We start from the raw sequence: 57,671 nt of genomic DNA, 5'->3' as shown, positions 1-57,671 counted from the left end.
GAGGGGGTCGAGCCCGATCTGGTGTGCGTGGCGAAGGCGCTCTCCGGCGGATATGTGCCCGTCGGTGCCACACTCGGCAAGGAGTGGATCTTCAAGAAGGTCTACTCGTCGATCGACCGTGTCCTCGTGCACTCGGCCAGCTTCGGGGGCAACGCCCAGGCCATGGCGGCGGGCCTAGCCGTGCTGTCGGTCATGGAGAACGAGCAGATCGTCGCCAACGCCCGTGCCACCGGGGACCAGTTGAGGACCAGACTGGCGGCGCTGGTCGACAAGTACGAGCTGCTGGCCGACGTACGCGGCCGGGGCCTGATGATCGGCATCGAGTTCGGGAAGCCCAAGTCGCTGAAGCTGCGCAGCCGTTGGACCATGCTCCAGGCCGCCCGCAAGGGGCTCTTCGCCCAGATGGTCGTCGTACCGCTGCTGCAACGGCACCGGATCCTGACCCAGGTCTCCGGCGATCACCTGGAGGTGATCAAGCTCATTCCGCCGCTCGTCGTCGGGGAGCGGGAGGTGGACCGGTTCGTGGACGCCTTCACCGCCGTGATGGACGACGCGCACGGCGGGAGCGGGCTGATGTGGGACTTCGGGAAGACGCTGGTCAAGCAGGCGGTGGCCAACAGGTAGGAGAGGGAGGCGGGTCGCCGGGGAGATTTTTGCCTCTGAGGCAAGAGATTTGCCTCAGAGGCAAGGCTGCGGCTGAATGGAGGCATGAGCCTTCCCGAGGAGTCCGGGCCGGTCGAGAACCTGCCCGTCGTCGCACCGCAACTACGTGCGCTGCGCCGCAGGGCCGCCCTCACCCTTGAGGCCGCGGCCCGGGCCGCCGGGCTGTCGCCCGCCCACCTCTCCCGGCTGGAGACCGGGCAGCGCCAGCCCTCGCTGCCGATGCTGCTCGGGCTCGCCCGTATCTACGGTACGACGGTTTCCGAACTGCTCGGTGAGACAGTCGCCGACCGGGACGCCGTCGTACGCGCCGGCGACATGGAGCCGACGGCCGCGGGCGGCTGGTCGTACTGGCAGGCCGGTGCGTCCGGACGCGGCATGCAGGCGCTGCGCGTCCATGTGCCGTACGGGGCGCAGGGCGACATCGTGCGCGTCCACCCCGGCGAGGAGTGGCTGTACGTCCTCAAGGGGCGGCTGCGGCTGCGCCTCGGGGACACCGCGCACATCCTCGCGCCGGGGGACAGCGCGCACTTCGACTCGCTGACCCCGCACCGGCTCGCCGCCGACGGCCGTGACGGCACCGACCTGCTCTTCGTCCACACCCTGCTGCAGAGCCCCACCGCCGGGCTCTGCCTCGGCCCGACCCCTGGAGTCACGCCATGACCGACATGGAAGAGAAGTTCCCCCGGGCCCTATGGGTCCGGCTGATCATCTACATCGCGGTCGGGCACGTCTTCGCGGCCTTCATCTACCTGCTGTTCGAGGTGGGCGCGAACCAGTAGCCCCCACAGGCGGCGGGCTCAGTCAAGGAGCCGCTCGCGCAGCCGCTCCCGGGTCTCCGGGCTGACGCCCAGCCCCTGCGCCAGATAGCTGTCGACGCTGCCCCAGGTCTCCTCGACGGCCTCCATGGCGGTCGTCAGATACTCGGGGCGGGTGCCGAACAACGGGTTGAGCAGCTCCAGGACCTCGGGGCTGTAGGCCTGTGCGTCGGAGCTGGTGCGGCGCACCCGGTAGCGGCGGTGCTGGGCGTTCGACTCCATGTAGTCGGCCACGATGGCGTCGCGCTCCACCCCGACGGCGAGCAGCGTCACCGCGATGGACAGACCCGCGCGGTCCTTGCCGGCCGCACAGTGCATCAGGGCCGGGACGCTGTCCTCGGCCAGCGCGTGGAGCATCCGGGAGTGCTCGGTCGTGCGGTCCCGGATGATCTCGCGGTAGGAGTTGATCATCCGCTGCTCGCCCTTGCCGTCGGCCAGCAGGCTGCGCAGCTCGTCGAGATCGCCGTCCCGGACCATCTTCCAGAACTCCGCGCCGTGCGCCGGGTCGGACAGCGGGATGTTCACGTTGCGCACACCGGGCAGCTCGACGTCCTGCCCCTCCAGTTTGATGTCCGCCGCGTTGCGGAAGTCGAAGATCGTGTGCAGCCCGAGGGAGCCGAGGAACGCCGCGTCCTCGTCGGTCGCGTGGGCGAGATGACCGCTGCGGAACAGCCGCCCGGGCGCCACCCGCCGGCCGTCCACGGTCGGCAGTCCGCCCACGTCACGGAAGTTTCGTACGCCGCCCAGCTCGGGCTCGGTCGACGGGACCTGCTGCGTCACGAGGGCTCCCTCCCACACCGCCCCGCGGACGCTGCTCGTCGACGGGCGCGCTTCGACGATACGACATGGGTGAACAGGCCAAGGAGTTTTCCACAGGCGTTGCCGTCGAGGGCCGTGGCGCCGATGATGTTGAGACTTGGGCGTGCCTGTTCGGATCTGTGGGGACATGATGCTGGAAATCGCCGGAACCGGTCGTACGTGGCTTCTCTCGGGGCCCACGAGCAGTTACGCCGTCCATCTCACCGAGGACGACGAGCTGCTGCATCTGCACTGGGGCCCGCGGATCGCCCTCGCCGACGCGGAGGCGCTCGCCGTCCGTCCGCTGCCGGACTACTGGCCCTTCGAGTCCCCGCTCGACGGCCGCGAGGAGTACCCGGTCGAGGGCGGCCCCCGTTTCGTGAGGTCCGCGCTGTCCGTGCGGACCGACGAGCGCCGGGGCACCGAATGGCGGTTCGAGGCGTACGAGGCCGAGGGGGACGAACTCCGGCTGACGTTCCGGGACACCGGACTGGTCATCACGCTCCACTACCGGATGCGCCATGACGTGGTGGAACGCTGGGTGGCCCTCACCCATGACGCGCCCGACGGAACCGGCCCCCTGGAGCTGCTCCGCGCCGACTCCGCCACCTGGACGCTCCCGGAGCGCGACGGCTGGCGCCTCTCCCAGCTGCACGGGCGCTGGGCCGCCGAGTCCCGGCTCGTGAGGACTGACCTCACCTACGGTGAGAAGGTCATCGGGAGCCGGCGCGGTCACACCGGGCACCAGCATCTGCCCTGGGTGGCGCTCGACACCGATGCGACCGAGGAGCGCGGCGAGGTGTACGCGTGCGCGCTCGGCTGGTCCGGGTCCTGGCGGATCGCCGTCGCCCAACTGCCCGACGCGCGCGTGCAGATCACCGGCGGGGCGGGGTACGACGACTCCGGGCTGCTGCGGCTGTCGGCTGGGGACTCATTCGTCACGCCGGTCTTCGCGGGGCTGTGGACCGATTCCGGGCACGGTGGGGCGAGCCGGGCGTGGCACGCGTACCAGCGCGCGTTCGTCGTCCCGGACGCCGACCGGGACCGGCCCGTGCTCTACAACTCCTGGGAGGCCACGGAGTTCGACATCTCCGAGGAGCAGCAGGGGACACTGGCCCGGCGGGCCGCCGCGATCGGCGTCGAGCTGTTCGTCGTGGACGACGGCTGGTTCGGGACCCGCACCAGCGACCGGGCCGGCCTCGGCGACTGGACGCCCAACCCCGATCGCTTCCCGGCGGGGCTGAAGCCGCTCGCCGAGTACGTGCACGCCCTGGGGATGCAGTTCGGCATCTGGGTCGAGCCCGAGATGGTCAACCCGGACAGCGACCTGTATCGCGCGCACCCCGACTGGGTGCAGTTCCAACCGGGACGAAAGCGGACGGAGTTCCGCAATCAGCTCGTACTGAACCTGGCGCGCGAGGATGTCCGGCAGTACCTCTGGGAGCAGCTCGACGGGCTGCTCTCCAGCGCCCCGATCGACTATGTGAAGTGGGACTTCAACCGCTGCTTCACCGACGCCGGCTGGCCCGGCGAGGACTATCCGCAGCGCCTGTGGGTCGACCACGTGCACGGGTTGTACGCCCTGCTGGACCGGCTCCGGGCCACCCACCCGGATGTCGCCTTCGAGTCCTGCTCGGGCGGCGGTGGCCGGATCGACCTCGGGGTCCTCGCCCGTACGGACCAGGTGTGGACCTCCGACAACACGGATCCGCTGGACCGGCTCGCCATCCAGGAGGGCTTCAGCCAGATCCATCCGGCGCGGGTCATGGCCGCCTGGGTCACCGACAGCCCGAACACCCAGCTCAACGGCCGGGTCAGCTCGCTGCGGTTCCGGTTCGTGAGCGCGATGGCCGGGGTGCTCGGCGTCGGCGGCGACCTCACCGAATGGACCGAGGAGGAACTGGCCGAGGCGGGGGAGTGGGTGGGGCTGTACAAGGAGATCCGGCCCGTCGTGCAGCGCGGCGACCTCTACCGGCTGCGACGGCCGACCGGCGGACTGAGCGCGGTGCAGTACGTGCTGGGGGACGAGATCGTCGTCCTCGCCTGGCTCCAGGCGCAGCACCACGGTGAGCCGCTCCCGGCGCTGCGACTGCGCGGACTCGACCCCTCGGCGACGTACGAATGCCGCGAAACGGGCGAAGTCCACCGGGGTGCCGTGCTGTTGCACCACGGGCTGCGGACCGGGCTCAAGGGTGACCTTGATGCGGCAATTTTCCGTCTGCGTCGCATCTGATCCTCCTGCCCGATATGGCGCCTATGGTGCCTTCATTCCAACTCGCCTGGGAATAAAGGTTGCTGTGAATCGGGCGAGTGAGCAGCGTCATATCCGTGACCGTGTGTCGCCGTCATGTTCACGTAATTTCGGCGTGTTTTAAGGGAGTTCGAGGGGCGGAAAGATCCGTAATTCACGGACAGTGACCGGGAATTCTGGGGAGGACCACAGGAAACCCGTACACAGGGAACCCGAGGCTTGTTTCTGTGCGTCTTGGTCGCTTACGTTCGCCACCAATCCGGACGGACGCCCAATCCTGCCGCCGCCCGGAGCCCGCATCGAACACCCGACAACGGCAGGAGCGGGGGACCCACAGGTAGAACGCCTGTTCCGGTCTCTGGAACAGGCTTGGGGTTAAGTCACGTTCAGGCGTGGCCGGACATCTCCAGTCCGCACCCGACAGCTCACCTCGCAGGCGACGGAGAGGAATTCGTCATGCCCGCGAAGGGTAAGCACCGCCGTCCGAAGTCCCAGCGTTTCACTCGTTCGATAGCCGTTGCCGGAACCGGCGGAGCGGCTCTCGCCCTGCCGCTTCTGGGAGCCACCGGGGCCCATGCGGCCACGGCGGAGTCAACCGCCCAGTCCGTTTTCTCGCTTTCGGAATCGGCCAAGTCCGTATCGGCCGAGTCCGTTTCCGCGAAGACGGAAAAGGCCGGAAAGGCCACCGCTTCCACGCCTTCCGCCGCCAAGAAGGCAAGCGTCAGGACCTACTCGGTCCAGGCCGGCGACTACCTCTCGAAGATCGCCCAGGAGCAGAGCGTCAGCGGCGGCTGGCGGAAGCTCTACTCGGACAACCGGACCGCCATCGGCTCCGACCCGAGCCTGATCCACCCCGGTCTGAAGCTGACGATCGGCAAGAAGGCCGCGTCGACCTCTTCGCCCTCTTCTTCTTCCTCCTCCTCGTCTTCGACGAAGTCGAAGTCGTCCTCCTCGAAGTCGACCCAGACGGCGACGTCCAAGCCGGCCGCCGAGAACGCGAAGGCCGACACCTCGACGACGACCGAGGCCGCCGACACCAGTGGCTCCAGCAGCTCCAGCGGCTTCACCCTCCCCGTGGCCGGTGCCACCATCGGCACCGCCTACCACGTGGCGGGCAGCATGTGGTCCAGCGGTTACCACACGGGCGTCGACTTCGTCGTCCCGACCGGCACCTCCCTCAAGGCTGTCGGCGCCGGCACGGTCGTCTCCGCGGGCTGGGGCGGCGCGTACGGCAACCAGGTCGTCATCAAGCTCGCCGACGGCTACTACGCCCAGTACGCCCACCTCTCCCAGCTCTCCGTCTCGGCCGGTCAGACCGTGACCGAGGGTCAGCAGGTCGGCCTCTCCGGTGCCACCGGCAACGTGACCGGACCGCACCTGCACTTCGAGATCCGCACCACCCCGGACTACGGCTCCGACGTGGACCCGGTCGCGTACCTCCGCTCGAAGGGCGTCGCCGTCGGCTGACGCCGACTCCTCACGAGGACAGCCGCCGAAGGCCGGACCCCGATCCCCGGGTCCGGTCTTCGGCGTGTCCGAATGTGTACCTCCATGATCATCGCATTGCAGTCTTGTGGCGCGGGTGCCCGCAGCGTCGACAGGGCGAGAAGGTGGGGGCACAGTGAACTCCGTTGCTGCGCAAGCGCTTTCTGCTCTCTGCGACTGTCTACGGAGGACCTGTGCATTCCAGTCGACGCCGAAGAACCGGCGCCGTCGTCGCCGCGATCCTGACGGCCGGGGCGCTCTCCGCGCCCGCCGGACACGCGGCCGAGTCCCCGCGCCGGGTGGTCGAGAACCTCGACCGAGGCCTGGTCGCGGTGCCGTCCGGCAAGGGCACCTTCCTCAGCTGGCGGCTGCTCGGCACCGAGTACGCACGTCATGGCAACGCGATCGCCTTCAACGTGTACAAGGGCGGACGCCGCCTCAACACCGTGCCGATCGTCAAGTCCACGACGTACCAGGACAACAGTCTGGGCACGGGCGCCTACAGCGTCCGGGCGGTCGTCAACGGGCGTGAGCTGCGGCCGAGTTCGGCCCTCACGTTTGACAAGGGCTACGCGGAGATCCCTCTCGCCGCCGCCGACGACTACAGCGTGCAGCACGCCTGGCCCGGCGACCTGGACGGCGACGGACGCTATGAACTCGTCGTCAGCAGACTCTCCCAAACCCGGGACAGGCCCGACCTGTTGGAGGCGTACGCGCTCACCGGCGAGCGGCTGTGGCGGGTCGACCTGGGCCCCGGCTCCTACACCCAGGCAGGCGGAAACGGCGCCAACGACCCTGCCCCCGCGGCGATCAGCGGCTCCACGCCCATCGGCGGCTACCGCAACGACGACAACGTCACGGTGTACGACCTCGACGGCGACGGCAGGGCCGAGGTGCTGGTGCACACGGCCGACGGCACCACCTTCGCGGACGGAGCGAAGGTCACCGCCAACTCGCCCGCCAATCAGTTCATTTCGGTGATCGACGGTGCCACGGGAACCGAACGCACCCGTCAGCCGGTGCCCGACGACCTGGTCGCCGACGGCCCGTCCGGCGGCCACTTCGGCATCGCCTACCTCGACGGCGAACACCCCAGCCTGGTCACGAAGTTGGTCACCAGGGTCGGCGCCAAGCGTGGCGCGTTCCGCATCCTCGTCCAGACCTGGGACTTCAACGGCCAGGATCTGACCAGGCGTTGGAAGTACGCGGTCCCGGCGGCGAGCGGCGCGACCAGCTTCCACCAGATCCGCACGGTCGACGTCGACCAGGACGGACGGGACGAGATCGCCGACGGCAACTACGTGGTGAACAGCGACGGAACGCTCCGGTATGTCGTCGACGGCGCCGGACATGGCGACCGCTTCGACATCGCCGACCTCGATCCCGACCGCCCGGGGCTGGAGGGATTCGCCATCCAGCAGGCCGAGTTGGGCGTCGTGCCGAAGTTCCCCTGGTACTACTACGACGCCGACACCGGTGAGCGCCTGGTGACCGGGCAGCACCCCGCGAGCTGGGAGAACGACACCGACATCGACGTCGGCCGGGGCAACGCCGCCGACATCGACCCCGGCCACCCGGGCTACGAGTACTGGACCTCCACCGCCGATGTCACAGCCCCCGGCGCGGGCGTCCGCAACGTCCAGGACGGCAAGGTCTCCACGACCACGCCGAGCGTCAACTTCCGTATCTGGTGGGACGGGGACAAGGCCGCCGAACTCCTCGACTTCACGCACGTGGAGAAGTGGGACCCGAAGACCGAGACGAGCACGAGGATCTTCGAGCCGTCCGGGGTCGTCTCCGGCCCGCGCAACGCAACCCCTTTCTACGGCGACCTCATCGGCGACTGGCGCGAGGAGATCCTCGCCGAGACCGCCGACCACACGGCACTGCGCCTCTACACGACCACCGAGCCGACAGCGACGCGCGTCTACACGCTCGCCCAGAACCCCGCGTACCGCCTCGGCTGGACCGTGCGCGGCTATCTCCAGTCCACGTACACGGACTACTACCTCGGCACCGAGACCCGCAGGGTGCCGAAGCCCTCGATCACGACCACCAAGGGAGCTGCCTCGTGACGACCACCCGTAGAGCCTTCGGAGCCCTGGCCGTCGGCGGGGCGCTGGCGGCCCTGGCCCCGGCCGGCCAGGCGAGTGCCTCGCCGGGCCACCACCGTGGACGGCTCATCGCCCGCGACGACTTCCGGCACGGCCTCGGCCAGTGGGCCGTCGAACTCCAGGACGGTGGCAGCGTCACGGCGACCCGGGGCGTGCTGGAGGTCGACGTACCGAGCGGCGCGACGGTCTGGTTCAGGCGGAGGCTGAAAGGCCCGTACGTCATCGAGTACACGGCGACGCCGGTCTCGGCGGGCGGGGTCAACGACCGCGTCTCCGACCTGAACAACTTCTGGAACGCCGTCGACGTACGCTCCCCGGACGATCTCTTCGCCACCCCTCGGGGCGGCGCCCTCGCGGAGTACGACTACCTGAAGACGTACTACGTCGGCTACGGCGCCAACACCAACACGACGACGCGGCTGCGCCGTTACGTCGGTGAGGCCGGCGTGCGCCCGTTGATCTACGATTACACGGAGCCGCTGCTGGTCCCGAACGAGCCGCATCGCGTCAGGATCGTCTCGGCCGGTTCGACGGTCCGCTGGTGGAACAACGGGCGGCTCGTCTTCGACTACAGCGACCCGGAGCCGTACACGAGCGGGCACTTCGCCTTCCGTACGACGTGGAGCCATTTCCGGATCACCGACTTCAGCGTCCGTGAGCTGCGTCTCCCTATTATTCCGGGTTGACCAATACTTGACGAGTGGCTTATCTCACCGCCAGTCAACCCTTTCCTACGGTCGCGTAGCTCACATCGGTAGGTGAATCATGGACCGATGTGGCAGACGATTCGAAGAATGACAGCAGAGCAGTGATCGGGTCGTACGTGGCGGTGGGGGACAGCTTCACCGAAGGCGTCGGCGACCCCGGCCCCGACGGGGCGTTCGTCGGCTGGGCCGACCGGTTCGCGGTACTGCTCGCGGACCGGCGCCCGGAGGGCGACTTCGACTACACGAATCTCGCGGTACGCGGGAGGCTGCTCGACCAGATCGTGGCCGAGCAGCTTCCGCAGGCCAAGGAACTGGCGCCCGACATGGTCTCCTTCTGTGCGGGCGGCAACGACATCATCCGGCCCGGCAGCGACCCCGACGAACTCGCCGAGCGCTTCGAGCGGGCGATCGTCGATCTCACCTCGGTGGTCGGCACGGTCATGGTGACGACGGGCTTCGACACCCGCAACGTACCCGTGCTGAAGCACATGCGCGGCAAGATCGCCACGTACAACGGCCATATCCGGGCCATCGCCGACCGGTACGGCTGTCCGGTGCTCGACCTGTGGTCCCTGAAGACCATCCAGGACCGCAGGGCTTGGGATGGCGACCGTCTGCACCTCTCGCCCGAGGGCCACACGCGCGTGGCACTGCGCGCGGGCCAGGTCCTCGGCCTGGAAATCCCGGCCGACCCGGACCAGCCCTGGCCGGTGCTGCCGCCGCGGGGCACCTTCGAGATCCGCCGCGACGACGTCCACTGGGCCCGTGAGTATCTGGTTCCGTGGATCGGGCGGCGGCTGCGGGGCGAGTCGTCGGGGGACCATGTGACGGCGAAGGGGAGTCTGTCGCCGGACGACATCAAGAGCCGCATCGATTGGGTCGCGTGAGGGTCTTGGGTTAAGGCTCGGGGTGTTGTCTGGGTGCGGGTGCGGGTGCGGGTGCGGGTGCGGGTGCGGGTGCGGGTGGGTGGCCTTCGGTGCCTTTCAGCGCCGGTCCGGGCATCTTCAGCCCGTCCGGCGATTGAGGACGAGGCCGTCCAGGCCGAAGGGGGGTCTGGGGGCACAGCCCCAGCCGACGGCCACGAAACTCACCTGCCCGACGTCAACGCCGCCCGCTCAAGGCCCAGTTCCCCAGCCAGCGCCGCGTCCACCCACTGCTCCGCCCGCGCACGCGACACCCCCTCGTACGCCGTCATCTGGACCGCCAGTCCGTCCAGCAGCGCCGTGAGCCGCAGTGCCGTACCCGTCGGGTCGGGGCACTCGAACTCGCCGGCGGCGACGCCCTCCGCGATGACCTCGGTGATCGCGGCCTTCCAGCGCCGGTCCAGGTCCCCGGCGACCTCCCGCAGCGTGGGGTCGCGCAGGGACACCGCCCACCCCTCGATCCACAGCCGCCAGCCCTTGGCCTGACCCGTCGGCGCGTACCAGCGGACGGCGGACCGAAGTCGGCGCAGGGCAGGGGAACGGCGCCCGAGGAGTTTGGCCAGGTGGGTGAGGTCGGCCTCGGCCGCGTACCGGAACGCGGCGGCGACCAGCTTCTCCTTGGTCGAGAAGTGGTACAGCACCAGCGCGTTGCTCACCCCGAGGGCGGCGGCCACGTCGGCGATCCGGACCGCCGCCACGCCCCGCGCCTCGATCTGCTCGATGGCGGCCCGCAGCAGATCCTCGCGCCGCTCGGCCACGCTCAACCGCACTCTTGCCACGCGGTCACAGTAATCCGTCACCGGACACGATGTCGGGGCAGGTCCGTCAATGCCTGTAAATCCCCGCCGATGTGGCTGGTTCGCAGGGCAGGAACACGCGGCCGGACACCGTCACCGATACCAGCCGAACCGCTCCGCGATCACCGGCAGCCGCTCCTCGACGATCGCGTGCGCCGCCGCCCTGGGAGTCGTCCCGTCGGTCTCCGCGCGCGCGAGCACCTGGTCGATCAGAGCGCGCATCGAGCGCCGGGTGTACGCGAACGCCTCCTCCGGGTCCGCGCCGATGTCCCCGAACAGCGTCCACCACCACCAGGCGTTCGTCCCGGAGTTGACGACCACGTCCGGCAGCACGACGATCCCACGCGCGGCGAGCAGCTCCTCGGCCTCCGGCAGCACCGGCATGTTGGCGGCCTCGACAACCCAACGAGCGGTGATCCGCTCCTGGTTCCCGGTGTCGACGGCGTACGAGACCGCGGCCGGCACCAGCACCTCCGCGGCCACGGACAGCCAGGCCTCGCCCGGCAGCTCGCGGTCCTCGGGGCGCAGCACCGCGCGGTCCACGGTGCCGTACGAGTCCCGGGCCGTGAGCAGCGCCTCGATGTCGAGGCCGGCCGGGTTGGCGATCGTGCCCTTGACGTCGGAGACGGCCACCACCGTGAGCCCCGCGCGCGTGAGGAAGCGTGCCGTCGCTCCGCCCATCGTGCCGAGCCCCTGTACGGCGACGCGTGTCCCGGCGTACGGCACCTCGGCCCGGTCGAGCGCCGCGAGCACGGACTCCGCGACCCCGCAGCCGCCGACCAGCTCGTCGAGCCCGATGCCGTCCACCTCGACGGCGAACGCGTCGGCGAGCCGCGCGCGGGCCGCGCTCTCGTCGTCCAGCAGCGGATAGACCGCCTGGATCGACGACACGAGCCCGGCTTCGGCCGCCGCCCGGTCGACGAGATCCTGGGTGAGGCCCAGATCCTCGCCCGTGGTCCACATGCTCTCGACGTACGGCCGCATCGCGCGCAGATAGCGCACCAGCAGGCCGTACGCCCCGGGGTCCTGGGGGTCGCAGTCGACTCCGCCCTTGGCGCCGCCCAGGGGGATGTAGCGGCCCTCCGGGTTGTAGTGCAGGGCTTCCTTCATGGTCATGCCCCGGGCGAGCCCGGCGACCTCGTCCAGGGTGCAGCCCTCGCGCATCCGCAGCCCGCCGCTGGACACGCCCCGCACGAGTCTGTCCACGACGAGGAAGCCCTGGCGGCCGGTCAGGTGATCGGTCCAGGTGAGGGAGAGCAGGGGAGTGCCCTGAGAGGTTGCCATGCGGGCAATATACTGACTCGCTGTTCAGTTGTGAGCCGCCGCGCACTCTCGGTTCCGCACGCCTTGTCCCGTCGCGTGCACCGCCTGTGTCCGGGTGGTCGCTCTTCGTCGCCCTGGAATCGATTCGCCGTCCTGAGCGTTGGAGTTTCCTTGGAAAGACCCGGCCGATGCCCGAGCGACGCCGGAGTGTCAGAGGCGGCGACCATAATGGAATGCCTGACCGACTCCACCTGGAGGTACCGTGACCGGATTCCCCTCTCCGAGCCCCCGGCTGCGCGCGCTGCGGCCCGCCGCCTTCGGCGCGGACCCGAGCGGGGAGCGCCTGGCACGGATCCGCAGATCGCCCCACTTCGCGGACGGCGTCTTCCAGAACCCGCCGGGTACGCCCAGGCCGGACGGCGCCATGCTCGAGTTCGCGAAGTCCTCCCTGCGCAAGGAGGACCGGGTCCGCCGCGCCCCGGCCGGCACGGTGCCGGTGCACGCCACGACGCTCGCCGACCTCGCGAAGCCCCCGGTCACCGGTCTCCGGCTGACCTGGATGGGCCACTCCAGCGTGCTCACCGAGATCGACGGACAGCGGGTGCTCTTCGACCCCGTCTGGGGCGAGCGCTGTTCGCCGTTCGCCTTCGCCGGGCCCAAGCGGCTGCATCCGGTGCCCCTGCCGCTGGCCGCGCTCGGCCCGGTCGACGTCGTCGTCATCTCGCACGATCACTACGACCATCTGGACATGCCCACGATCAAGGAGCTGGCCGGGACGGACACGCTGTTCGCGGTCCCGCTCGGCGTCGGCGCCCACCTGGAGCGCTGGGGTGTCTCCGCCGACCGGCTGCGCGAGCTGGACTGGCACGAGTCGACGAAGGTCGGCGGCCTCACCCTGACCGCCACCCCGGCCCGCCACTTCTGCGGCCGGGGCCTGCGCAACACCCAGCACACCCTCTGGGCCTCCTGGGTGGTCGAGGGCGCGGAGCACCGCGTCTACCACAGCGGCGACACCGGGTACTTCGAGGGCTTCCGGGACATCGGCGCCGCCCACGGCCCGTTCGACGCCACGATGATCCAGATCGGGGCCTACAGCGAGTTCTGGCCCGACATCCACATGACCCCGGAGGAGGGCATGCGCGCCCACCTCGACCTCCAGGGCGGGACGCCGAGCGGTCTGATGCTGCCGATCCACTGGGGCACCTTCAATCTGGCGGCGCACGCCTGGTCGGACCCCGGCGAGGGCACGATCGCCGCCGCCCGCAAGGCCGAGGCGCGGATCGGGCTGCCGCACCCGGGCGAGCCCTTCGAACCCACGGCCGAGACGGTCCCCTCGGAGCCCTGGTGGCGGGGCGTGGCCCTGACCCCGCCGGGCGGGTGGCCGACGCTCGACGCCGGCGGGCCGGCCGATGTCCGTCGTACGGCCGATATCACTCGTACGGCTGATGTGGATGACGCCCCGACCGACACGGCCGGTGACATTCAGGGGGGTGCTGCCGACGGCAGCGGCGAGCCCAAGGCGGTTTCCGCGGGCTGATCGCGAGGGGCGAAAACGGACGACGGTCGGACAGTCGTACGGACGGCGAGAGCCGGGGAGCAGGCTGCTCCCCGGCTCTCGCCTTTTGTTCGTGACCGGTTCTGACCAGCCTCGATCGATTGGCAGGGGTAAGGGAACGTACGTCCGAGGTGATTGTCGGTCTGCCGTGCGAGGTCGCATACCAGAGCGGCGCGGTGTCCGGGGCAGTTTGTCAACTGCCCACCGCACATGTTGCGTTGGCGACTACTGTGAGTGGCCGCCGGGCGACACAGGGCCGTTTTTTCGGCTCTCGACGCGCGATCCCCAGGTCCCGACGCACCAGTACGAGGACGAAGATGTCTCACCTCCGAGCACCGGCCCCCCGCGCAGACCGCCGTGAGGGCGGGCGGCACGGTCGGCCGGTCGCCCGTACCGTCCCCTCGCTGCCCGAGACCCACATACGGCCGCAGCTCATGCGGCTCGCCGTGCTGCCGCCGCTCGCGGTCGCCCTCAGTGCCTGCGCGGCCTTCCTGTTCATCGTCCGTTCCGGCGGGGTGCGGCCCACCCTCACCCTGTTCGCCGTGCTCGCCGGCGCGTTCGCGGTCGCTCTCGGGGGCATCGTGATCGCGCTGGTGGCCGCCGACCGTGCCGCCAGATCCGTGCACGAACGCCTCGCCGCCCTGCGCCGCACCAGCGCCCGCGGTGAGGCCGACCTGCGCGCCCTCGTCGACGCGCTGCGGCGCGGCGACGCACCCCCGGCCCGCAGGACCCGCGGTGTCCCCGCGGCCGACGCCGACGACTTCGAACTCCTCGGCGTCGACCTCGCGCGTGCCCACGACAGTGCCGTCACCGCCGTCGTGCAGGCCTCGCAGCTCTCCAGCCAGGCGGGCAGCGAACAGAAGGTCGAGGTCTTCGTCAACCTCGCCCGGCGCCTCCAGTCGCTCGTGCACCGCGAGATCTCCATCCTCGACGAGCTGGAACACGAGATCGAGGACCCCGACCTCCTCAAGGGCCTCTTCCACGTCGACCACCTCGCCACCCGAATCCGGCGGCACGCGGAGAACCTCGCCGTGCTCGGCGGCGCCGTCTCCCGCCGGCAGTGGAGCAACCCGGTCTCCATGACGGAGGTGCTCCGCTCGGCCATCGCGGAGGTCGAGCAGTACTCGCGGGTCAAGCTCGTGCCCCCGATCGACGGCACCCTGCGCGGCCACGCCGTCGCCGACGTCATCCACCTGCTCGCCGAACTCGTCGAGAATGCCACCGTGTTCTCCGCCCCGCACACCCAGGTGCTGCTGCGCGCCAACCTCGTCACCTCGGGGCTCGCCGTCGAGGTCGAGGACCGCGGCCTCGGCATGCCCGTGGGCGAACAGCACAAGATGAACACGCTGCTCACCGACCCCGACCAGGTCAATGTCGCCAGCCTGCTCCAGGACGGCCGCATCGGACTCTTCGTGGTCTCCCAGCTCGCCCGCAGACACGGCATCCACGTCCGCCTCCAGACCAACATCTACGGCGGCGTACAGGCCGTACTCGTCGTGCCGCAGGGGCTGCTCGGCACGGACACACCCCCGAGTGGATCAGGGGGCGTATCGCAGCCCCGGCCCCAGGACCAGGCTCAGCCCCCTGTCCAGGAGACCGGCGGCATGCGGCGGGTGGCCGAGCCGCCCCGACAGCGTCCGTCGGCCGCCGGCCACGAGGGACGGCCGCCGGCGCCCGGAACACCCGGACCCGGGACACCGTCCGGCGGTTCGACGCGCCGACGCCCGGAGGCGGCCCGGCCCGCCGCACCGGCGCCGAACGGCCGGGGCCCGGTACCGCTGCCCGTACGCGGGGCCCAGGGGGAGCGGCCCAACCCCGCGGAGGCGATGCCCGGCATCCGCTCCGACGACCGGCGGACCGTCGCGGAGAACATGGCCGCGCCGACCGCCCCCCGGACCGGCGCCGTGCGCGGCACCATGGGCAAGCCCCAGCTGCCCCGCCGCCGCGCCCAGGAACACATCGCGCCCCAACTGCGCGGCGGCCCGGCGGCCCCCCGCCCCGAGGGCGAACTCGTCGGACACGACCCCGGCCTCATGGCCGCCTTCCAGCGCGGCATCGGGCTCGCCGAGGCGCGCCAGCTGGAGCCGGGCTACACGGACCCGGCCATCGCGGCGATGGAGCGGGAGTACGCGGCGGCGTACGGGGAACCGGCCCCCAGGCCGTCGGCGCCCTCGGAATCGACGTACGCGGAGCCCTCGCGCCCCGCCGCGTCGGACGCCGTACCCCTGGAGCCGCTGTCCAGGGAGCGGCTCTCCACGCGCCCGACCGGCCCCGACACCCCTGCGCCGCCCACCGCCGCGGGCCGCGTCGACGACGTACCGCCCCCGGACCCGTCCCACATAGCCGAGGTGCACCGACTGCGCGCGCCCGGACCCGACCTGGACCTCACTGCCCGGCACGACGGGAGCGCACCGGCCGGATGACCACCCCCCGCTGTTCCACCCCTGCCCCCACCCCCAGCGCTCCCGCAGACCTTCGTACCCCAAGGAGTCGATCCACCATGGCGAGCGATGTGCCGACCGGCCATGTATCCGATCTCGACTGGCTGATGAGCGGCCTCGTCCAGCGCGTACCGCACACCACGAGCGCGGTACTCCTGTCCTGCGACGGACTCGTGAAGTCCGTCCACGGACTCGACCCGGACAGCGCCGACCACATGGCCGCCCTGGCCTCCGGTCTCTACTCCCTCGGACGCAGCGCGGGCGTCCGGTTCGGGGACGGCGGTGAGGTCCGGCAGGTCGTCGTCGAACTCGACTCGACCCTGCTGTTCGTCACCACCGCGGGCTCCGGCACCTGTCTCGCCGTGCTGGCCGGCCGCGAGGCCGACGCCGCCGTGCTCGGCTACGAGATGGCGATGCTGGTCAAGAGCGTCCGCCCCTACCTGATGACCGCGCCCCGGCAGTCCGCCGAACCCTCGGCGATGAGGCCTTGAGCGTGACGGCGGCCGGCGACGGGCCCTGGCTCGACGACGCGGCCGGACGGCTCGTGCGCCCCTACACCGTCAGCAACGGCCGGACCCGGCCGACCACCGCCCTCGACCTCATGTCCCAGGTGATGGCCACCGGGAACACCCCGCTCGGCTACCTCGGCCCCGAACACGCCCAGGCGATCGACCTCTGCCGGGTGCCCGTCTCGGTCGCCGAGGTGGCCGCCCATCTGAAGCTGCCGGCGGCCGTCACCAAGGTGCTGCTGTCCGACCTCGTCGACTGCGGGGCACTCACGACGAAACCGCCCGAGTTCTACCACAACCCCACTGACCGGTCTCTTCTGGAGGCAGTGCTCGATGGACTACGACGACAGCTCTGATCCCTTCCCCACCGCATTGAAGATCCTGGTGGCGGGAGGATTCGGAGTCGGCAAGACGACCTTCGTCGGCGCGGTGAGCGAGATCGCGCCGCTCAGCACGGAGGAACTGCTCACCACGGTCAGCGCCTCGACCGACAGTCTCGAAGGCATCGAGAACAAGGTCGAGACCACCGTGGCGATGGACTTCGGCCGTATCACCCTGGACCCCGAACACGTGCTCTATCTGTTCGGTACGCCCGGACAGGAGCGGTTCTGGTTCATGTGGGACGAGCTGTCCGAGGGCGCGCTCGGCGCGGTCATCCTCGCCGACACCCGGCGCCTGGAGGACTGCTTCGCGGCCGTCGACTTCTTCGAACAGCGCGGCCTCGGCTTCATCGTGGCGATCAACGAGTTCGACGGCTCGTACCGCTACGACCCCGAGGAGGTGCGCGCCGCGATCGATCTCGATCCCGACATCCCGATCGTGCGCTGCGACGCCCGGATCTCCAGTTCCGGGGTGCAGACACTGCTCACCCTCGTACGGCATCTGCTCGCCCACGCGCCCGCGCCAGCACCCTCCGCCCACAGTGAGGGAGCCCGCCCATGAGCTACGACCCGCCGCGCCCGGCCGGTCGTCTGCTGCTGACTCCCGAGGACAAGGACGCCCCCGCCCGCATCCGCCGACTGCGTGGACTCGGCCTCGGGGAACGGCCCGAGCCCGCCCTGGACGCCTTCGCGGACCGTCTCGCGGAGCTGGTCGGCGCGCCCTACGCGATGGTCAACTTCATCGGCGAGGAACGGCAGTTCTTCGCCGGGCTCCATGTTCCGGCCGACGTCGGAACCTCCGGACGGACCGGCGCCGACTCCGACGAGGAGAGGCCGCGCGTGGGCCGGCGGCTGCCGCGCGACCACGGGTTCTGCCCGCATGTGGTGGTCCGGCGCAAGGCGCTCGTCCTGGAGGACGTCCGTGACTATCCGCGGTTCGCGGGCAATCCGGTCGTCGACGAGTTCGGCATCCGCTCGTATCTGGGCGCGCCGCTCATCGACACCACGGGCATGGCGCTGGGCACGGTGTGCGCCGCCGACCTCGAACCGCGCCCCTGGGGGAGGGCGGGGCTGGAGACCATCAAGGCGATGGCGGCGGAGCTGGTCGGACAACTGGCGCCCGGGTAGGGCCTGTCCCGGCGCGGGACGTCCGCGTCAAACGGAGACCGTCTCGCCGTCCGGGAACATGATCAGGGCGCGGCCCTCCTCCGTCACCGCGCACGACACCGCCTCGCGCAGGGCCTGCGGATGCACGGCGTCCCGGGTCAGCGCGACCAGGGACACGAACAGCCTGCTCGCGCCCGGGGACTCGGCCGCGCGCTGGAGATACGGCGTCGCCGAGTGCGGGCCGAAGGCGTTGGCGTCGACCTCACGGGCCACGCCCGAGATCTCGTCCCAGCCGTGCAGCGCGACGACCACACTGGTCAGCCCGGAGCCCGTACGGGTCAGGGCCCAGCCGTCGCCACGCTCGGCCTCGGGCAGGGCGGTGTCGGCCACCGCGTAACCGCCCTCCCGGACCGCCGCCTCGGACGGTGCCTGGACGCGGTGCACGCGGATCTCCCAGGAACCGTGCAGCACGCTCGTCGACTCGACCCGGAACTCCCCTTCCACGCCCGGGAGTTCGGCCTCGTACCGGGAGGCGGCGACCTTCCCCGAGCAGTGCAGCGGAAGGATTCTGCACCTCCGTGACGCCGTGCCGTCGGGGGCGAGCAGAGCCAGGTGACCGTCCACGTTCCGCTGCCAGGCCACCGCGCCCGTCTCCGGTGCGGTGGCCGTCGAGTAGCCGAACTTGGCGTAGTGCGGGTCGTCGGTGGCGGGTCCCTCCATCGGGTTGTGGTCGCTGCCGTGGTTGACGAGCCGCACGATGCCGTCGTGCCGCGTGCCGTGCAGCAGCCAGCCCGGTCCCGGCAGCGCCGTGTACTGGTCCGACTCCTCGACAGGCAGCGGGCGTTCGGGTGCCGTCCACACCAGATGCTCCGGGGGCAGCAGCAGGCCCAGGAAGGCCATGCTCGACCAGTACGGCGATCCGGGCCCCGAATACGCCTGGGTCGCCGGCAGAAACGTGCCGTACCAGCCCAGCGGCAGCAGCCCGCGCTCGTCGGGCACCCCGCGCTCCACGAAGTGCGCCACCGCGCCCGATGCCAGCCGCCGGGTCAGTCCAGGGGCCAGCGGAGTGCACTCGGCCAGGGCGCCCAGCCAGACGGGAGCGGTCGCGGCGAAACGGTACGTCAGGGAGCGGCCCTGGTGGACGGGGGCGCCGTCCGCCCCGAAGAACTGGGGGTAGGAGGCCAGGAACTGGGCCAGCCGACGGCGGAAGACCCGGCCGCGCCCGCCGTCCTCGCCGCCCGTCATCCGGCACCACAGCAGCGGGTACAAGTGCAGTGCCCAACCGACGTAGTAGTCGAACGTACGGCCGTCGCCGTCGCTGTACCAGCCGCCGCCGGCATACCAGTCGTCGAGCCGGTCGAGCCCGCTGTCGATGTCCTCCTGGCGGTGCGGCGCGCCCACCGAGGCCAGGAACTGTTCGGCGACGACCTGGCACAGCCGCCCGCTGTCGTCCCGGGTGCGGCGGCCCACGAACCCCCACAGCCAGTCGACGATCCGTTCCTGGACGTCCACGTCGAGCCGGTCCCAGATCCATGGGCGGGTCTCGTGCAGCCCGATGGCGATCGAGGCGGCCTCGTTCATCGGCTGGGAGCGGTCGGTGAGTTCGGGCCAGGCCTCGCCGCTGTCACGGTCCGTGCCCGTTGTCAGACCCTGCGCGTAGCGTTCCACGAGGCGGGAATCCACCTCGCCCGCCGCTCCCGCGATCCGGAAGGAGGCCAGCAGGAATGACCGCGCGAAACCCTCGAGACCGTCCGACACCACACCCGCCGAGGAGTTCCGGCCCGGCAGCCGGTACTGCGCGAGACCCGGCGTCGCATAGGGGACCAGCGCCTCCAACTGCCGGTCGGCGAGCACCTCCCAGTGTGCCCGGGTCCAGCCGGTGAACAGCGACAGGACCCGGTCGTTGGGCGGGAGCGCCAAGTGCGGTGCGGGCATGTCGGGTTCCTGGCTCCTTCATCGGGTGCGTCTGCGGGTTCGCGCGGTTTCTCAGAAGGGATACGGCTGATGGTTCCGGTCGGATCAACCGGTGGGTGGCTGTTGTGGTTCATCCGGCCAATGGGGATATGCCAGCCGCGTCCGGCGTGAAGGAAAGCTGCGGCGGCGCTTAAGAAATCCTCGATGGACCGGGGAGTCGCCGTGCGGCAGATTTCTTCTCGCGGCCCAGGTTCTCGGCCTCACCCCTCTCCCCGGCACGGGCTCCTTCGGTGTGTCCTGCTCCGGGGTTCTACCCACAGGAGCCGTTGCGTTGAAGGCGCTCGTCAAGGAGAAGGCGGAGCCCGGGCTGTGGCTCGTGGACGTACCGGAACCGGCCGTCGGCCCCGGTGACGTACTGATCAAGGTGCTCAGAACCGGGATCTGCGGCACCGACCTGCACATACGGGCCTGGGACGGCTGGGCGCGACAGGCGATCCGTACGCCGCTCGTCGTCGGTCACGAGTTCGTCGGCGAGGTCGTGGGGACCGGCCGCGATGTGACCGACATCGGTGTCGGCGACCGGGTCAGCGGGGAGGGGCACCTGGTCTGCGGCAAGTGCCGCAACTGTCTCGCCGGGCGCCGTCATCTGTGCCGGGCCACGGTGGGGCTCGGGGTCGGCCGGGACGGCGCCTTCGCCGAGTACGTGGCGCTGCCCGCCGCCAACGTGTGGGTGCACCGCGTGCCCGTGGACCTGGACGTGGCGGCGATCTTCGACCCGTTCGGCAACGCCGTGCACACCGCGCTGTCGTTCCCGCTGGTCGGCGAGGACGTCCTGATCACGGGGGCCGGCCCGATCGGGCTGATGACGGCGGCGGTGGCGCGGCACGCGGGAGCGCGGAACGTCGTCGTCACCGACGTCAGCGAGGAACGGCTGGAACTGGCGCGCAAGATCGGCGCGAGCCTGGCGCTGAACGTCTCCGGCGCGACCGTCGCCGACGGCCAGCGCGCCCTCGGCCTGCGCGAGGGCTTCGACATCGGCCTGGAGATGTCCGGCCACCCCGATGCGCTGCGCGACATGATCGCCAACATGACGCACGGCGGACGCATCGCCATGCTGGGCCTGCCGGCCGAGGAGTTCCCGGTCGACTGGGCCCGGATCGTCACCTCCATGATCACCATCAAGGGCATCTACGGCCGTGAGATGTTCGAGACCTGGTACGCGATGTCGGTACTGCTGGAGGGCGGCCTCGACCTCACCCCGGTCATCACCGGCCGGTACGGCATCCGAGACCACGAGGCCGCCTTCGCGGACGCGGCGAGCGGCCGGGGCGGCAAGGTCATCCTCGACTGGACCGCGTGAGTCATCTGCTGGGCCAGGTAAGTCACCTGCATCTTTAGGAGCTTTGAGATGTTCGACTCCGTGCGCGACGACCTGCGCGCCACCCTCGACGAGATCCGCGCCGCCGGTCTGCACAAGCCCGAGCGCGTCATCGGCAGCCCGCAGTCCGCGACGGTCGCCGTCACCGCGGGCGGGCGTCCCGGCGAGGTCCTCAACTTCTGCGCGAACAACTACCTGGGTCTCGCCGACCACCCCGAGGTCGTGGCCGCCGCCCACGAGGCACTCGACCGCTGGGGCTACGGCATGGCCTCCGTGCGCTTCATCTGCGGTACGCAGGAGGTGCACAAGGAGCTGGAGGCCCGTCTTTCGGCGTTCCTCGGCCAGGAGGACACGATCCTCTACTCCTCCTGCTTCGACGCCAACGGAGGCGTCTTCGAGACCCTCCTCGACGCCGAGGACGCGGTGATCTCCGACGCCCTCAACCACGCCTCCATCATCGACGGCATCCGCCTGTCCAAGGCCCGCCGCTTCCGTTACGCCAACCGTGATCTCGCCGATCTGGAAAGGCAGTTGAAGGACGCGTCCGACGCACGGCGCCGACTGATCGTCACCGACGGCGTGTTCTCCATGGACGGATACGTGGCCCCCCTGCGCGAGATCTGCGACCTCGCCGACCGTTACGACGCGATGGTCATGGTCGACGACTCGCACGCCGTCGGCTTCGTCGGCCCCGGCGGCCGGGGCACCCCCGAACTGCACGGCGTCATGGACCGCGTGGACATCATCACGGGCACCCTGGGCAAGGCGCTGGGCGGCGCCTCCGGGGGCTATGTGGCCGCCCGCGCGGAGATCGTCGCCCTTCTGCGCCAGCGCTCCCGGCCCTACCTGTTCTCGAACACGCTCGCCCCGGTGATCGCCGCCGCCTCCCTGAAGGTGCTCGACCTGCTGGAGTCGGCGGACGACCTGCGGATCCGGCTCGCCGAGAACACCGCCCTGTTCCGCCGCCGGATGACCGAGGAGGGCTTCGACGTCCTGCCCGGCGACCATGCCATCGCACCCGTGATGATCGGGGACGCGGCCAAGGCGGGCCGGCTGGCGGAGCTGCTGCTGGAGCGCGGCGTGTACGTGATCGGCTTCTCGTACCCGGTGGTGCCGCAGGGCAAGGCCCGGATTCGCGTCCAGTTGTCGGCGGCGCACTCCACCGAGGACGTGAACCGCGCGGTCGATGCCTTTGTCGCGGCCAGGGCGGAGCTGGAGGGCTGAGCGGATCGCCCCGGACACACGGTTCCGGACGTACTGGATAATCGATCGCATGATCGAAGCGCGGCGGCTCCACATCCTCCGTGCGGTGGCGGACCACCGTACGGTGACGGCGGCTGCCGCCGCGCTGTACCTCACCCCCTCCGCCGTCTCCCAGCAGCTGGCGGCCCTGGAGCAGGAGACCGGCCACCGTCTGGTGGAGCGCGGTGCCAAGGGCGTACGGCTGACCGCCGCCGGCGAGATCCTCCTCGGCCACACCAACGTCGTCCTCGCCCAGCTGGAGCGGGCGGAGGCCGAGCTGGCCGCGTACGACTCGGGTGCCGCGGGCACGGTCACCGTCGCCGCCTTCGCGACCGGCATCGCCCTGGTCGTCGCCCCTGCCCTGGCCCGCCTCGCCGGGACCGCCCCCGGCATCCGGATCCGCGTCCAGGACGCCGAGGGCGACGCCAGCCTGCCGATGGTGCTCGACCGGCAGGTCGACGTCGCGGTGGCCGTCGAGTACCGGGGAGCACCGCCCGCCGACGACCCCCGCCTTACCCACGTCCCCCTCTACGCCGAGCCCTTCGACGCGGTCGTCCCGGTCACCCACCGCCTGGCCGACGCCCAGGAGGTGCCGCTCGCCGAACTGGCCAAGGACTCGTGGATCGGCCCGTACCCCGGCAATCCCTGCCACGAGGTGGTCGTCCTGGCCTGCGAGAACGCCGGATTCCGGCCCCGCCTCGAACACTCCTCGGACGACTTCCGCGCGGTCGTCGCCCTCGCCTCGGCCGACGCGGGCGTGGCCCTCGTACCGCGCTCGGCCCTGCGCGGCATGGACCTCACGGGTGTGGTCGTGTGCCCGGTCGACGGGGTCGCACCCACGCGGCGGGTCTTCGCGGCGGTACGCAGGGGAGCGGAGGAACACCCGCTGATCCGCCCGGTGTTGGAGGCGCTGGGCGTGGCGGCGCAGGGGTAGGGACCGGTCCGGCGGTTCGGGTCGTGGACGCGAGGCTGCCCCGCTGATCGGCGGGGCTGTCGTCGGTTGTCGGCTTGCTCGGCGCTTGGCGTGGCGGCGCTGGGGTGTAGGGGTCTGTCCGGGGGTTCGGGTCGCGGATGCGAGGCTGCCCCGCTGGTCGGCGGGGCTGCCGTCGGTTTCCCGCTCGCCCCGCGCTCGATCTGGCTCACGCGGGGACCGGCGGCGTCGTGCTGCGCGCAGCGCGAGCGGCTGATGTCGGCATCTCGGTTTCCTCGCAGTTCGACGCCTCCGAACCGTTCACCGGCCCCCCCCGGGTGCGCTCCGCCCCGGCGCGGAGCGCGACGCAGTCGCCGGGTGATTGTCAGTGGCATTGGCTACGGTGCGTTGCATGCCGGAAGCCGAAGACGTACGCCGTATCTCCCTCTCCCTGCCGGACACCACGGAGAAGATCGCCTGGGGCATGCCCACGTTCCGGGTAGCGGGGAAGATGTTCGCCACGCTGCCCGAGGACGAGACCTCCATCGCCGTGCGCTGCCCGAAGGAGGAGCGCGACGAACTGGTCCTGGCCGAGCCGGAGAAGTTCTGGATCGCCGACCACGAAGCGGGCTTCGCCTGGGTCAGAGTGCGTCTGTCCGCCCTGGAGGACGAGGACGAGCTGCGTGACATCCTCGCCGACTCCTGGCGGCAGGCGGCCCCGCCCCGACTGGTCGACGCCTACCCGGAGTTGGGGCCGCCGGGTGCCGACTGAACCCGAACGGCGCGCTCAGGTTCGTACGGAGGAGACGCGCCCGGCCCCCACGAACTCCCGGATCCGCTCTCGGAGCGTCCGTGCGTCGAGCCCGTGCGCGGCGATGTGCTCGTCGACGTCCCCGTACCTGCGGAGTTCGCGGCGGCCCACGCCCAGGCCCAGCACCCGGTGGGGCACATCGGCGAGCGCGTCGTTCACGACGGCCGTCGACGTGCCCGCGAGATACGGCTCGACAAGGACGACGTCGGTGCCCGCCGCCTCCGTGGCCCGGCGCAGCGCGGCCGTGTCGAAGGGCCGTACGGTCGTCGCGTACAGGACGGTGACGTCGAGCCCTTCCGTGGCGGCCAGCACCGCGTCGAGCATCGTCCCGACGGCGATCACGACACCGGAGCGGCCCTCGCGAAGGGTGAGGAACCGGGCGCCGTCGACCGCGAGCCCCTCGGCGTTGGACTGCGTCGACAGCCGTACGTACACCTTGTCGTCGCCCGCGCCGACCGCGTGCCGCAGCAGTGTCTCCGCCTCGTCGGGGTGCCCCGGCACATGGACGGTCCAGCCGTCCAGGGTGTCGAGCAGGGCCACGTCACCGGGGGCCATGTGGGTGAAGCCGCCGGCGGGCCAGTCGAAGGAGGCGGCGGCGCTGACGAGTACGGCGCCGACGTCCTGGTGCCCGAGATCCAGCTTGACCTGCTCGAAGGGCCGCTCGACGAGGAAGCTCGCGAAGGTGTGCACGACGGGGCGCATACCGGTGAGCGCCAGGCCCGCGCCCGCGGCCACGAGCAGCTGCTCACGGATGCCGACGTTGATCACCCGGTCGGGATGCCGGACCTGCGTCTCCGTGAACCCGTCCGCTCCGATCTCGGCGAGTACGACGGCGACGCGCGGGTCCTCGTCGAGCAGCTGGGAGAGGACGGGGGCGAAGCGGTCACGCATGGTGTCCATGGGGGAACAGTTCCTTTCGGGTTGGTTGGACCGGCAGCCGTACGTTCAGTCGGTCTTCGGTTCGACCCGAGCCACGACCATGTGCGGGCGGCCGGGATGCGGTGCCGTGAAGGCGCTGTGCAGGGCCTCGTGGTCACGGCCGTCGACCGTTGCCGTGGACCAGCCCGCTGCCGCGAAGCGGGCGGCGATACCGCCGGGCCGTGCATGGCGGGCGGAGGAGTTGTCGACGACGACGGTGTGCAGACGGTCGAGACCGGCGGGACCGGCGAAGGCGATCGCCTCGTGGTTGCTGCCCTCGTCCAGTTCGGCGTCACCGGTCAGCACCCACACCGCCGGCCCGTCGAGCCCCTGGGCGCGCAGCCCCAGCGCCGTACCGACGGCGATCGGCAGACCGTGCCCGAGCGAGCCGCTGCCGATCTCGGCCCCCGGCACCAGCACCCGGTCGGGGTGGTGGCCGAGCGGCGAGTCGTACGAGCCGAAGCCCGGCAGCCAGTCCACGGGCAGAAAGCCCTTGGCGGCGAGTACCGCGTAGTACGCCATGGGCCCGTGCCCCTTGGACAGCAGGAACCGGTCCCGCCCGGGGTCCGACATCTGCTCCGGGCCGACCCGCAGGACCCGGTCATAGAGCACCCAGAGCACGTCCAGCGTGGAGGTCGCCGCCGGCCCGTGCTTCTCGTCGCCGGTCATCAGCCCCATGAGCCCGGGCAGCTCGGCGTATGCGTATGTGCGGCCGCGAGCCGCTGTGATCGTCATGCGGTCGATCGTGCGACCTCGACCAAACTTGAGGTCAAGGCCCCGCGGCGTGAATACCAGCGCGGACAAAGGAGTGCGCGACCACCGACCCGAGTGCGGTATTGTTTCCATGCGCGTTCGGCCAGGGGAAATCCCAGGTCAGACGGCACCGGGACGTGGCGCAGCTTGGTAGCGCACTTGACTGGGGGTCAAGGGGTCGCAGGTTCAAATCCTGTCGTCCCGACGGTGCTCGACGAAGGGTCTTCACAGGCGAGAGCCTGTGGGGGCCCTTTTGGTATGGGCGCGTTCACTCGGTCACCCATGTGAGGCCGTCCTCCGAGGCCAGCAGGCCGCCGGGGTGCAGCGGGGTCTCCTTCTCCAGCGGGCCGCCGAAGACACCCCGTTCCTGGAGGATCGTGCCCTCCTGGAAGACCTGGCGGATCGAGGCGGACTCGAAGAGCGGATTGCGCAGGCCGTCGGAGTCCGGGAGCCGGCCGACCGCGTGGTCGAGTTCCGAGGCGGTGGCCGTCAGCCGGGCATCCGCCTGCCCGGGCCCGGCGAGGGACGTGTCGCCGGAGGCCAGTCCGCCCACCAGCTCGACGAACGCCTCCATTTCCGTCGCGTCGACGTGGGTGACCTTGCGGGCCTTCCAGAAGTACGACCTCTCGTCCTGGTGCATGTCGTAGAAGGAGACCAGGAACTCGTGGAACAGGCCGTATTCGTGCCGGTAGCGTGCCTCGAACTCGTGGAAGAGGCGGCCCTCGTCGAGAGTTCCGGCCAGGCCGCTGTTGATGGAGCGGGCCGCGAGCAGGGCCCCGTACGTGGCGAGGTGCACTCCGGAGGACAGCACCGGGTCGACGAAGCACGCCGCGTCGCCGACCAGCACCATGCCGGGCCGCCACAGCTGTGACTTCCAGTACGACCAGTCCTTGCGGACCCGCACCTGGTCGTACGGCGCCTCGGTGGCCTGCGGCACCCCGTGCAGGAGGTCCCGGACCTCTGGGCAGGAGTCGATCAGCCCACGCCAGGCCGTCACCGGGTCCCGCTGGATCGCGGCGGCGTTGTCCCGGCCGACCACCGCGCCGACGCTGGTGAGGTCGTCGCGGAGCGGGATGTACCAGAGCCAGCCCTCATCGAAGGCGGCGCAGAAGATGTTGCCGTCGTTCGGCTTCGGGAGCCGCTTGCCGCCGGCGAAGTAGCCGAACACCGCGATGTTCCGGAAGAAGTCGGAGTACGTCCGCCTGCCGCCGACCTCGCCGTGGATCCGGCTGCCGTTGCCGGACGCGTCCACGACGTAACGGGCCCGGGCCTCGCGGATCTCCCCGGCGGGGCCCGTCCAGCCGACGCCCCTGACGCGCTCCTCGTCGCCGAGCACGCCCCTGACCCGGCAGCCCTCCCGAACGTCGACGCCGACCCGGCGGGCATTGTCCAGCAGGATCGCGTCGAACCGGGACCGCTCGACCTGGTAGGCGAACGAGGTCGGGTCGGCCAGTCGCGGGGAAAGGGCGAAGGAGAACTGCCACGGGTCCGGGTTCCGGCCCCAGCGGAAGGTCCCGCCGCGCTTCGTCTTGAAGCCGGCCCGCGCGACCTCCTCCTCGACGCCCAGGATGCGGCACACCCCGTGCACGGTGGAGGGGAGCAGCGACTCGCCGATCTGGTACCGGGGAAACGTCTGCTGCTCCAGCAGGAGGACACGGTGGCCTCGCAGGGCGACGGCCGTGGCGGCGGTCGACCCGGCCGGGCCGCCGCCCACGACGATCACGTCGAACTCCTCGGTCTCCGCAGTCTCGTGGTCGGTGTTCACCGCTCTCCTTCTGTTTCTGTTTCTGTGGTCGGCGACGACGGGACGTCCGTGTGGCCTAGGGAATCGATCCAGGTGCGGATGGCCGCCGCCGTGGTCCGGGTGTGTTCCCGCATGAACGAGAAGTGGTCGCCGGGGACGTCGGCCCGGGTGTGCGGCAGCGGCCAGGAGGTGCGCCACTCGTCCGGGGCCGCGCCCGCCGCCATCGCGGGCGTCGGCCGGGTGGCCCGGACCAGCAGGGTCGGGGTGTCGACCGGCTCCGGTTCCCAGTCCAGGAACATCCGGGTGTACGCGCCCAGCGCGGCCACCCCGGTGTCCTCGTCCCCCGTGAACTGGTTTCCGCCCAGGCGCGGCGCGATCACGGCGGGCAGGGACAGCAGCCAGTCCTTGTCGCTGTTGCCGTCGTTGATGAGGTACGTGTCGAGCAGCACCTGTCCGACGGGCGGGCTCCCCAGGGCTTCGAGCCGCCGGGTCACCGCATGGGCGACCGCGCCTCCGGTGCTCACGCCGACGATCACGAAGGGCCGGTCGCCGACGTGCCGCAGCACCGTCTCCGCGTGTGTCCGGGCGAGCGTGTCCCGGTCGGCCGGCACGGCACGGCCCGCCCCGATGCCGGGGTGCGGGAGTTCGAGGACGTCCAGTTCGCCCTGGAAGTCGGCGTGGAATCCGGCGAATTCACCACCGGGGGCGGCGAAGGGCGGGTGGAAGCCGTTGAGGAAGACGAGTACTGGCCCCGCTTGGGAACCGTCGGCGCGCCGCAGCGGGGGCAGGGCGTGCTCCCGGCCGGCGTCCGGGCCGAAGGTCGGCAGCGCCCAGGAGGCCGTGACCAGCATGTGCATCGCCGCGACCACCTGCCCGGCCTCACAGACCCGCCGGTAGAGCGAGGAGAGCGTCTGCGCGGGCCGGTCGTCCACGGGCGCGCGTTCCGGCTCCGGTGCGATGTCGGGCAGGTCGTCCAGCAGACCGAGTACGTGGTGGGCCAGACCCTGGGCCGTCGGGTGTTCGAACACCACGGCGGCGGACAGGCGCAGCCGCAGGGCCATGCTCAGCCGGTTGCGGACCTGGACCGCCATCAGGGAGTCGAAGCCCAGCTCGGCGAAGGACTTGCCGGCCGGCAGCGCGTCGGCGTCCGGGTAGCCGAGGACCGTGGCCACGTCGGCGCGCATCAACTCCGCGAGGGCGTCCGCCCGTTGGGCGGTGGGCAGCCCGGCCAGCACCTTGCGCCAGGCGCCCGGCTCCCAGAGCTGCTCCGTACCGGGCGAGGAGCCGGTACCGGCGCCGTCCCCGGTCCTGGAACCGGTCCCGGCGGCCGGCCTGCGGGGCGGCACGAGTCCGCGCAGCAGTGGTGGCAGGGGTCCCCGGGCGGACCTGAGTGCCCCCCGGTCCAGCAGGACCGGCGCCAGTACGGGCTCGCCCGCGCGCAGCGCCGCGTCGAAGAGGGCGAGGCCCTGCTCGACCGAGAGCGCCCGGAGCACCTCACCGGCCGACCGGTGCGGGACCCCTGCGTCCCGATCAGGCCCATCAGCCCTACCGACCCCATCAGCCCCACCGGCCATGCCGGCCCCGTGGTCCCAAGGTCCCCAGGCCAAGGACACGGCGGGCAGCCCCAGTTGGGAACGGTGCCGGGCCAGGGCGTCCAGGAAGACGTTCGCCGCCGCGTAGTTGCCCTGGCCGGCGCGGCCCAGCAGGCCGGACACCGAGGAGAACAGGACGAACGCCGACAGGTCCAGGTCCCGGGTCAGTTCGTGCAGATGCCAGGCCGCGTCCACCTTCGGCCGCAGTACGGCCGCCATCCGCCCGGGCGTCAGCGCGGCGAGGACACCGTCGTCCAGCACCCCTGCCGCATGCACCACGGCGGTCAGCGCCGGCGAGCACTCCTTGATCACCTCGGCCAGCGCGGCACGGTCGCCCGCGTCGCAGGCCACGATCCGCACTTCGGCGCCCAACTTCGCCAGTGTGGCGCGCAGTTGCTCGGCGTTCGGTGCCTGGGGCCCCTGCCGACCCGTGAGCAACAGGTGTCGTACGCCGTGGGCGGTCACGAGATGGCGGGCGACCTCCGCACCGAGCGCGCCGGTACCTCCGGTGATCAGGACCGTGCCGTCCGGCCCGAAGTCACCGCCCTCGGCGGAGAGTTCACCGGCGGCGACCAGGCGAGGCACCGTCAAGTGCCCGTTCCGCACGGAGAGTTGGCTCTCGTCGCCGGCGACCGCAGCGGGGAGCAGTCGCAGCGATTCCGGCCGCCCGTCCACGTCGACGAGGACGACCCGTCCGGGCAGCTCCGCCTGTGCGGCACGCACCAGCCCCCACACGGCGGCCCCGGCCGGATCCGGCTCGGGCGCGGTCGCGTTCCGCGTCACCACGAGCAGCCGGGAGCCCGCTGTCCGAGGGTCGTCCTGCCAGTCCTGGAGGGTGCGGAGCACCCTGCCGGTCAGCCGGTGTACGGCGGGCAGCGGATCGGCGTCCGCCCCCGGACCGTCGTCGACGGCCGCGACGACGACGGTGTCCGGTTCGGGGGCGTCGGTTCCCACGACGTCGGGGAGCACCCCGCGCAGGTCCAGCTCGTCCGGGCCGACCAGCGCCCAGCGCCCGCCGGTCACGGGCCGCAGGCCGGCCTCCGGCTCCTCGACGGCGGTCCACTCGGGGCGCAACAGGGCCCGGAGCACGACATCGGCCGTCGATTCGGCCGTCTCGGCGGGGAGTTCACGCGTGGTCATGGAGTCCACGCGCGCCACCGGGAGTCCCGACGGGTCGGTCAGAGTGACCGTGACCGAGTCCGTCCCGCTCGGGGCGATCCGTACGTGTACCTCCGACGCGCCTGTCGCGTACAGGCGTACGCCGTTCCACGCGAACGGCACCCGGACGTTGCCGGAGTCGGATGCCGCGCCCGTGAGGAGCGGGGCGTGCAGGGCCGCGTCCAGCAGCGCCGGATGGATCCCGAACCGGTCGGCGTGCCCCGACTCCGCCTCGGGCAGGCGGACGTCCGCGAACATCTCGTCGCCGCGCCGCCAGACCGCCCGTACGCCCCGGAATGCCGGGCCGTAGGAGAGGCCGACCTCAGCGAGGCCGGCGTACGCGTCGGTGAGGTCGACCTGGGTCGCGTCCTGCGGCGGCCACACCGCCGGTTCCGCCTCCGGACGGGTGGTTTCCGGGCGGCCGAGGAGGCCTGTGGCGTGCCGGGTCCAGTCGGGCTCGGAGTCGTCCGTGGCGGGCCGGGCGTAGACGTCGACCGGGTGCCGGCCGGAATCGTCCGCCGGGCCCACGACGACCTGGACGTGAACGCCCGTGCCCGCGCCCAGGAGCAGCGGGGCCAGGACCACGAGTTCGTCGAGCGTGCCGAAGCCGACCTCGTCGCCCGCCCGTACGGCCATCTCCACGAACCCCGTCGCGGGGACCAGGACCGTTCCGCCGATCACATGGTCGGCGAGCCACGGGTGGGTGGTGGTGGAGAGCAGGCCGGAGAACACCGTCCGGCCGGTGTCCGGCACGGTGAACGCCGGTCCCAGCAGCGGGTGTTCGTGCGGGTCTTTGGCGAGGGTGGGGGTGGTTGGCGCGTCCAGCCAGTATCGCTGCCGCTGGAAGGCGTACGTCGGCAGCTCGTCCACGTGCCGTGCACCGCTGCCCGCGAACACGGCGGGCCAGTCGACGCGCGTTCCGCGCACATGGAGGCGGGCCACGGCGGCCAGTAGGCTCTTCGGTTCCGGATCGCCGGCGCGGGTGGCGGCGGCGCACACGGGGGCGGGGCCCTCGCCGTCCGGGCCGGTCAGACAGTCCTGGGCGGTGGCGGTGAGCGTCTGCCCCGGGCCGATCTCCAGGAACGCCGACACTCCGTTGTCCCCGAGCCACCGCAGGGCGTCGGCGAATCGCACGGGCAGACGGGCGTGCCGTACCCAGTACTCCGGCGAACACAGTTCCCCGGTTTCGGCCGGGCGGCCCGACACGGCCGAGACGACCGGGATGCGCGGCGGCCGGAACGTCAGCCCCTCGGCGACCCGGCGGAAGTCGTCGAGCATCGGCTCCACGAGCGGCGAGTGGAAGGCGTGGCCGACCCGCAGCCGGACGGTCCTGCGACCTCGCGCCTCAAACCCGGCCGCCACGGCCAGCACCGCGTCCTCCGCTCCCGAAATCACCACCGCACGCGGTCCGTTGACCGAGGCGATCGCCACCTGGCCGTCAAATGTGGGGAGTTCGGCCAGGACTTCCTCCTCCGTCGCGTGCAGCGCCACCATCGCTCCGCCGCTCGGCAGGGCGTGCATCAACTGGCCCCGGGCCGCGACGAGTTCGGCTGCGTCGGCCAGGTTCAGTACTCCGGCGACATGGGCCGCGGCCAGTTCCCCCACGGAGTGCCCGACCAGGAAGTCGGGGCGTACTCCCCAGGACTCCAGCAGCCGGAACAGCGCCACCTCGAAGGCGAACAGACCGGCCTGGGTGAAGTCCGTACGGTCGAGCAGGGCGGCCTCCGGCGTACCCGGCTCCGCGGACAGCACCACGTCGAGAGGGTGGTGCAGACGGCCGTCCATTGCTCGGCAGACCTCCTCGAACGCCGAGTCGAAGGCGGGGAAGGCGGCACGCAACTCCGCGCCCATACGGGCACGTTGAGCGCCCTGGCCGGTGAACAGGAAGGCCGTACGGACGCCGGGGTCGGCGACGGCACGATCAGCGCCCCTCCCGTCGGCGAGCGCCTCCAGCGCGGTCAGCATCCGCGCCCGGTCGTCGGCCGGAACCATCGCCCGGTGGGCGAGCGGGGACCTCGACACGGCCAGGGAGACGCCGACGGCGGTGGGCGAGAGGTGGGGCCGGGCCGCCACGTGGGCGGCGACACGGCGGGCCTGGGAGCGCAGGGCGGCCTCGTCGGCGCCGGAGAGCAGCCAGGGCACCGGGAGCCGCGTGGCGCCCGGTGCGGCGTGGGGCGGCGGGGTCTTGGTCTTGCCGAGGGGTGGCGGGGCCGTGCCCAAGGTCGGCTGGGTCGTCTCCGAGGTCGGCTGGGCTGTGCCCAAGGTCGATTGGGCCGTGCCCGAGGTCGGCTGGGCCTCGTCCAGGTTCGGCAGAGCATCCTTCTCGGTCTGAGGGGCCTCTCCTGGGGTCGGCCGGGCCTCGTCCACGACCGGCGGGGCCTCCTCCAGGATCACGTGGGCGTTGGTCCCGCTGATGCCGAAGGCGGACACGCCGGCCCGGCGCGGCCGGGAGTCCGTCACCGGCCAGGGGCGGGACTCGGCCAGCAGTTCGACCCGGCCCGCCGACCAGTCGACGTGCGGGCTGGGTTCCCCCGCGTACAGCGAGCGCGGGAGCCGCTCGTGCCGCATGGCCTGCACCATCTTGATGACCCCGGCGACACCGGCGGCGGCCTGGGTGTGCCCCAGGTTGGACTTGACCGAGCCCAGCCACAGCGGTGGCCGGTCCCCGGCCCGCCCCTGGCCGTAGGTGGCCAGCAGGGCGCTCGCCTCGACGGGGTCGCCCAGCGTGGTGCCCGTGCCGTGCGCCTCCACCGCGTCCACGTCGTCCGCGCCGAGCCCGGCGTCCGTCAACGCCCGTGCGATCAGGCGTTGTTGGGCCTGGCCGTTCGGTGCCGTCAGGCCGTTGGACGCGCCGTCGGAGTTGACGGCGGAACCGCGCAGCACGGCCAGGACGGGGTGGCCGTTGCGGCGGGCGTCGGACAGCCGCTCCAGCAGCACAAGGCCCGCGCCCTCGCCCCAGGCGGTGCCGTCCGCCGAGGCCGAGAACGACTTGCAGCGGCCGTCGGGCGACAGAGCGCGCTGTCGGCTGAAAGCTGTGAAGGCTTTGGGCGTCGCCATCACGGTGACCCCGCCGGCCAGGGCCAGCGAGCACTCGCCGGAGCGCAGCGCCCGCGCCGCCCAGTGCAGGGCGACCAGCGAGGACGAGCACGCGGTGTCGAGGGTGATCGACGGCCCGCGCAGGCCGTACACGTACGAGATCCGGCCGGAGGCCACGCTGCCCGCCGAGCCCAGGGCCAGATGGGCCTCCAGGTCGTGCCTGTCCAGGCGCGCGGAGTAGTCCCCGTGCATCACGCCGACGAACACACCCGTGTCGCTCTCGCGCAGCGTCGCCTGTGCGATGCCCGCCCGCTCCCACACCTCCCACGAGGTCTCCAGCAGCAGCCGTTGCTGCGGGTCCATGGCCAGTGCCTCGCGCGGTGAGATCCCGAACAGGCCCGCGTCGAACTCGGCGGCCCGGTGCAGGAATCCGCCGCTGCGGGTGTACGACGTGCCGACCCGGTCCGGGTCCGGGTCGTACAGGGCAGCCAGGTCCCAGCCCCGGTCGATGGGGAAGTCCGAGACCGCGTCCCGGCCCGCCGCCACCAGGTCCCACAGATCCTCGGGGGAGTACACGTCCCCGGGGTAACGGCAGCCCATGGCGACGATCACCACGGGGTCGTCCGCTTCCGTCGCGGAGCCGAGGTGCGGCACGGGTGCGGGCGCCGGAGCGAAGAGGATGTCGTGCACGTGCCGGGTCAGGGCGTCCGGCGTGGGATGGTCGAAGACCAGCGTCGACGGGAGCCGCAGCCCGGTCGCCTCGCCGAGCCGCTCGATCAGCGTGACGGCACCCTCGGACGTCAGCCCGAGATCGGTGAACGGGCGGTCGACGTCGAGCCGTTCGTGCGGACCGTCGGGGTTGGGCTCGTCGTCCGGACCGTCGGCGTCGGGCCGATCGCTCGGTCCGTCGGCGTCGAGTCCTTCGTATCCTTCGTACGAGCCGTCGCCGCACACCGCGGACGTCTCCGCGAGTACCGCCTCGCGCAGGGCGCGTTCCCTCCCCTCCGGCGGGAGAGCGAGCAGGCGTCGGCGCAGGGCACCGTCGGTCGCCGTGGGGGAGGCGGGGCGGGCCTCGGGTACCGGTCGGGCCAGGTCCGGCAGGACCGCGTGGCGGGTGATCTTGCCGGACGCCGTACGCGGGACGGCCGCGATCTCGTGGATCTCGACGGGCAGCTTGTACGCGGCCAGCCGCTCCCGGCACGCGGCCAGTATCCGCCTCGGGTCGAACCCGTCCGGTCCTGGAACGACGTACGCCACCGGGACCTCGCCGAGGACGTCGTGCGGCCTACCCACCACCACGGCGTCCCGCACGCCGGGACAGAGCAGCAGGGCCTGTTCGATCTCGGTGGGGTGGATGTTCTCCCCGCCCCGGATGATCAGTTCGCTGACCCGGCCGGTGAGGGTGAGATGCCCGTGCGGGCCACGTTGCCCCAGGTCACCGGTGCGGTACCAGCCGTCCCGCAGCGCGGCCGCCGTCGCCTCGGGCTGATGGTGATAGCCGGTCATCAGACTCGGCCCACGCGCCCAGATCTCGCCCTCGTCGCCGTCCTCGACATCGTTGCCGGAGCCCGGATCGACCAGCCGTACGTCCATCCCCGGGACCGGCGGCCCGCAGGACCCGTCGACCCTCGGCCCGTCCGGCCGGTTCACCGCGATCATCCCGCAGGTCTCGGTACTGCCGTACGCGTCGAGCAGCGGCGCCCCCAGCAGGTTCTCCACCGCCTGTCGCAGGGCCGGCGCACTCGGGGCGCCCGCCACGACGCACGTCCGCAGAGCAGGCACTGGTGAGGTGTCCTCGGCCGCCGACGCGACCAGTTGGTGGTACACGGCGGGCACCCCGGCCAGGACGGTGTAGGAGCCGCCGAGGGACGCGCGAGGTGTGCGCAGCTCCCTCAACAGGCCGCCGGGAGACAGCAGTTCGCCGGTGATGCGCGCGCTCGCGCCGACGGCGGTGACCCCCAGGATCGCCAGCGAGTGCCCGAAGCTGTGGAACAGCGGGAGCGGCCAGAGCAGCCGGTCCTCGGGGGAGAGCCCGAAGATCGGCCCGTAGCAGGCCGCCACCGACCACAGGGCCGCACGCTGCGTGGACAGCACGCCCTTGGGCCGATGGGTGGTGCCGGAGGTGTAGAGCATCCAGGCCGGCTCGTCGAGCCCGAGATCGTCGCGGGGCGGCACGGCGGGCTCCGCCCCGGCCACCTCCTCGAAGAGGACCGTTCCGTCGGGGGCGTCCGACGGCACCGGATCCGTGCCGGTGAGCAGGACGCGCGTACGGCCGTGCAGGCCCCCCGCGCGGTTCAGGCGGGCCAGGTGCGCGCGGTCGGTGACGACGACCGAGGCCCCGCTGTCCTCCAGGAAATGGGCCAGTTCGGCGTCCGAGGACCGAGGGTTGAGGGGTACGCCGACCGCTCCCGCCCGGACGCCGGCGAGGACGCTCTCCACCATCTCCACGCGGTTGCCCAGCAGGATCGCGACCCGGTCCCCGCGCCGCACACCCGCCCCCGCGAGATACGCGGCCAGTTGACCGGTGCGCCGCTCCAACTCGGCGTAGGTGACGTCCCGTTCGTCGTCGGCGTACGCCACCCGCGACGGTGACCTCTCGGCGTGCGCCTTCAACAGTTCGGGCAGCGGCCGGATCAGCTCGTCGCGCGTCATGTACCCGCCCCTCCGTCAATCTCCTTGCAGAGCAACGGTATTGAGCGTAGGGCCAGGTCCCCTCGATGATCGAATGTTCCGAAGACCGGCGTTGCGCATTGTTCCGGTGCGTCAGCCGCCGCCATCGAGGTCGTCGCGCCGACGGAGCACCCGTAGCTCCTGCCCGGCGAACTCCATCTCGTACAGCTTGCCCCGTGCGTTCTCGAAGGGGCGGTGGAGGATCATCATCAGCCGGCCGTCGAACGTGTGGAAGAGCATGCCGTGGCCGCTGTCCTCGCGGACCAGCGGTCGGTGCTGCCGCCAAGGCCCCTCGATGCCGCCCGACTTCGACGTGGCGTAGGTCTGCACGTATCCGCCGCTGATCGTCCCGTCCTCGCCGGCCACGTTCTTCTCGTACGTCGACCACAGCATGAGCAGGGAGCCGTCGGGGGCGCGGTGGAGTTGGGGGCCGTCGGTGATGTAGGGCGCGAGCTGATGCGGCCGGCCTGCGGGGATGTCCTCGGTGATCCAGGACGCGTCCGAGGCCTTGAAGAGGAAGACCGGGTCTCCGATCGTGCGGGACAGGTCCGGGGCCAGGCGGATCGCTTCCATCGTTCCGTCGATCGTTTGCAGCCACTCGTGTGCATACACCATCCACGGTTGCCCGGACGGGTCGACGTACAGCGTGCCGTCGAGGGTCATCAGGTTCGCGGGCGGGGTGGGGCGTGCGGGGTCTACGACCGTGAACGGGCCCAGCAGCGACGAGGACACGGCCGTGATCGTGCCGCGCATGTAGGACGGGACCTGGAACGGCGTGCCCCACTGGTTGGGCGGAGGCGGCGGGAGCGGTCTGTCCTCGTTGTGGAGTGTGGTGAACAGGTAGTACCGGCCGCCCCATTCGTGCACCTCCGGCGCCCAGCCGCCGTCGGTCGCCCAGATCCCCTGCTGCTCGGCGGCCAGGAAGACCACGACCGGGCGCGTCCAGTCGCGCAGGTCGGAGCTGCGGTAGACCATCGTGCCGGTGCCGTCCACGCCCGAAACCGACGGGTCGTTGGACGTGTAGAGGTGGTAGGTGCGGGTCTTCTCGTCGGCGACGACGAACGGATCGTGCAGCGGCATGTCGGGCAGCCGCATCGGTTCGGTGTCAGCCATGGCCGAAGAATACGTCGCCCCTGCAAGACCCCCTGTTGGCCGGGTTGTCGGTCAGGTCGTTGGCCAAGTCCGTGGCCGAGAAAAACGCTTGGACTGCCCCGGCGCCGTCGCGGGACACTGCGATGCCCGAAATGCGTAGCGGGCCGCCGTTTCGACACCACAGGATTGGCATGGAATCGCCTGAATCACGCGAGTTCTCGCCTGGCCGGGGCTCGGTGCTCCTCGCACTTCGTTACTACGGACGGGAGTTGGCCCGCCTCAGGCGGCTGACGACACCCGCGATGCTGCTGCCCGCGCTGGGCAACATCGGCATCAACTACATCGCGCCGCTGATCGTCGCGAAGCTCGTCGGCCGGATCGCCGACGAGGACGGGATCACCGTCGGCTCCACGCTGCCGTACGTCCTCGGCTTCGGTGGCGTTCTGCTGCTCTCCGAGGTGCTGTGGCGCGGGGGCCTGCACTGTCTGAACCGCGTCGACGCCCGGGGCATCGAGCATCTCTATGTGATCGGCATGGACGAGCTGTTCGCCAAGGACGCCGCGTTCTTCCACGACAACTTCGCCGGGTCGCTGACCAAACGGGTCCTGAGCTTCGCCTCCCGGTTCGAGGAGTTCGTCGACACGATCACGTTCCAGGTCGTGGGCAGTCTGGTGCCGCTCCTCTTCGGTTCGGTGGTGCTGTGGCGCTATGAACCGCTGCTCGTCGTCGGCCTGTTGGCGATGATCGCGCTGACGGCGGTGTGCGTGGTGCCCCTCATCCGGCGCCGTCAGGCGCTCGTCGACAAGCGTGAGGAGGCCATCGCCCGGGTCTCGGGCCATGTGGCCGACAGCCTGATGAACATGGACACCGTCCGGGCGTTCGCCGCCGAGGAGCGTGAGGCCGCCGAACACCGGTCCCGGGTCGCGGCCTCGCGGCGGCTCATGCTGCGGTCGTGGGACTACGGCAATCTCCGCATCGACACGCTGGTCGCGCCCCTGTCCGTGGCGACCAACGCCCTGGGACTGCTGCTCGCGGTCACCCTCGCCGGAGGCGGGCACGGCGTGGAGGCGGTCGTCGTCGCGTTCACGTACTACACGAACGCGACGCGGATCATGTTCGAGTTCAACCAGATCTACCGTCGGCTCGAAAGCTCGATGACGGAGGCAGCGCAGTTCACCGAGCTGCTGCTGACGTCGCCGACCGTGCTCGACCCGGAGTCGCCCGAGGCCCTGCTGTCCCAGGCTGCCGACGTCCGCTTCGAGAACGTGACCTTCGCCCACGCGGGCGCGGAACCGCTCTTCCAGGGACTCGACCTGGCCGTGCCCAGCGGATCGAGGATCGGGCTCGTCGGCCGTTCCGGCGGCGGCAAGACCACGCTCAGTCGACTGCTGCTGCGTATGACGGACATCGACTCCGGCCGGATCCTGATCGGCGGCCAGGACATCAGCCGACTGCGCCAGACGGATCTGCGCGGCCTGATCGCCTATGTGCCGCAGGACCCGGCGATGTTCCACCGCACTCTGCGGGACAACATCGCGTTCGCCCGCCCGGACGCCACCGACGCCGAGATCCGCCGCGCGGCCGAGGCGGCCCACGTCACGGAGTTCGCCGACGCGCTGCCGGAGGGCTTCGACACCATGGTCGGCGAGCGGGGGGTCAAACTGTCCGGCGGTCAGCGCCAGCGGGTCGCGCTGGCCCGGGCGATCCTGCGCGACGCGCCGATCCTGCTGCTCGACGAGGCCACCAGCGCCCTGGACTCCGAGAGCGAGATCCTCGTCCAGGAGGCGCTGTGGCGGCTCATGGAGGGACGGACGGCGCTCGTCGTGGCGCACCGGCTGAGCACGGTCGCCTCCATGGACCGGCTCGTCGTCCTCGACCGCGGCCGGATCGTCGAGCAGGGCACGCACCAGGAACTCCTCGCGACGGAGGGCGCGTACGCCAAGCTGTGGCAGCACCAGTCGGGCGGCTTCCTCGACGACGAGTCCTTCGACGACCCCGTCGACGACAGCCCCGCGCGGGCCGATCTGCTCTAGACGTGGCATTCGTGGCTGTTAGTGGCCCGGTTCACATGGCGCAAGTCGGGCCGGGCCGACACCATGGGGCGCGTCACCGGCAGGCTGAAGGGATCCATTGATGTTCCGCAAGGTGCTGGTCGCCAACCGTGGTGAGATCGCGATTCGGGCGTTCCGAGCCGGCTATGAGCTGGGCGCGCGGACCGTGGCCGTCTTCCCGCACGAGGACCGCAATTCACTGCACCGGTTGAAGGCCGACGAGGCGTACGAGATCGGCGAGCCGGGACACCCGGTGCGGGCGTACCTCTCCGTGGAGGAGATCGTCCGCGCGGCGCGGCAGGCGGGGGCGGACGCCGTCTACCCGGGCTACGGGTTCCTGTCGGAGAACCCCGATCTTGCGCGGGCCTGCGAGGAGGCCGGCATCACCTTCGTCGGGCCGAGCGCGGACACGCTGGAGCTGACCGGCAACAAGGCCCGTGCGGTGGCCGCCGCCCGCGCGGCCGGCGTACCGGTGCTCGGGTCCTCGGAGCCCTCCTCCGATGTGGACGAACTCGTCCGCGCCGCCGAGGACATCGGCTTCCCGGTCTTCGTCAAGGCCGTCGCCGGTGGTGGCGGGCGCGGTATGCGGCGGGTCGAGGACCCCGCCCAGTTGCGCGAGTCCATTGAGGCCGCGGCGCGCGAGGCGGCCTCCGCGTTCGGCGACTCCACGGTCTTCCTGGAGAAGGCCGTCGTCGAACCCCGTCACATCGAGGTGCAGATCCTCGCCGACGGGGAGGGCAATGTCATCCACCTGTTCGAACGCGACTGTTCGGTGCAGCGCCGCCACCAGAAGGTGATCGAGCTGGCCCCCGCGCCGAACCTCGACCCGGAACTGCGCGACCGGATCTGCGCCGACGCCGTACGGTTCGCCCGGGAGATCGGCTACCGCAACGCCGGCACCGTGGAGTTCCTCCTCGACCGCGAGGGCAACTACCACTTCATCGAGATGAACCCGCGCATCCAGGTCGAACACACGGTCACCGAGGAGGTCACCGACGTCGACCTCGTCCAGTCCCAGCTGCGCATCGCCTCCGGCGAGACGCTCGCCGACCTGGGCCTCTCCCAGGAGACGGTCACCCTTCACGGGGCCGCACTCCAGTGCCGTATCACCACCGAGGACCCGGCCAACGGCTTCCGTCCGGACACCGGCCGGATCAGCGCCTACCGCTCGCCCGGCGGCTCCGGCATCCGGCTGGACGGCGGCACCACCCATGCCGGTACGGAGATCAGCGCGCACTTCGACTCGATGCTGGTCAAACTCACCTGCCGGGGCCGTGACTTCGGAACCGCGATCAGCAGGGCCCGGCGTGCCGTGGCCGAGTTCCGCATCCGTGGCGTGGCCACCAACATCCCGTTCCTTCAGGCTGTGCTCGACGACCCGGACTTCCGGGGCGGCCGGGTCACGACGTCGTTCATCGAGAAGCGCCCGCATCTGCTCACGGCACGTCACTCTGCCGACCGGGGTACGAAGCTGCTCACCTACCTCGCCGACGTCACCGTGAACAAGCCGCACGGCGAACGCCCCGAGCTGAGCGACCCGGTCACCAAGATCCCGGCCCTGCCGAACGCGGAACCGTCCGCCGGCTCCCGGCAGCGGCTCGTCGAACTCGGCCCGGAGGGCTTCGCCCGCTGGCTGCGCGAGTCACCAACCATCGGTGTCACCGACACGACGTTCCGCGACGCCCACCAGTCGCTGCTGGCCACCCGGGTCCGTACGAAGGACATGCTCGCCGTCGCCCCGGTCGTGGCACGCACCCTGCCCGAGCTGCTCTCCCTGGAGTGCTGGGGCGGCGCCACCTACGACGTGGCCCTCCGCTTCCTCGCCGAGGACCCGTGGGAACGCCTGGCCGCACTCCGCGAGGCCGTGCCCAACATCTGCCTCCAGATGCTGCTGCGCGGCCGGAACACCGTGGGCTACACGCCGTACCCGACCGAGGTGACCGACGCCTTCGTGCAGGAGGCCGCGGCCACCGGCATCGACATCTTCCGGATCTTCGACGCGCTGAACGACGTGGGGCAGATGCGGCCCGCCATCGACGCAGTACGGGAGACGGGAACGGCGATCGCCGAGGTCGCCCTCTGCTACACCGCCGACCTGTCCGATCCGTCCGAGCGGCTCTACACCCTCGACTACTACCTCCGGCTCGCCGAACAGATCGTCGAGGCGGGCGCGCACGTCCTGGCCGTCAAGGACATGGCGGGGCTGCTGCGGGCCCCGGCCGCCGCGACCCTCGTAACGGCGCTGCGCCGCGAGTTCGATCTGCCGGTGCATCTGCACACCCACGACACGGCGGGCGGTCAGCTGGCCACCTACCTCGCCGCGATCCAGGCGGGCGTCGACGCGGTCGACGGGGCGGTGGCGTCGATGGCGGGCACCACCTCGCAGCCCTCGCTGTCGGGCATCGTCGCCGCGACCGACTACTCCGAGCGTTCCACCGGGCTGAGCCTCGCCGCCGTGGGTGACCTGGAGCCGTACTGGGAGAGCGTCCGCAAGATCTACGCGCCGTTCGAGGCGGGCCTGGCCGCGCCGACCGGGCGGGTCTACCACCACGAGATCCCCGGCGGGCAGCTCTCCAACCTGCGCACCCAGGCGGTGGCGCTGGGCCTCGGTGACCGCTTCGAGGCGATCGAGGCGATGTACGCCGCCGCCGACCGCATCCTCGGCCGGCTGGTGAAGGTGACGCCTTCGTCGAAGGTGGTCGGCGACCTCGCACTCCACCTGGTGGGCGCAGATGTCTCGCCGAAGGACTTCGAGGCGACGCCGAACAGGTTCGACATCCCCGACTCCGTCATCGGCTTCCTCCGCGGTGAGCTGGGCAACCCGCCCGGCGGCTGGCCGGAGCCGTTCCGCACCAAGGCCCTGGAGGGCCGCGCCGCCCCCAAGCCCGTCCAGGAACTGACCTCGGACGATCGCGAAGGGCTGGTGAAGGAGCGCCGGGCGACACTCAACCGGCTGCTGTTCCCCGGGCCGAACCGCGAGTACGAGACACACCGTCAGACGTACGGCGACACCAGCGTCCTGGACAGCAAGGACTTCTTCTACGGCCTGCGCCCGGGGAAGGAGTACTCCGTCGACCTCGAACCGGGTGTACGGCTGCTCATCGAGCTGGAGGCCGTGGGCGAGGCCGACGAACGCGGTATGCGCACGGTGATGTCCACCCTGAACGGCCAACTGCGGCCGATCCAGGTCCGCGACACCTCGGTCGCCTCCGACATCCCGGCGACGGAGAAGGCCGACCGGGCCAACCCCGGCCATGTCGCGGCGCCGTTCGCCGGGGTCGTGACCCTCGCGGTCGCCGAGGGCGACGAGGTGGCTGCCGGTGCCACGGTGGCGACCATCGAGGCGATGAAGATGGAAGCCGCGGTCACCGCATCGAAGGCCGGGAAGGTGACGCGGCTGGCCATCAACCGGATCCAGCAGGTGGAGGGCGGCGATCTGCTCGTCGAGATCGGCTGAGGCGGGAGCTGTCGGCGCGTCTCAGGACGCCTGTCCGCCGTAGTAGTAGCCCTCGGGGCCGGTGAACACGGCGTACGGGGGAGGCGTGAACATCGGCGGGAACGGCTCAGCCGGTCCCGCCGACGTCTCCGTCCGGGAGCTGTGCAGATGGGCGTAGGTGCCGCCCAGGGCGAGGAGTTCGTCGTGGCGGCCGGACTCGGTGATGCGGCCCCGGTCGATGACGAGGATGCGGTCCGCGTCCGGGGCCAGGTCCAGGTCGTGCGTGATCACGATGGTGGTGCGGCCGGCCATCAGACGGCGCAGCGGTTCGACGATGCGGCGGGAGGCGATCGCGTCGAGGCCGGTCGTGGGCTCGTCGAGGACGAGGACCGGCGCGTCGCGCAGTACGGCACGGGCGATGGCGAGGCGCTGCAACTGGCCGCCGGACAGGCGTGCCGAGTTGGGGTCGACCCGGGTGTCGTACCCGTCGGGGAGCGCGGTGATGAAGTCGTGCGCGTCTGCCGTACGGGCAGCCTCCTCGATGGCCTGGTCGCTGGCGCCGGGCCTGCCGCAGGCGATGTTGGCGCGGACCGTGTCGTGCAGGACCAGGGTCTCCTGGGGCAGCAGGGCGATGTACTCGCGCAGCCGGTCCAGGGGGAAGTCCCTGAGCGGGGTGCCGTCCAGGAGAACGGCCCCTGAGTCGGGGTCGTAGAAGCGCAGCAGGAGCTTGGAGAGGGTGGACTTGCCGGCGCCGCTCGGTCCGGTGACGATCACCAGTTCGCCCGGTCGCACGGTGAAGGACAGTGAGTCGAGCGCCGTGGTGTCGGCGCCCGGGTAGCGGAAGGAGACGTCGCGCACCTCGACGCTGCCGTCGGGGCGCCTGGTCCCGGCGCGCTCGGGCCCGGTGGGGTCGCTGACGGCGGGCCGGGAGTCCAGCACCTCGATGAGGCGTTCGGCGCCGGCTGTGGCGGCCGTGATGACGAGGCCCAGCTGGGCGAGGCTGCGGATCGGCGGATAGAGGTAGCTGAGCAGGGCGGCGAACGCGAGCAGCTGACCGAGCGTCATCTGCCCCTCGGAGATCTCCCACACGCCGATACCGATCACTGCCAGCACACAGACCGTCTCGATGACCTGGACGAGCTGCCCGTACGCCTGGTTGAGGCGGGCCGAACGCACGGAGGCCCGGAACCAGGCCGTCGCCTCCTGCTTCAGCTTGCGCCGCTCCGCGTCCTCGCGGCCGTACGCCTGGGTGAGGACGAGGTTGCCGAGGGACTCCTCCACCACGGAGGTCACCGCGCCGTCGGCGACCCGGCCGTCCCGGGCGACGGACTTGACGCCGGCGGAGAACCTCCGTGCGGCCAGCCAGAACAGCGGGGCGAGCGCGAAGGTCACCGCGGCCAGGTCCCACTGCAGCCAGAACGCGGCCGCCGCGTAGAAGACGGCGCTGAACAGCGCGGACGCGGTGCCGATGAGGCCGGAGACCGCCATCTGCTCGATGGCCTCGATGTCACCGGTCAGCCGGGAGAGCAGATCGCCCTGGCGGTGGCGCTGGAAGAAGTGCGGGGGCAGCTTCTGCACATGGTCGAAGACACGCTCGCGCAGCCGCATCACGAACCGTTCCGACACCCACACGGAGAGGGAACCGCCCGCGTACCCGATGCCCGCGCCCACCACGGCGATGGCGAGCCACTGCGCGGCGGGCGTCCAGAAGGCGTCCAGCGAGCCGTTCTGGAGCGCGTTGTCGGTGAGGTCGCCGAAGAGCAGGATGGCGGACGTCTCGGCGAGCGCGCCGAGCACGGTGCATAGCCAGACGGCCACGAGCCAGCGCCGCAGCCCCTTCGTGAGCGGCCAGAAACGGCGGAAGGCGGTACGGGCGGGGACGGTGGGGGTGACGGACGATTCGTATTCGTCTTCGACGTAGATGCCGTCCGGTTCGTCGTAGATATAGCCCGGATCGCCTCCCGCGTTCTTTTCTAAATTGATCGGGAACCCGTATTCGGACAATTCAATACCCGGTGGGACGCTTCGCGGATGGCTGGTCCCTGAATTGCCCCTGGTTTTGGTCGCACGCATGATTCTCCTGTGCTGCATGACTTTACGGAGAAAGCTCCCGCGGTTTCCGGGACTTTGCCCGATCACCAGGTTTTTCCGGGGAGATCCACAGTCCGCGCACAGTGCCGCGGAGCGGAGGCGGAGCGGAGCGGGAACGCCGGGAGGGCCGGTGGAACACCACCGGCCCTCCCGTGTGAGCAGGCCTTGTGTCAGTTGCCGGCCCGGGGCGGCACGGGCTCGCCGGGTCGCGGGCGCCGACGGCGCGCCTGCTGTGCGTCCTGCGGGGGCTGCGGGAACTGGTTGGCGTTCGGGTTCGTGTTCGCGTTCCGCTGCGGGGTGAGCGGGGCAATAATCCTGAAGCTCATACTGACTCCTTCTGAGTTTCCAGTACTGCACGGGATGATTCCGCGTGGACGAACAGGGGCTCAGGGCTCTCGCCCCGGGCTTTCCCGCCGCCCGATGAAAGAAAACTTAACACGGCCCCGTGCGGTGTTAGTCGAAATCTCAGAATTCAATTGCCATGGGAATGCTGTGAGAACCTTGGTAATTCCTGGGTTTCGATTGTCCGCCCAGCTCAGGACAGGCGGCCGACATGGGCCAGGGCCTGCTTGAGGAGGACTCCCTGGCCGCCCGGCATCTCGTTCTGGACCAGCGGGGAGGAGGCTTCCTCGGGGCTGAACCAGACCAGGTCGAGGGCGTCCTGGCGGGGGCGGCAGTCGCCGGCCACCGGGACGATGTAGGCGAGGGACACCGCGTGCTGGCGCGGGTCGTGGAACGGGGTGACCCCCAGCGTCGGGAAGTACTCCGCGACGGTGAAGGGCTGCGGGGAGGCCGGGACCCGGGGCAGAGCCACCGGGCCGAGGTCCTTCTCCAGGTTGCGCAGGAGGGCGTCGCGCACCCGCTCGTGGTGCAGGACGCGGCCCGACACCAGAGCGCGGCTGACCGTGCCGTCCGAGCCGATGCGCAGGAGCAGGCCGATGCTGGAGACTTCGCCGTTGTCGTCGACGCGCACCGGTACGGCTTCGACGTACAGGATCGGCATCTTCGCGCGAGCCTGTTCGAGCTCGTCGGGTGCCAGCCAGCCGGGCGTGGTTTCGATCATGTCAGACATTGGCTGATCGTACTTTCAACTCGTCCTGTTTCTGCATAGCCGATCCACGTCGAACGCGCCACATCCGGGGCGCGGGGGCCTCACGCCTCCGGGCGGGCATGCCCGTTCTGCCAGGCCCAGGCCGCGATCTCCACCCGGTTCCGGGCGGCCAGCTTCAACTGCACGCTCGACAGATGCGTCTTGACCGTGGAGAGGGAGACGAACAGGGCGGAGGCGATCTCGGCGTTGGTGTGGCCGAGGGCGACCAGCCGGACCACGTCGAGTTCCCGGTCGGTGAGCGGTTCCTTGAGCGTCGCCGCCGAGACCGGGGGCGGCGAGGCCGCCGGACGGGACTCGGTGGTCTGCGCTCCGGTGATGTGCTCAAGGAGCCGGACCGTGACCGACGGCGACACCAGGGAGTCACCGGCCGCCGCGGCCCGTACCGCCTCCGCGAGCAGGGTGGGCCCCGAGTCCTTGAGCAGGAATCCGCAGGCGCCGCCACGCAGCGCCCCGTACACGTATTCGTCGAGGTCGAAGGTGGTGACCACGACGACCCGCATCGGGTCGGCGACCCCGGGGCCGGCCAGCAGCCGGGTCGCCTCCAGGCCGTCGAGCCTGGGCATCCGGATGTCCAGCAGACATACGTCCGGACGCTCACTGCGGGCCAGCGCCACGGCCTCCTCGCCGTCGGCGGCCTCCGCGACCACGGTGATGTCGGGCTGTGCGTCCAGGAAGAAACGGAAGCCCGTACGGACCATGTCCTGGTCGTCGGCGATCAGGACGCGGATCGGGGGGCTCGGCGGTGCGGGGGTCATGGCTCGATCATGCCTCAGGGGTGGGAGGGGAGCGGAGCGGCGAGTGGTCTGTGGCCGGTGCTCGGTGCTCGGTGCTCTGTGCTCTGTGGTCGGGGGAGGGCGCGGTCCCTCCTCAGTCCGCTCAGTCCGCCGTCTGTGCCGGATCCTGGGTGACCGCCCGCAGCAGTGGCCTGCTCGCTCCGATCGCCGCGAACATGGCCAGCGCGCCCACGGTCACGCACATCGCCAGGGTCACCGCGCCGGACGTGCTGATCGTGCTGTCGAACAGTTTGTTGACCTGGAAGGCGGCGTAGACACCGGCGGCCGTGGTGCCGCCGGCGAGGACGACCAGAGGGAGGACCGTCTCGCGGAACCTGGCCCGGTCGAGGAGCTTCAACGGGGTGCCGGCCAGCCGCAGCAGGGCGTAGACGCGGCGCCGGTCGAGGACGTTCGCGGCGGCGGTCAGCCCTGCGGAGGCGGTCGCGACGAGGAAGCTGACCGCCAGAGCGGCGGTGCCGAGTTCGCCCAGCCGTCCGGTGAAGACCTGGTTCTCGGCGTTGACGTAGGCCTGGGTGTACGGGAGTTGGCCCGGAACCACGTTCGACAGGGCGGTGACCGCGGTGTCGAGCTGCGCTGCTCCGCCGGAGACATGGACCACCACTCCGGGGGTGCTGCTCAGGATCTCGGCGTCGCCGTCGCTCGCGGTGACGGTCGCCTTCACCCCGGCCGCGTGGAGCAGCGTACGGGCCTCGGTGGCGGCGGTGCGGGCCGTGGCTGTGCTTGTGGTGGCTATGGCGACCTGGCCGGGGAAGCGGTAGTCGTCGAGGCCCACGTTGCCCACGGTGAAGAAACCGGCCACGAACCCGGCGAGGACCAGGCCGCTGACGGTACGCCAGGACCCGCGCGGGTCGTCGCTCAGCCGACGTGCCGCCAGCAGGGTCGCCGGACGGCGGGCGAAGCGGGCCGTGATCCGGCCGAGCCGGTCCACGACCCAGGGGCCGAGCAGCCAGAAGGCGCCGTAGAACATGAGCAGCATCGCGAGCTGCTGACCGGAGCCTGTACTGCCCGACGTCGTCGTCACGTAGATGTAGAGCAGGACGGCCACGAAGAGGATCAGGCGGATGAGGTTGGTGCGGCGGGGGTTCGCCTCCTGGGCCACACCCAGCGGCGAGGTCGCCACCTGGCGCAGCGTCAGCATGGCGCTCACGGCGATGAGTCCGGCCACGAACGCCACGATCCCCAGCAGCCAGGGCAGCCCCACCCAGAGCTGGCCGGTGTACCAGGTGCCGATGCCGAACGGGATCTCCGCGAGCGCGGGCAGCAGCAGGCAGTAGGCGAGTGCACCCGCGAGGGCCCCGGCCGCGCCGACGACCGCCGACTCCAGGCCGGTCATCGCGAGGATCTGGCGAGGTGTCGCCCCGGCCAGCCGCAGCGCGGCGAGCCGTTGCTCGCGCCGGGCCGCGCCGAGCCGGCCGGCTGCCGCCGCGAGCACGATCACGGGGACGGCGACGATCGCCACCCCGATCGACACCGCGGGCTTGTCCGACGAGGTGAAGACACTGACCTCGCCGCTGTCGAAGCCGGAGACCACGGCGCGTGCGGTCTGGCCGCCGAACTGGCCGAACATGCCGAGCGGTTCGGCCGCGGTAGAGACCGCGGGGTCGGACGAGGCCCGCCCCACGACGGCCACCAGCTCCTGGGGCGCCCCGAGACCGGCCTCGCCGATCGTGCCGTACGAGGACACCTTGGGGAAGCGGTCGTCGAGTTGCTTCGCCGGTGTCTTGTGCAGCAGGTCGGCCAGGGCGGGCGAGACGTACACCTGCCCCGGCTTCGGGAACCCGGTCAGCCCCGGGGGTGCGGGAGTGGCTTCGCGGCCGGGCAACTGGGCGAGCGACACAACGGTGATGGGCCGGTCGCCGAGGTACGTCGTGCCGAGGGTCTGTACGGCGGTGCCGTGTCGGTCGGGGGCCGGGGTGCGCCAGGCCGTGGCGTGGGCGCGGGTGTCGCTGCCGAAGTAGGCGGCCGTCAGCACCAGCAGGATCAGCGCACCGACGGCCGCGGCACCGGCCGCCAGCAACTGGCTGTGCAGACCGCGCCGACCGGACCGGCGCACGAGAAACCACGTCAACTGTGGGACGGGCGAGGACATTGGGGCTCCGGGAGATTTGGAGGGGAGGGGTGGAGGAGGGTGTGATCGGGCGTGGCGTGCAGGCGTGCAGGCGTGCGGGCGCAGGGCGTGGGATGCGGGGCGCGGTGGGGATGGGAACGGTCGGCGGGCAGAGGGCCGGACGGAGGCAGGGGGGCGTGCTGGAGAGCGGGCCGCCGGCGGGCGAAGGGGCGTGGGGGTACGGGCGGCGGCCCGAGACAGGACAGGAGAGGGCTGACGGTGGGAGGGCGAGGTGGTGGGGATCGCTTGGCCTGCGGGGCATCGGAGTTGCGGGCCGTGGCAGTGGAGGTCGGCAGGGAGCGGGGTGACTGCGGGAGGGAGATGTGGTGGGGTCCGCCGGTCGGGCCGGGTGTCGGAGCGGCAGCCCATGACAGAGGAGACGGGGCGCGGTGACAGCGGGAGGCTGACGTGGCGGGACCGCTTGTCAGGTGGGGCGTCGGCGCAGCGGCTCGTGGCAGAGGTGGACGATAAGGAAGGCGGCGCCTCGCAGGGCCCTGCCCCGTCCGCTCAGGGTGTCACCGTGTACTGCTGGTGGCCCGATATGCGGCCGTCGCGGACCTGGAGGACTCGGTCGCAGTGGGCGGCGACGTCCGGGTCGTGCGTGACCATCACCAGGGAGGCGCCCTGCTCGCGGGTGACCGAGGTCAGGAGCCGGATGACCTCCTCGCTGGTGACCTGGTCCAGCGCGCCGGTCGGCTCGTCGGCGAAGACCACGTCCGGCTGGACCACCAGCGCCCGGGCTATCGCGACGCGCTGGGCCTGACCGCCGGACAGCTGACCGGGGCGGCGCTTCTCCAGGCCGTCGAGGCCGAGCGGGGCGAACCAGCGGCGGGCCAGGGAGACGGACCGGCCGCGGGGCATGCCGTCCAGCATCAGCGGCAGGGCGATGTTCTCCTCGGCGGGCAGTTCGGGCAGCAACTGGCCGAACTGGAACACGAATCCGAACCGCTTGCGGCGCAGCTCGCTCAGCCGGTTCTCGCCCAGGTCGTCGATGCGCTCGCCCTGCAACAGGACCTCGCCGCCGTCCGGCCGGACGACTCCTGCGAGGGTGTGCAGGAGGGTCGACTTTCCGGACCCCGACGGGCCCATGATCGCCAGCGACTCACGGACGCCGACCTCCACGTCGACACCGTGCAGCGCGGTGGTGGAGCCGTACTTCTTGGTGAGGCCGCGACCGGCCAGGACAGTGCTCATGATCTGCATCCGCTCGTTTCTCGTTGGTCTCTCGTCGCTGCTCAGCGCTCGAACTTCCAGGTCACGGAGGTGTCCGTCGCTTTCACGACGGTGACCGGTATGTCGATGTCCTTGCCTTTGCCGGTGCGGCCCGTGCATGTGATGCTCGCGCCGGTCACGGCTTTCAGACCGGTCGGGCAGGAGACGCCGGAGACCTTCGTGCCCACCCAGGGGAGCGGGTGGAACTTGCTCTCGGCGCGGCCCGCGACGATCTTGGCCGACAGCGCCTTGTGACCGTCCACCGTCACCGTCGTGTACTTGTCCAACGACGTCGTCGACTCGGTACCCGCGATCAGATGGGTGCCGACGCCGGCCAGGGCGACCGCGGCGGTCGCACCGCCGATCACGCTGATGAGGGCCTTGCGCTGCATGTCGTACTCCTGAATGTGGGACCGGGCGGGAAGTGGCTCCACTCTCTCCCGCGGGCCCGGGCGCGCGCCTCGGCCGTCCGGCCATCCTTCACGGACCGCTCCTCGACCATTCGGCCGATCCTGCCGCCGCCGTCCGCGCATACGGTGATCCGCATGACATCGGATTCGCCCCGCAGCTGTGTCCGGGGCTTCGTCACCACGCTCCTGGTCCTGGCCGCGGGCGTGGATCTGCTCAGCGCCAACGAGAGTGGCTACGAGGTCTGGCCCACGGCGGTTGTCCTGGCCATCGGGCTCGCCGCTCTGCTGTGGCCGGCGGGCCGGCGCCCCGACTGGTTCACCCCGCAGCTCCGCACAGGCGTTCCGGCCGTCGCCTCGCTGCTGTTCACGGCCGGTTCGGTGGTGCTGGACGAGCAGGCCCCGTTCGGCCCGGGCGAGTCGGCGATTCTGCTGAGTCTGCTGTTCATCGCGGTCCGGCGCTGCCCTCAGCCCTGGGCCGTCGTCTGCGGGGTTCTGAACGGCGCCGCGCTGCTCGCGTCCCCCGCGCGCTTCTACCAGCACGACGAGTCCGGCTTGCTGGGATTCATGCTGATCGCCCTCGTCCTGGTCGGCCTCGTCGCCGGTCTGGCCGGGTATCTGCGGGCGCTGGACTACCGGCGGAACATGGCGATCAACGCGACGCGGCGCTCGGAACGGGTGGCGATCGCCGCCGACCTGCACGACTTCGTCGCCCACCATGTCACCGGCATCCTCGTCCAGACCCAGATGGCCCGCATGATGGCGACGACCCAGCCGGAGGACCTCGACACCGTCCTCGCGGGCATAGAACGCGCGGCGACGGAAGCCCTGGCGTCCATGCGCCGGACCGTCGGCGTGCTGCGCGACACCGGCCCGGACGCCGCCGACCGCAGACCCGTCGGCGACCTGGCCGGTATCGCGGAGCTGACGGACGGCTTCGCGAGCCCGCTCCAGCACGTCACCCTGGACCGCGACCCCGCCGTGCCGGACGACCTCCCGCACGAGGTGCAGGCCGCAGCGTTCCGGGTGGTGCAGGAAGCGCTGACGAACGTACGACGGCACGCGGCCGACGCCACCGAGATCACCGTCCGGCTCAGCCACGACGGCCGCCGACTGGAGGTCGCCGTGACCAACGACGGCAGGGGCGGCACCCAGCTCCCGGCCGCCGCGCACGGTGGCGGCTTCGGCCTGGTCGGCCTCACGGAACGCGTCACGGCCCTCGGCGGAGATCTGCGCGCCGGGCCACTGGCCGGACACGTGGAGGGGTGGGAGGTACGGGCGCTGTTCCCGACGGGGAAGGCGTGACGTGGTGGAGTTCTCTGGTGGCACGGCCGAGATCTGCTGTTCAATAACACTGCACACCGCTGACAGACACCACTGACAATGGGAGGAGCCGCCCGTGCCATCCGCCGGCGTGCCGCCCGTAGGGGCGCGGCTCCGGCAGGCGCGCCTCGAACGGGGGATGAGCCTGCGGGGGCTCGCGCGCGAGATCGGGGTCTCCGCCAGCCTCGTCTCCCAGATCGAGACCGGCAAGAGCCAGCCGTCCGTCAGCACTCTGTACGCGATCACCACGGCCCTCGCGATCTCCGTCGAGTCCCTCTTCGACACGCCCGCGGAAGCTGTCCAGGAGTCCCCGCTGGTCGCCGGCGCCACTGTCATGCATGCCCTCGCCGCCTTCGCCGCCGACCCCGGCCGGCGGATCGGGCCGCTGGTGGGAGCGGGTGAGCGGGAGACGATCGAGCTGGACTCGGGCGTGGTGTGGGAGCGGCTCGGGCATGTCCCGGGTACGGATGTCGACTTCCTGCTGGTGACCTACCGCCCCGGTGGTTCCTCGTCGAGCAGCGGCGGGCTGATGCGGCACGCGGGCACCGAGTACGGCTATCTGACCTCGGGCGAGCTGGTCCTCACCCTCGGTTTCGACGAACACACCCTGCGTCCCGGCGACGCCGTGTGCTTCGAGTCGACGACCCCCCATCGGTACCGCAACGACAGCGCGGAACCGGCCGTCGGCGTGTGGTTCGTGTTCAGCCAGAACAGTTCCTGACATCGAACAGACTGTTCAGTAATAGTTGACACTCGGGCCGTCGAGTCGTTCACTCCGAAGTGGGGGTGGTCGCCATGGCGATCCGCACTTACGGACCCAATGCCGTCGACTGGGAACAGCGCGTCGACCTGGACCGGCTGCGCAGGGAGCGGCTGGCCAGGCTCCACCAGGCCCTGAACCGATCCGAGCTGGGCGCGGTCCTCAGCTTCGACTTCGCCAACATCCGCTACATGACGTCCACCCACATCGGTACGTGGGCCATGGACAAGCTGATCCGCTTCGCGCTGCTGGTGCGCGGCGGTGAACCGGTCCTCTGGGACTTCGGCTCGGCCGCCCGCCATCACCAGCTCTACAACCCCTGGCTCGACTACAGCGACGGCAAGGACGGCCCGCCCACCGGCGCCCGCGCCGGCATCTCCACCCTGCGCGGAGCCTTCCACCCGGACGCGGGTATCGCCGAGGACGTGGCCCGCAAGATCGCCGGCGAGCTGCGCGCCCACGGTCTCGCGAACGAGCCGCTCGGCGTCGACCTCGCCGAGATGCCGATCCTGATGGCCCTGCGCGCCGAGGGCATCGACGTCGTCGACGGCCAGCAGGTCTTCCTCCAGGCCCGCCGCACCAAGACCCCGGACGAGATCTCCCTGCTCACCCAGGCCTGCGCGATGGTCGACGCGGCCTACGAGGAGCTGTACGGCTATCTGCGCCCCGGCGTCCGCGAGAACGAGTGCGTCGGACTCGTCAGCAAGGTGCTGTACGACCTCGGCAGCGAGTACGTCGAAGGCGTCAACGCCATCTCCGGGGAACGCTGTTCACCGCACCCGCACGTCTACAGCGACCGCCTGATCCGCCCCGGCGACCCAGCCTTCTTCGACATCCTGCACAGCCACCTCGGCTACCGCACCTGCTACTACCGTACGTTCGCCGTCGGCAGTGCCTCCGGCGCCCAGCGCGACGCCTACGTCCGCTGCCGGGAGTACATGGACGAGGCCATCGCCCTGGTCCGGCCGGGCGCGACCACCGCCGACATCGTCCAAGTGTGGCCGCGCGCCGAGGAGTTCGGCTTCCCGGACGAGACCGCGGCCTTCGCGCTCCAGTACGGCCACGGGGTCGGCCTGTCCATCTGGGAGAAGCCCATCTTCAGCCGTCTCGTCTCCCTCGACCACCCCGAAGTCCTCGAAGAGGGCATGGTGTTCGCCCTGGAGACCTACTGGCCGGCCTCCGACGGCTGGACGGCGGCACGCATCGAGGAGGAGATCGTCGTCACCGCCGACGGCTGCGAGGTCATCACCAAGTTCCCGGCCGAGGAACTCCTGGTGGCGGGCCGCAAGTACTGGACGGTCGGCGGCGAACTCAACACCCGCCGCGAAGCCCAGTCCCACCTCAACACCCCTAGGAACGGGAGCGGTTGATGGACACCAGGGACACCAGGGACACCAGGGACACCGGGGATGCCGAGGTCACCACCGTCACCGGTGACGAACTCCTCGCCCTCTACGAGCAGATGGCCGTCATCCGCCGTACGGAGAAGGCGGCCCACGACCTCTTCCTGTCGGGGCTGGTCAAGGGCACCACCCATCTCGCCGCAGGCCACGAGGCGATCGCCGTCGGTGCGAGCGCAGCCCTGCGCGACGACGACTACGTCTTCGCCACCTACCGGGGTCACCACCACGCCCTCGCGCGCGGCGCCACCCCCGAGGAGTGCCTCGCCGAACTGATGAGCCGCGCGACCGGACTCTGCGGGGCCAAGGGCGGCTCCATGCACCTCACCAAGGCCTCCGCCGGCATGCTCGGCTCGTACGCCATCGTCGGCGCCCATCTCCCCATGGCCGTCGGCGCCGCCTGGTCGGCCAGACTGCGCGGCACCGATCAGGTGGCCGTCGCCTTCTTCGGCGACGGCGCGACCAACATCGGCGCCTTCCACGAGGCCCTCAACCTGGCCGCCGTATGGAAGCTGCCCGTGCTGTTCATCTGCGAGAACAACCTGTACATGGAGTACACGGCGATCGCGGACGTCACGGCGGTGCCCCGCCCGGCCGCCGACCGTGCCCCGGCGTACGGCATTCCGGGCGAGGTCGTCGACGGCAACGACGTGGTGCTGGTCCGGGAGGCGGTGGACCGGCTCGCCCGGCGGGCCCGGGCAGGAGACGGGCCCGCCCTCCTGGAGGCCGAGACCTACCGCCACTACGGACACAGCCGCGCCGACCCGGCCACCTACCGGCCCGCCGAGGAAGTCGAACGCTGGCTCAAGCACGACCCGTTGGACCTCGCGCGGGGTCGGCTCACCGAGCTGGGTGTGCCGGTCGAGACGATCGCCGCCGCCGACGAGCGGGCAACTGCGGTCGTACGGGACGCGGTTGAGGCCGCGAAGGCGGCGCCCGCGCCCGATCCGGCCGAGGCGCTGACCGACGTATGGGCGGACGGAGGTGCGGCATGGCGGACCTGACGGAGGCTCAAGAAGCTTCCGCACAGCGGCAGATCACCTATCGCGAAGCCGTCGCCGAGGGCATCGCGCGGGAGATGCGGCGTGATCCGGCGGTCGTGTGCCTCGGGGAGGACATCGGCGAGGCCGGCGGAGTGTTCAAGACGACCGCCGGGCTGTTCAAGGAGTTCGGGCCAGAGCGGGTGTGGGACACGCCCATCTCCGAACAGGCCATCGTGGGCGCCGCGATGGGCGCCGCCATGACCGGGATGCGGCCCGTCGCCGAGATCATGTTCTCGGACTTCCTGGCCTGTTGCTGGGACTACCTCGCCAACGAGATACCGAAAGTACGGTATATGACGGGTGGTCAGGTGACCGTGCCGCTCGTCGTCCGCACCGCGAACGGCGGTGGGCTCGGCTTCGGCGCGCAGCACTCGCAGGCCACCGAGAACTGGGCGTTCACCGTGCCCGGACTGAAGATCGCGGCACCCTCGACACCCGCCGACGTCGTCGGCATGATGGCGGCCGCCATTCGCAGCGACGACCCCGTGGTCTTCTTCGAGCACAAGGGGCTCTTCGCGAGCAAGGGCCCGCCCGCGCCACCGGACCATGTGGTGGAACTGGGCAAGGCGGCCGTCGTCCGCGAGGGCACCGACATCACGCTCGTGGCCCTCGCCTCGATGGTCCCGGTCGCGCTGGCCGCCGCCGAACGGCTGGTCACGGAGGGTGTCGACGCGGAGGTCGTCGACCTGCGCTGCCTGGTGCCGCTGGACGTCAGCACCGTGCTCGCCTCGCTGGGGAAGACCTCCCGACTTACGATTGTCGAGGAGAACCCCTACCAGGGCGGATGGGGCGCGACGCTCGCGTCCGTCGTCGCCGACGAGGGGTTCGGACTGCTCGACGCGCCGGTGCGGCGGGTGGCGGGGGAGTGCGTCCCGCTGCCGTTCGCCGATGCGCTGGAGGAGCGCGTCATCCCCACCGTGGACAAGGTCGTGACGGCTGTCCGCGCCCTCTCGGCCTACTGAGACCGCCTACTGAGATCGGCTACTGGAATCCGTACCAACTCTCCATGGGAGGAAGGGCGATGACCGATCGTCTGCTTCTGCGCTCCGGCCATGTGATCTCCATGGACCCCGACATCGGGGAACTGCCCCAGGGCGACGTCCTGATCGAGGGCGGGAGGATCGTCGCGGTCGAGCGCGAGATCAGCGCGGACGCCGACGTGCTGGACATGACGGGCCGCATCGTGATCCCCGGCTTCGTCGACACCCACCGCCACACCTGGGAGGCGCCGATCCGCGGCTGCGCCCCCGACGCCACCCTCGACGACTACTTCGTGGACGTCCTCGACACCTTCGCCCCCCTCTACACCCCCGAGGACGTGTACGCGGGCAACCTCGCGGGCGCCCTGGAATGCCTGAACGCCGGCATCACCACGCTCGTCGACTGGTCCCACATCAACAACACACCCGAGCACCCGGACGCAGCCGTAAAGGCCCTCACGGAGACGGGAATCCGCGCCCAGTACGCCTACGGCAGCGCCAACACCTCCCTCGCCGACTACTGGTTCGAGAGCAAGATCGCGATACCGGGCGACGACGTACGCCGCATCCGCTCGAACCACTTCACCTCCGACGGCGGCCTGTTGACGATGGCGCTGGCCACGCGCGGCCCCGGCTTCTGCACCAACGACGTCGTCACCGCCGAATGGGCCCTCGCCCGCGAACTGGACATCCCGATCACCGTGCACGTCGCCATGGGCCGGCTCGCGGGCCGCTTCGGCATGGTGAAGCAGCTCCACGAACTGGGCCTGCTGGGCGCCGACACCACCTACATCCACTGCTGCTACCTCAGCGAGGACGAGTGGCGGATGGTCGCCGACAGCGGCGGTACGGTGTCGATCGCGCCGCAGGTCGAGACGCAGATGGGGCACGGCTGGCCGCCCGTCATGAAGGCGATCGAGCACGGACTGCGGCCGTCGCTCAGCATCGACGTCGTCACCACCGTGCCCGGCGACATGTTCACCCAGATCCGCGCGGCCTTCGGCGCCGAACGCGCCCGCGTGAACGCCGACTCCTGGCAGGCCGATGTCCCCGTCCCCGCAACGATGTTGACGGCACGTCAGATGCTGGAGCTGGCCACGGTCAACGGCGCCCATGTCGCGGGCCTCGAAGACCGCACCGGCTCCCTGACCCCCGGCAAACGCGCTGACGTCGTCGCACTCGACGCGACGGCCCTGAACATGGCGCCGGTCCATGACGCGACCGCCGCGGTGACCCTGTCGGCGGACGTGTCCAACGTAGAGATGGTCGTCGTCGACGGCGTCGTCCTCAAGCGTGACGGCAAGCTGCTCGCCGACACAGGACGGGCCCGGCGGCTCGTCGAGGAGTCCCGCGACCGGCTGCTGGCCGCGAAGGCGGAACACGCGGCGAAGGCGGCGAGGAACGGGGCATGACGGACTTCGTGGTGCGGTACGCGGCGGACGCGCCGCAACTCCCGTACGACAGCGGCGGGTTCAGGCGCCGCACGGTCATCGGCGAGGAGGACGGGAGCGTCCACACCGGCTTCGGGCTGTGCGAGATACGGCCGGACGGGGCCGTGGGCGCCCATGTGCACTCGTACGAGGAGAGCTTCCATGTGCTCGACGGGAGCGTGATTCTCGATGTGCCCGAGGGCTCGTACCTTCTGGAGGAGGGCGACTACGGGCTCCTCCCGACGGGCGTGCCGCACGCCTGGCGCGGTGGCAACTCCGATGGGGCGGGCGCCCGTTGGGCCGACATGCTCGCGCCAGTGCCGCGCGCCCGCTACGGACACGACACCTGGGCCGTGCCCGCGCTGCCGGAGCGGGAGCCGGTGCGGATCGACGTACGGGACCCGCGCACCCGGTCGTTCGGCCACTTCGAGCCCGCTCAAATGGACCCCGGCAAGCAGTCCCAGGATCTCCTGGACGTGTCGGCGAGCATGCGCACCGCG

At 71.1% G+C, this 57,671-nt stretch carries 43 protein-coding genes, 1 tRNA gene and 1 riboswitch (2 of these 45 cut by a window edge); of the genes, 28 read left to right on the top strand and 16 right to left on the bottom strand.

Annotated features, from left to right (window positions below):
• The 3 genes from ACFYXF_RS18930 to ACFYXF_RS18920 all read left to right on the top strand — a co-directional run.
• Positions 1-624, top strand: partial view of an aspartate aminotransferase family protein gene (locus tag ACFYXF_RS18930; protein WP_389350717.1) — the final stretch only. 786 nt of this gene lie to the left of the window's left edge; the window shows 624 of its 1,410 coding nt (coding positions 787-1,410); the start codon falls outside the window, past its left edge; the stop codon is at positions 622-624.
• Between the two features lie 84 nt (positions 625-708).
• Positions 709-1,323 carry a helix-turn-helix domain-containing protein gene (locus tag ACFYXF_RS18925; protein WP_389350716.1) on the top strand — a complete coding sequence of 205 codons (615 nt, stop codon included), beginning with the start codon at positions 709-711 and terminating at the stop codon, positions 1,321-1,323.
• Positions 1,320-1,442, top strand: a complete 123-nt coding sequence (locus tag ACFYXF_RS18920; RefSeq protein WP_369030970.1) for a DUF6126 family protein — start codon at positions 1,320-1,322, stop codon at positions 1,440-1,442. Before ACFYXF_RS18925 ends, ACFYXF_RS18920 begins: the two co-directional genes overlap by 4 nt.
• Before the next feature lie 18 nt (positions 1,443-1,460).
• Here ACFYXF_RS18920 and ACFYXF_RS18915 read toward each other — a convergent pair whose 3' ends face one another.
• Positions 1,461-2,258, bottom strand: coding sequence for a tyrosine-protein phosphatase (locus tag ACFYXF_RS18915; RefSeq protein WP_389350715.1), 798 nt, complete (start codon positions 2,256-2,258; stop codon positions 1,461-1,463).
• Between the two features lie 169 nt (positions 2,259-2,427).
• Between ACFYXF_RS18915 and ACFYXF_RS18910 the strand changes: the two genes are divergently transcribed.
• The 5 genes from ACFYXF_RS18910 (at position 2,428) to ACFYXF_RS18890 (ending at position 9,720) form a co-directional block, all read left to right on the top strand.
• Positions 2,428-4,509 carry an alpha-galactosidase gene (locus ACFYXF_RS18910; protein ID WP_389350769.1) on the top strand — a complete coding sequence of 694 codons (2,082 nt, stop codon included), beginning with the start codon at positions 2,428-2,430 and terminating at the stop codon, positions 4,507-4,509.
• 292 nt (positions 4,510-4,801) lie between these two features.
• A riboswitch (cyclic di-AMP (ydaO/yuaA leader) is annotated at positions 4,802-4,979 on the top strand.
• 4 nt (positions 4,980-4,983) lie between these two features.
• A complete protein-coding gene (locus ACFYXF_RS18905; RefSeq protein ID WP_389350714.1) occupies positions 4,984-5,994 on the top strand; it encodes a peptidoglycan DD-metalloendopeptidase family protein in 1,011 nt (336 codons plus the stop codon).
• 212 nt (positions 5,995-6,206) lie between these two features.
• Entirely contained in the window at positions 6,207-8,087 is a 1,881-nt protein-coding gene (locus tag ACFYXF_RS18900) for a hypothetical protein (RefSeq protein ID WP_389350713.1), read from the top strand.
• Entirely contained in the window at positions 8,084-8,812 is a 729-nt protein-coding gene (locus tag ACFYXF_RS18895; protein WP_389350712.1) for a DUF6250 domain-containing protein, read from the top strand. The genes ACFYXF_RS18900 and ACFYXF_RS18895 overlap by 4 nt, the downstream gene beginning before the upstream one ends.
• A gap of 122 nt (positions 8,813-8,934) precedes the next feature.
• A complete protein-coding gene (locus ACFYXF_RS18890) occupies positions 8,935-9,720 on the top strand; it encodes an SGNH/GDSL hydrolase family protein (protein WP_389350768.1) in 786 nt (261 codons plus the stop codon).
• 200 nt (positions 9,721-9,920) lie between these two features.
• Here ACFYXF_RS18890 and ACFYXF_RS18885 read toward each other — a convergent pair whose 3' ends face one another.
• Complete coding sequence (locus ACFYXF_RS18885; protein ID WP_389350711.1) at positions 9,921-10,535, bottom strand: TetR/AcrR family transcriptional regulator; 615 nt, start codon at positions 10,533-10,535, stop codon at positions 9,921-9,923.
• 111 nt (positions 10,536-10,646) lie between these two features.
• Positions 10,647-11,837, bottom strand: a complete 1,191-nt coding sequence (locus ACFYXF_RS18880) for a Glu/Leu/Phe/Val dehydrogenase dimerization domain-containing protein (RefSeq protein WP_389350710.1) — start codon at positions 11,835-11,837, stop codon at positions 10,647-10,649.
• A gap of 241 nt (positions 11,838-12,078) precedes the next feature.
• Between ACFYXF_RS18880 and ACFYXF_RS18875 the strand changes: the two genes are divergently transcribed.
• The 6 genes from ACFYXF_RS18875 to ACFYXF_RS18850 all read left to right on the top strand — a co-directional run bounded on the left by ACFYXF_RS18875 (position 12,079) and on the right by ACFYXF_RS18850 (position 17,829).
• Complete coding sequence (locus ACFYXF_RS18875; RefSeq protein ID WP_389350709.1) at positions 12,079-13,353, top strand: MBL fold metallo-hydrolase; 1,275 nt, start codon at positions 12,079-12,081, stop codon at positions 13,351-13,353.
• Positions 13,354-13,688: 335 nt separating this feature from the next.
• Complete coding sequence (locus ACFYXF_RS18870; protein ID WP_389350708.1) at positions 13,689-15,794, top strand: ATP-binding protein; 2,106 nt, start codon at positions 13,689-13,691, stop codon at positions 15,792-15,794.
• 77 nt (positions 15,795-15,871) lie between these two features.
• Positions 15,872-16,303 (top strand): roadblock/LC7 domain-containing protein, encoded by a 432-nt coding sequence (locus ACFYXF_RS18865; protein WP_105969869.1) that lies wholly within the window; start codon positions 15,872-15,874, stop codon positions 16,301-16,303.
• Between the two features lie 2 nt (positions 16,304-16,305).
• Positions 16,306-16,677, top strand: a complete 372-nt coding sequence (locus tag ACFYXF_RS18860; protein ID WP_235473460.1) for a DUF742 domain-containing protein — start codon at positions 16,306-16,308, stop codon at positions 16,675-16,677.
• Positions 16,655-17,263 carry an ATP/GTP-binding protein gene (locus tag ACFYXF_RS18855; protein ID WP_389350707.1) on the top strand — a complete coding sequence of 203 codons (609 nt, stop codon included), beginning with the start codon at positions 16,655-16,657 and terminating at the stop codon, positions 17,261-17,263. Before ACFYXF_RS18860 ends, ACFYXF_RS18855 begins: the two co-directional genes overlap by 23 nt.
• On the top strand, positions 17,260-17,829 hold the full coding sequence (locus ACFYXF_RS18850) for a GAF domain-containing protein (protein WP_389350706.1): 570 nt from the start codon (positions 17,260-17,262) through the stop codon (positions 17,827-17,829). Before ACFYXF_RS18855 ends, ACFYXF_RS18850 begins: the two co-directional genes overlap by 4 nt.
• Positions 17,830-17,856: 27 nt before the next feature.
• Here the strand turns inward: ACFYXF_RS18850 and ACFYXF_RS18845 are convergent, their stop codons facing one another.
• On the bottom strand, positions 17,857-19,743 hold the full coding sequence (locus tag ACFYXF_RS18845) for a DUF2264 domain-containing protein (protein ID WP_389350705.1): 1,887 nt from the start codon (positions 19,741-19,743) through the stop codon (positions 17,857-17,859).
• Between the two features lie 310 nt (positions 19,744-20,053).
• Here ACFYXF_RS18845 and tdh point away from each other — a divergent pair, with 310 nt between their 5' ends.
• The 4 genes from tdh (at position 20,054) to ACFYXF_RS18825 (ending at position 24,024) form a co-directional block, all read left to right on the top strand.
• Positions 20,054-21,082 carry an L-threonine 3-dehydrogenase gene (gene tdh / locus ACFYXF_RS18840; RefSeq protein WP_389350704.1) on the top strand — a complete coding sequence of 343 codons (1,029 nt, stop codon included), beginning with the start codon at positions 20,054-20,056 and terminating at the stop codon, positions 21,080-21,082.
• A gap of 48 nt (positions 21,083-21,130) precedes the next feature.
• The gene (locus ACFYXF_RS18835) at positions 21,131-22,324 is read left to right on the top strand and encodes a glycine C-acetyltransferase (protein ID WP_389350703.1); all 1,194 of its coding nucleotides are present in this window, start codon (positions 21,131-21,133) and stop codon (positions 22,322-22,324) included.
• 49 nt (positions 22,325-22,373) lie between these two features.
• Entirely contained in the window at positions 22,374-23,276 is a 903-nt protein-coding gene (locus ACFYXF_RS18830; protein WP_389350702.1) for a LysR family transcriptional regulator, read from the top strand.
• A gap of 388 nt (positions 23,277-23,664) precedes the next feature.
• Positions 23,665-24,024: an MmcQ/YjbR family DNA-binding protein gene (locus tag ACFYXF_RS18825; RefSeq protein WP_389350701.1), complete on the top strand. Its 360-nt coding sequence runs from the start codon at positions 23,665-23,667 to the stop codon at positions 24,022-24,024.
• 15 nt (positions 24,025-24,039) lie between these two features.
• On the opposite strand, the gene ACFYXF_RS18820 is transcribed toward ACFYXF_RS18825, so the two are convergent.
• Both ACFYXF_RS18820 and ACFYXF_RS18815 read right to left on the bottom strand, forming a co-directional pair.
• Positions 24,040-24,963, bottom strand: a complete 924-nt coding sequence (locus ACFYXF_RS18820; protein ID WP_389350700.1) for a transketolase family protein — start codon at positions 24,961-24,963, stop codon at positions 24,040-24,042.
• Positions 24,964-25,008: 45 nt separating this feature from the next.
• Positions 25,009-25,716 (bottom strand): transketolase, encoded by a 708-nt coding sequence (locus ACFYXF_RS18815; protein ID WP_389350699.1) that lies wholly within the window; start codon positions 25,714-25,716, stop codon positions 25,009-25,011.
• A gap of 149 nt (positions 25,717-25,865) precedes the next feature.
• On the opposite strand from ACFYXF_RS18815, the gene ACFYXF_RS18810 reads away from it, so the two are divergent.
• Positions 25,866-25,939, top strand: a tRNA-Pro gene (locus ACFYXF_RS18810).
• Positions 25,940-26,002: 63 nt separating this feature from the next.
• Here ACFYXF_RS18810 and ACFYXF_RS18805 read toward each other — a convergent pair.
• From ACFYXF_RS18805 to ACFYXF_RS18795, 3 genes are all read right to left on the bottom strand, one after another.
• Positions 26,003-27,499, bottom strand: coding sequence for a tryptophan 7-halogenase (locus ACFYXF_RS18805; protein ID WP_389350698.1), 1,497 nt, complete (start codon positions 27,497-27,499; stop codon positions 26,003-26,005).
• Positions 27,496-35,916: an SDR family NAD(P)-dependent oxidoreductase gene (locus tag ACFYXF_RS18800; RefSeq protein WP_389350697.1), complete on the bottom strand. Its 8,421-nt coding sequence runs from the start codon at positions 35,914-35,916 to the stop codon at positions 27,496-27,498. The genes ACFYXF_RS18805 and ACFYXF_RS18800 overlap by 4 nt, the downstream gene beginning before the upstream one ends.
• A gap of 111 nt (positions 35,917-36,027) precedes the next feature.
• Positions 36,028-37,047 (bottom strand): glycoside hydrolase family 43 protein, encoded by a 1,020-nt coding sequence (locus ACFYXF_RS18795; protein ID WP_389350696.1) that lies wholly within the window; start codon positions 37,045-37,047, stop codon positions 36,028-36,030.
• Between the two features lie 170 nt (positions 37,048-37,217).
• Between ACFYXF_RS18795 and ACFYXF_RS18790 the strand changes: the two genes are divergently transcribed.
• Both ACFYXF_RS18790 and ACFYXF_RS18785 read left to right on the top strand, forming a co-directional pair.
• Positions 37,218-39,059 (top strand): ABC transporter ATP-binding protein, encoded by a 1,842-nt coding sequence (locus tag ACFYXF_RS18790; protein ID WP_389350695.1) that lies wholly within the window; start codon positions 37,218-37,220, stop codon positions 39,057-39,059.
• A 100-nt stretch (positions 39,060-39,159) separates the two neighbouring features.
• Positions 39,160-42,534 carry a pyruvate carboxylase gene (locus ACFYXF_RS18785; protein ID WP_389350694.1) on the top strand — a complete coding sequence of 1,125 codons (3,375 nt, stop codon included), beginning with the start codon at positions 39,160-39,162 and terminating at the stop codon, positions 42,532-42,534.
• A 21-nt stretch (positions 42,535-42,555) separates the two neighbouring features.
• Here ACFYXF_RS18785 and ACFYXF_RS18780 read toward each other — a convergent pair whose 3' ends face one another.
• From ACFYXF_RS18780 to ACFYXF_RS18750, 7 genes are all read right to left on the bottom strand, one after another.
• A complete protein-coding gene (locus ACFYXF_RS18780) occupies positions 42,556-44,436 on the bottom strand; it encodes an ABC transporter ATP-binding protein (protein WP_389350767.1) in 1,881 nt (626 codons plus the stop codon).
• 338 nt (positions 44,437-44,774) lie between these two features.
• Positions 44,775-44,930 (bottom strand): hypothetical protein, encoded by a 156-nt coding sequence (locus ACFYXF_RS18775; protein ID WP_389350693.1) that lies wholly within the window; start codon positions 44,928-44,930, stop codon positions 44,775-44,777.
• A gap of 209 nt (positions 44,931-45,139) precedes the next feature.
• On the bottom strand, positions 45,140-45,667 hold the full coding sequence (locus ACFYXF_RS18770; protein WP_235479796.1) for an NUDIX hydrolase family protein: 528 nt from the start codon (positions 45,665-45,667) through the stop codon (positions 45,140-45,142).
• 89 nt (positions 45,668-45,756) lie between these two features.
• Positions 45,757-46,470, bottom strand: a complete 714-nt coding sequence (locus ACFYXF_RS18765; protein ID WP_389350692.1) for a response regulator — start codon at positions 46,468-46,470, stop codon at positions 45,757-45,759.
• A gap of 121 nt (positions 46,471-46,591) precedes the next feature.
• Positions 46,592-48,598 carry an FtsX-like permease family protein gene (locus ACFYXF_RS18760; RefSeq protein WP_389350691.1) on the bottom strand — a complete coding sequence of 669 codons (2,007 nt, stop codon included), beginning with the start codon at positions 48,596-48,598 and terminating at the stop codon, positions 46,592-46,594.
• 525 nt (positions 48,599-49,123) lie between these two features.
• Complete coding sequence (locus ACFYXF_RS18755) at positions 49,124-49,810, bottom strand: ABC transporter ATP-binding protein (protein ID WP_389350690.1); 687 nt, start codon at positions 49,808-49,810, stop codon at positions 49,124-49,126.
• 41 nt (positions 49,811-49,851) lie between these two features.
• The gene (locus tag ACFYXF_RS18750; RefSeq protein ID WP_389350689.1) at positions 49,852-50,220 is read right to left on the bottom strand and encodes a DUF4333 domain-containing protein; all 369 of its coding nucleotides are present in this window, start codon (positions 50,218-50,220) and stop codon (positions 49,852-49,854) included.
• Between the two features lie 153 nt (positions 50,221-50,373).
• Between ACFYXF_RS18750 and ACFYXF_RS18745 the strand changes: the two genes are divergently transcribed.
• From ACFYXF_RS18745 to ACFYXF_RS18715, 7 genes are all read left to right on the top strand, one after another.
• Entirely contained in the window at positions 50,374-51,540 is a 1,167-nt protein-coding gene (locus tag ACFYXF_RS18745) for a histidine kinase (protein WP_389350688.1), read from the top strand.
• Positions 51,541-51,634: 94 nt separating this feature from the next.
• Positions 51,635-52,279: a helix-turn-helix domain-containing protein gene (locus tag ACFYXF_RS18740; RefSeq protein WP_389350687.1), complete on the top strand. Its 645-nt coding sequence runs from the start codon at positions 51,635-51,637 to the stop codon at positions 52,277-52,279.
• Positions 52,280-52,353: 74 nt separating this feature from the next.
• Positions 52,354-53,688 (top strand): M24 family metallopeptidase, encoded by a 1,335-nt coding sequence (locus tag ACFYXF_RS18735; RefSeq protein WP_389350686.1) that lies wholly within the window; start codon positions 52,354-52,356, stop codon positions 53,686-53,688.
• A gap of 92 nt (positions 53,689-53,780) precedes the next feature.
• Positions 53,781-54,722: a thiamine pyrophosphate-dependent dehydrogenase E1 component subunit alpha gene (locus ACFYXF_RS18730; protein ID WP_389350766.1), complete on the top strand. Its 942-nt coding sequence runs from the start codon at positions 53,781-53,783 to the stop codon at positions 54,720-54,722.
• On the top strand, positions 54,710-55,723 hold the full coding sequence (locus ACFYXF_RS18725; RefSeq protein WP_389350685.1) for an alpha-ketoacid dehydrogenase subunit beta: 1,014 nt from the start codon (positions 54,710-54,712) through the stop codon (positions 55,721-55,723). Before ACFYXF_RS18730 ends, ACFYXF_RS18725 begins: the two co-directional genes overlap by 13 nt.
• A 59-nt stretch (positions 55,724-55,782) precedes the next feature.
• Positions 55,783-57,153 (top strand): amidohydrolase family protein, encoded by a 1,371-nt coding sequence (locus ACFYXF_RS18720; protein ID WP_389350684.1) that lies wholly within the window; start codon positions 55,783-55,785, stop codon positions 57,151-57,153.
• Positions 57,150-57,671 carry the 5' portion of a cupin domain-containing protein gene (locus ACFYXF_RS18715; protein ID WP_389350683.1) on the top strand. Its footprint extends 384 nt past the window's final position, so only the first 522 of its 906 coding nucleotides appear in the window; its start codon is at positions 57,150-57,152; its stop codon lies off the right edge, out of view. Before ACFYXF_RS18720 ends, ACFYXF_RS18715 begins: the two co-directional genes overlap by 4 nt.

Source organism: Streptomyces sp. NPDC002680, from assembly GCF_042889145.1.
GTDB classification, from domain to species: domain Bacteria; phylum Actinomycetota; class Actinomycetes; order Streptomycetales; family Streptomycetaceae; genus Streptomyces; species Streptomyces adonidis.
Note: the sequence above shows the minus strand (reverse complement) of the source record. Positions and strands in the feature narration are given on the sequence as shown.

Excerpts from the sequence above, each read along its gene's own strand:
- ACFYXF_RS18925 (WP_389350716.1), top strand. The coding sequence starts at position 709 with ATGAGCCTTCCCGAGGAGTCCGGGCCGGTCGAGAACCTGCCCGTCGTC.
- ACFYXF_RS18920 (WP_369030970.1), top strand. The coding sequence starts at position 1,320 with ATGACCGACATGGAAGAGAAGTTCCCCCGGGCCCTATGGGTCCGGCTG.
- ACFYXF_RS18910 (WP_389350769.1), top strand. The coding sequence starts at position 2,428 with ATGCTGGAAATCGCCGGAACCGGTCGTACGTGGCTTCTCTCGGGGCCC.
- ACFYXF_RS18905 (WP_389350714.1), top strand. The coding sequence starts at position 4,984 with ATGCCCGCGAAGGGTAAGCACCGCCGTCCGAAGTCCCAGCGTTTCACT.
- ACFYXF_RS18880 (WP_389350710.1), bottom strand. The coding sequence starts at position 11,837 with ATGGCAACCTCTCAGGGCACTCCCCTGCTCTCCCTCACCTGGACCGAT.
- ACFYXF_RS18870 (WP_389350708.1), top strand. The coding sequence starts at position 13,689 with ATGTCTCACCTCCGAGCACCGGCCCCCCGCGCAGACCGCCGTGAGGGC.
- ACFYXF_RS18865 (WP_105969869.1), top strand. The coding sequence starts at position 15,872 with ATGGCGAGCGATGTGCCGACCGGCCATGTATCCGATCTCGACTGGCTG.
- ACFYXF_RS18855 (WP_389350707.1), top strand. The coding sequence starts at position 16,655 with ATGGACTACGACGACAGCTCTGATCCCTTCCCCACCGCATTGAAGATC.
- ACFYXF_RS18850 (WP_389350706.1), top strand. The coding sequence starts at position 17,260 with ATGAGCTACGACCCGCCGCGCCCGGCCGGTCGTCTGCTGCTGACTCCC.
- ACFYXF_RS18845 (WP_389350705.1), bottom strand. The coding sequence starts at position 19,743 with ATGCCCGCACCGCACTTGGCGCTCCCGCCCAACGACCGGGTCCTGTCG.
- ACFYXF_RS18835 (WP_389350703.1), top strand. The coding sequence starts at position 21,131 with ATGTTCGACTCCGTGCGCGACGACCTGCGCGCCACCCTCGACGAGATC.
- ACFYXF_RS18830 (WP_389350702.1), top strand. The coding sequence starts at position 22,374 with ATGATCGAAGCGCGGCGGCTCCACATCCTCCGTGCGGTGGCGGACCAC.
- ACFYXF_RS18825 (WP_389350701.1), top strand. The coding sequence starts at position 23,665 with ATGCCGGAAGCCGAAGACGTACGCCGTATCTCCCTCTCCCTGCCGGAC.
- ACFYXF_RS18820 (WP_389350700.1), bottom strand. The coding sequence starts at position 24,963 with ATGGACACCATGCGTGACCGCTTCGCCCCCGTCCTCTCCCAGCTGCTC.
- ACFYXF_RS18815 (WP_389350699.1), bottom strand. The coding sequence starts at position 25,716 with ATGACGATCACAGCGGCTCGCGGCCGCACATACGCATACGCCGAGCTG.
- ACFYXF_RS18800 (WP_389350697.1), bottom strand. The coding sequence starts at position 35,916 with ATGACGCGCGACGAGCTGATCCGGCCGCTGCCCGAACTGTTGAAGGCG.
- ACFYXF_RS18795 (WP_389350696.1), bottom strand. The coding sequence starts at position 37,047 with ATGGCTGACACCGAACCGATGCGGCTGCCCGACATGCCGCTGCACGAT.
- ACFYXF_RS18790 (WP_389350695.1), top strand. The coding sequence starts at position 37,218 with ATGGAATCGCCTGAATCACGCGAGTTCTCGCCTGGCCGGGGCTCGGTG.
- ACFYXF_RS18785 (WP_389350694.1), top strand. The coding sequence starts at position 39,160 with ATGTTCCGCAAGGTGCTGGTCGCCAACCGTGGTGAGATCGCGATTCGG.
- ACFYXF_RS18775 (WP_389350693.1), bottom strand. The coding sequence starts at position 44,930 with ATGAGCTTCAGGATTATTGCCCCGCTCACCCCGCAGCGGAACGCGAAC.
- ACFYXF_RS18770 (WP_235479796.1), bottom strand. The coding sequence starts at position 45,667 with ATGATCGAAACCACGCCCGGCTGGCTGGCACCCGACGAGCTCGAACAG.
- ACFYXF_RS18765 (WP_389350692.1), bottom strand. The coding sequence starts at position 46,470 with ATGACCCCCGCACCGCCGAGCCCCCCGATCCGCGTCCTGATCGCCGAC.
- ACFYXF_RS18760 (WP_389350691.1), bottom strand. The coding sequence starts at position 48,598 with ATGTCCTCGCCCGTCCCACAGTTGACGTGGTTTCTCGTGCGCCGGTCC.
- ACFYXF_RS18755 (WP_389350690.1), bottom strand. The coding sequence starts at position 49,810 with ATGAGCACTGTCCTGGCCGGTCGCGGCCTCACCAAGAAGTACGGCTCC.
- ACFYXF_RS18750 (WP_389350689.1), bottom strand. The coding sequence starts at position 50,220 with ATGCAGCGCAAGGCCCTCATCAGCGTGATCGGCGGTGCGACCGCCGCG.
- ACFYXF_RS18745 (WP_389350688.1), top strand. The coding sequence starts at position 50,374 with ATGACATCGGATTCGCCCCGCAGCTGTGTCCGGGGCTTCGTCACCACG.
- ACFYXF_RS18735 (WP_389350686.1), top strand. The coding sequence starts at position 52,354 with ATGGCGATCCGCACTTACGGACCCAATGCCGTCGACTGGGAACAGCGC.
- ACFYXF_RS18730 (WP_389350766.1), top strand. The coding sequence starts at position 53,781 with ATGGCCGTCATCCGCCGTACGGAGAAGGCGGCCCACGACCTCTTCCTG.
- ACFYXF_RS18725 (WP_389350685.1), top strand. The coding sequence starts at position 54,710 with ATGGCGGACCTGACGGAGGCTCAAGAAGCTTCCGCACAGCGGCAGATC.
- ACFYXF_RS18720 (WP_389350684.1), top strand. The coding sequence starts at position 55,783 with ATGACCGATCGTCTGCTTCTGCGCTCCGGCCATGTGATCTCCATGGAC.